A 56268-nucleotide genomic window follows, 5' to 3' on the forward strand; every position below is an offset into this window, starting at 1 on the left:
CCGGCAGTCGAAGGTGTCGGTGCTGCTGGTGTCGAGCGGCGAGGCAAGGCAGGCTCCGGCGGAGAAGGCGTGAACTACGGTGCATTCGCTCTCCGCCGTCATTGCGAGGAGCGAAGCGACGAAGCAATCCAGACTCTCTCTCCGGAAAGGCTCTGGATTGCTTCGCTGCGCTCGCAATGACGACTACTTCACCTCCGCCACAGCCTCCACCTTCACCGCTTTCTTGCTCGCCCGCCAGTTCTCGAAGCGCTGCACCACCACGAAGAAGGCCGGCACGAACAGCACGGCGAGGCAGGTCGAGGCCAGCATGCCCGAGAAGACCGTGATGCCGATCGACTTGCGCGCGCTTGCGCCTGCGCCGGTCGCGAGCACCAGGGGCACCACGCCGAGGATGAAGGCGAACGAGGTCATCAGGATCGGGCGGAAGCGGGCGCGCGCCGCCTCGATCGCGGCCTCCACCACCGGCTTGCCGTCGCGGCCGTGCAGCTCCAGCCCGACCTCGACGATCAGGATCGCGTTCTTGGCTGACAATGCGATGAGCAGGATCAGGCCGATCTGGCAATACAGGTTGTTGTCGATCTTGAGCCCGGAGAGGATCAGCATCGGCCCGAGCAGCGACAGCGGCACCGCGAGGATCACCGAGATCGGCGCGTACCAGCTCTCATACTGGCCGGCGAGCACGAGATAGACCAGCAGCATGGCGAGGCCGAACACCCAGTAGATCTGGTTCGAGACCGCCTTCTCCTGATAGGACATCGCGGTCCACTCATAGCCGGTGCCCGGCGGCAGCGTCTTGTCGGCGATCTCCTCCATCAGCTTCAGCGACTGACCCGATGAGTAGCCCTGCGCCGGCAGGCCGATCACGGTCGAGGATGGGTAGAGGTTGTAGAGGCTGATCAGCGACGGGCCGGTGGCCGGCGTGATCTTGGCGACGGTGCCGATCGGGATCATGTCGCCGTTCGAGTTGCGCACCTGCATGTTGGCGATGTCGCGCTCGGTGACGCGGAACGCGGGATCGGCCTGGGTGTAGACCTGGAACACGCGGCCGAACTTGTTGAACTGGTTGACATAGGACGAGCCGAGGTAGGTCGACAGCGCCGAGAACACTTGATCGGTCGTGACGTGCAGCGTCTGGGTCTTGACCCGATCGATCTCGATGTTGAATTGCGGCACCGAGGAGCGGAACGAGGACTGCACGCGCTGCAGCGCGCTCTGGCTCTGGCCATTGCTGACCATCGCGCCGGTGATCGCCTGCAGCTTGGCAAAATCGCTGTTGCCGTCGCGCAGCTCGACCTGCATCGAGAAGCCGGCGGCATTGCCGATGCCCTGGATCGGCGGCGGCGGCAGCACCAGCGTCCGCGCCTCCATGATGGTCGCGAGCTTGTCGTTGAGCCCATAGACCAGCGAGCGCAGATCCTCGCCGGGCCCTTTGCGCGCGTCCCAATCCTTCAGGATGATGTAGGCGACGCCGGCATTGGCAAGGCTGGCGCTGTTGTCGAGCGCGGAGATGCCGGCGATGGTGATGACCTGCGCCACGCCGGGCGTCTCCTTGATCAGTCCGCTCGCTCTGTCGAGCACGGCTTGCGTCCGCTCCAGCGCGGCGCCGTCGGGCAGCTGCACGGCGGCGATCAGATAGCCCTGGTCCTCGATCGGCAGGAAACCGGTCGGCACCCGCGACAGGCCGTAGCCGCTGGCGCCGATGACCAGCAGCGCAAACGCGACCGAGATGGTGGCGTGCTTCACGAGGAACGTGATCAGCCTTGTGTAGCCGCGCTCGACGCGGTCATAGACCGCGTTGAAGCCGCGGTAGAAGAAATTGCGCTGCTCCGGCGGCACCGTCGGTCGCAGCCACAGCGCGCATTGCGTCGGCTTCAGCGTCGCCGCGTTGATGGCGGAGAGCAGCGCAGTCGCCGCGATCACTAGCGCGAATTGCGAATAGATGCGCCCGGTGAGCCCGGCGAGGAACGAGGCCGGCAAAAACACCGAGATCAGCACCAGAGTGATGCCGACGATCGGCGCGAACAGCTGGTCCATCGCCTTGATCGCGGCGTCGTGGCCGTTCATGCCCTGCTCGATGTTGTGGGCGGCGCCTTCCACCACGACGATGGCGTCGTCGACCACGATGCCGATCGCGAGCACGATCGCGAACAGCGTCGACATGTTGATGGTGAAGCCGAGCGCCGCCATCGCGGCGAAGGCGCCGATGATGGTGACGGGCACGGTCGTCGCCGGCACCAGCATGGCGCGCCAGTCCTGCAGGAAGACCAGGATCACGACCAGCACGAGGAGGCCGGCCTCGATCAGCGTCATGTAGACCTCGTGCACCGAGGCCTCGACGAATTTGGTGGTGTCGAACGGCGTGTCGTATTTGATGCCTTCCGGGAATCGCTTGGCGAGGTCCGCCATCTTCTTCTCGACGGCCTGCTCGACCTGGAGCGCGTTGGCGCCGGGCGACTGGAATACGCCGATGCCGGTGGCGGGCTGCTTGTTGAGCGAAAAGATCTGGCTGTAGGTCTGCGCCCCCAGCTCGACCCAGCCGACGTCGCGCACGCGCGTGACGTCGCCGCTGGTCCCCGACTTGACGATGATGTTCTCGAACTGGCTGGTGTCGTCGAGCCGTCCGTTGACGTTGAGCGTGTACTGGAACGCCTGGCCCGGCGGCGTCGGCGGCGCGCCGACCTGGCCGGCGGAGACCTGCTGGCTCTGTTGCTGGATCGCGTTGATGACGTCCTGCGGCACGAGGCCAAGGACCTGCAGCTTGTTGGGATCGAGCCAGACCCGCATCGAATACTGGCCGGCGCCGAACACGGTGACGTTGCCGACGCCGGGCAGGCGCGAGAGCTCGTCGCGGATGTTGATGGTGGCGTAATTGCTCAGGTAAAGGCTGTCGTATCTCGAATCCGGCGAGGTCAGCGTCACGAACAGCAGGATCGAGGTCGATCGCTTCTGCACGGTGACGCCCTGGTTCTGTACCGACTGCGGCAGCTGCGACAATGCGCTGGAGACGCGATTCTGCACCAGCACCTGCGCGAAGTTCAGGTCGGTGCCGATCTTGAAGGTGACGGTCAGCGTGTAGCTGCCGTCGGAGCCGCTATAGGACTGCATGTAGAGCATGTCCTCGACGCCGTTGACCTGCTGCTCGATCGGCAAGGCAACGGTGTCGATCACGGTCTTGGCGCTGGCGCCGGGATAGCGCGTGGTGACCTGCACGGTCGGCGGCACCACGTCGGGATATTGCGCGATGGCGAGATTGAACAGCGCGACGCCGCCGATCAGGATCATCAACAGCGCGATGACGTTCGACAGGACCGGCCGCTCGATGAAGAACTTTGAGATCATGGCTGGCGCTCCTACTTGGCAGACGCCTGCGGCTGCTCGATCTTCGTTGTTTGCGGATCGATCTTCTGGCCCGGGATCACCCGCAGCAGCCCCGCGATGACGACGCGGTCGTCCGGCTTCAAGCCGCTTTCGACGACGCGCAGTCCGTTGTCGACCGGACCGATCTGCACCTTGCGCTGCTCGACGACGTTGTCGCCGTTGACCACCAGCAGATAGCGACCGCCCTGATCGCTGCCCAGCGCCGTGTCGGGGACGAGCAGGGCGCTCTTCTCCTGGTCGAAGGGCACGCGGACGCGCACGAAATAACCGGGCAGCAGCGCCCGCTTGTCGTTGGGTATGACGCCGCGTACCGCGAGCGTGCCTGTCGACGTATTGAGGGTCGGCGAGACGTAGTCGAGGTGGCCTTCATGCGGATAGCCGGCCTCGGTCTGCAGGCCCACCTGGACCGGCAACTGTTTGAGGTCGGCGACGGTCAGCCCGCGGCGGGCCGCTTCGGCGCGAATGCGAAGGACGTCCTGCTCGTTGACCGTGAAGTTCACCCAGATCGGATCCATGGCGACGATGGTCGCGAGCTGGGTCGGGGAGGAGACGCCGACGAGCTCGCCGACCGAAACCAGGTGCGCGCTGACGATACCGTCGAACGGCGCGGTCACGTTGGTGTAGCCGTAATTGACCTCCGCGAGCTTCGTATTGACCTGGGCCTGCTGGAGATTGGCCTGGGCGTTGTCGCGGGTCGATGTCGAGGTGTCCAGGGTGGACTGCGAAACCGCCTGGCGCTGCACCAGCTCGACCTGCCGCTTGAAATCGGCTTCGGCCTGCTTAACCGTGGCTTGCGCGCCGACCTCGGCCGCCTTCGCCTGCTCGACCTTGAGCTTGTAGGTTTCGGGCTCGATCGTGAAGAGCTGGGTGCCCTGCTTGACGAAGGTGCCGTCCTGATAGTCGATCGATTGCAGGAAGCCCTGCACCCGCGCCACGAGATCGACGCTCTTGATCGGCGCGGTGTTGCCGGTGGCTTCGATGTAGCGTGTCACCGGACGCTGCACCGGCGTTGCCACGTCCACCTTGGGCGGCGGCGGTGCCACGAACGTGTTCTTGTCCTCGCAGCCCGCCAGTGCGACCACGGCCGCCGCAGCGGCCAGTGTCCGCCCGGCCTGTCTCCACGCTTCGTTGCGCCGTGCAGCAGATGCGGGATTCGATGAGGTCATTCGGTAGCCCCCGAGTATCGTCTGTCGGTGCGGCAGGCTATCAACAAATGTCCGGCCGTGGAACACCATAGCCATGGCAGTCGCCGGCCTTGCGCTGCACAGGGCGGTGTGGCCTTTGACAGATTTGTCATGACAAACCGCTTTTCACCGAGCGCACGATCGACCAGAATTGTGTCAAAGACCGTGTGACGCCGCGCGAGCCAGCCGGGAAGAAGCCAAGAAGAAAAGGTGAGGAGAACATGACATGCCCACATCCCTCCAGTCGGGCCTTGCCGGCCTCGTTCTCGCAGCGATGGTCGCGATGCCGGCGCTAGCAGACGGTCTGAAGGAGGAGATCACACCGACCGGCAAGCTGCGGGTCGCGATCGCGATCAGCCCCGCAGGCGGCGCATTCTGGTCGACCAAGACCGAAGCCGGCTATGCCGGCGTTCCCGTCGATCTCGGCAAGGCGATGGCCGCCCAGCTCGGCGTCCCCGTCGAATATGTCGTCCACCAGAACTCCGGACAGATCACCGACGCGGCGTCAAAAGGTACGTGGGATGTCACCTGGCTCCCTAGGGATCCCGAGCGCGAGACCAAGATGTTGTTCGGTCCGATCTACGAGGTCGCGGACGCCACCTATATCGTCAAGCCCGGCTCCGCCGTCACCAATTTTGCGACGCTCGACCAACCAGGCATCAAGGTCGCGGCCGTCAACGCCACCACCACCATGCGCGGCGCGATCGCGCATCTGAAGCATGCAAAGGTCACCGGCTATCAGACCTATGACGAGATCTTCGGCCTGCTCGGGAGCGGCGAGATCGACGCCTTCGCCCTGTCGCGCGACCAGCTCAACAAGATGGCGCAGAAGATTCCGGGGACGAAGGTGCTGGACGAGACCTTCAAGAAGACGGTGACCGCCGTCGCCGTGCCGCTCGGCCATCAGCAGGCGTTGGCCTTCGTCACCAAATTCATGACCGAGGCCACGACCAACGGCACGCTGCGCAAGGCTTATGACGACAACGGCCTGAAGGATTCGCAGATCCGGACGGAGTAATGCGCGCGGCTCCATGACAAGAGAGATTCAGATTCGCGCCTTCTCACCGCCCGATGCAGTTCCTGTGCGGGAGCTGTTCATCCGGGTAAATCGTCTGTTGGCGCCGGCGCGCTTGGAGGAGGCGTTTGAAAGATACATTAGCCGCTCGCTCGCAGAGGAGATAGATCGGCTCTCCGATTATTATTCGAGCCGGAACGGCGGTTTTTGGGTCGCTGTCGATGGCGACGAAATCGTGGGCATGTTTGGACTAGAGGCCCTTGGCGAGCATGCGATGGAGTTACGGCGCATGTACGTTGCTCCCGCCGCGCGGCGCCGCGGCATTGCGCGAAAGATGCTGGCGTTTGCCGAGCAGGAGTGCCGCCACCGCCATCGTCTGCAATTGCAGCTGAGTACGTCCGAGCTTCAGGAGGATGCGCTGGCGCTGTATCGTAACGCGGGATATGAGAACGTGCGCGAAGAGATCGCCGATGCCTCCAGCAACAAGACGCTGGGCGGCGGCATTCGCCGCTATCATTTCACCAAGCGACTTTGAGGCGGATTTCGTCGCCTTTCCGAAGACGCTGACAGACAGCTACAGGCCGGAGACTTAGGTCACTCTTTCCGCGTGCCACGCGGCGAGCACGTCCTTCTCTTCATCGCCAGTGAGCCCGACGACCGGGCCGCCGCTGACGTGAAGCCAATGCAGCGTGTCGCGCGCGGTGTCTCCCGGTGGTCGCGAGGTCAGTCCGGCCTCGCGCGCCGGCGAGGTGTCGCGTGTCAGGAAGCCCGCGAAGTCCGGCAGTGGCAACCATATCGGCAATGACCGCGGACCAGCCCAACGCCGAACGTCGTGTGCCTCGAGAAACGCCCGATCGACCCAGGTGAATGTGCAGGATGCGTTCAGCGCCGATGCGCATTCGGCCATGAACTCGCCGCGCGAGCGCACTGGTCCAATCCCGTCATAGATGCCGGTGAGGCGAACTTCCGCCGCATGCACGATCCATTGCGCGAGGTCGCGGACATCGATGAACTGGACGGCGTCGCCAGGCGATCCCGGCGCCAGCACCTCGCCGCCGCGCGCGAGCCGCGCCGGCCAATAGGCGAAGCGCCCGGTCGGGTCCTCCGGCCCTGCGATCAGGCCGGCACGGCAGATGAAGGCATCGCCGCCGACCGCCTGTTCGCAGGCGACCTTGGCCGCGCCGTAAATGGCATCGGTGCTGTGCTCCAGATCCTCGGCCGCAGGCTCGCGCAATGGCGCCGTGTCGGCGCGTTGTCCCGGTATGCGATTGTCCGCATACACACTGATCGTGGAGACGAAGGTCCAATGCACATTTGGTCGCTTCAGCGCGGCGACCGCGCGGCGAACCTGGCCGGGATGACGCGAGACGTCGACGATTGCGTCGAATTTCTCGCCGGTCAGTGGCGCAAGACCATCAGCAACGTCGCGATCGATCCGCACAAAGCGCGCGCCCGGTGCGATCGGCCCCGCAAGACCGCGGGCCGCGCAGGTCACGTCGTGGCCGGCAGCACAGGCATGGGCCGCAATCGCTCGCCCGAGAAACTGGCTGCCGCCGAGGATTAAAATGCGCATGCGATCGCCCTTCTGCCGATCTGGCGCCGGGAGCCTACGACGTCCGGTAGCATTTGCAACCGATCGTCAGCGCGGCTTGATCTCCGCGTATTTCGCCATCGCCTTCTCGAACTTGCGGTTGAAAAGCCACATCGCGGCGAGGATCTCGCGGAAGCTCGCCGAGCTGCGCGCCCGGTCGGCCTGTCCGAAAGCAAAGATGCTGTTGTTGCGCAGATGCTTCATGATCGTCGGGCTCGACACCCTGTAGTTCAGGAGGTCGCCCGACTTCAGCGCCGATCTCGTCGGGGTGGGAACGATCTGGATCAGCTCGAACAGCTTCATCTGGTCGATCGGGTCGGGCAGCGTCTTCACGATTCCAGGGATCTCACGGAACACATCCGCATGTGCGTTCATCAGCCCATCGCGCACGTTGGTCCAGTGATTGAAGCGGTGATCGGTGCCGTGGGCCCGCGCTTCTTCCTTGTCGTCGCGCGCGCTCAAGCCGGGATCGATCGCCGCGATTTCGCCCTTGATGGTCTCCCACTTCCTGCGTCCGTTGCGGTCCTCGGACGGGCCCGTCTGGAAGCTGCCCATATACGTATTCGAGCGTCCGTTGCGGACGTTCTGCTTGCCGTTGGTCTCGGCAAAGAACAGCCCGAGGCTGATGCGCCCCGCAGCGTCGGCGTGGGCGGGCGCAAGCCCCTTGGCGCGCGCGATCACTGTCGCGAGATCGACGACGTCCTTGAACGGCGTCGGCGAATTTTGCGCGCCGGCGGGCGGCGCCTCCATGACGTCGAAGAGCTTTGAATATTCGTCGATCAAAGGCTCGATCTCGGCATCGAAATAGGCCGGAGGAATCTCGAACTTGTTGGGCCGGCCGATCCGTGACGGCATGGCGTCGGTGAGATCCTTGTAAGAACTGATCACGGCGACGCGGGCGAGGTAGAGCGCCTGTCCCGGCAGGTTGGGCAGCGGCTGCTTCGCCTCGATCTGGCGCCGCCGCTCGGCGAGGATCGATTTGAACTCGGCGAGCGCCTTGTCATAGGTGGCGACCGCCTCGGATTGGCGAGGCGTGAGCGCGCGCTGTTGTGCGACGGCGGGCGCCGCGACGAAGAAGGCAACAGCCGCAAGGGCGGCAAGACGTCTGGATCCCATGGCCGGTTCCTGTCGATTCGATGGCCAGGGAGATCGTAAGCATTGGAGGCAAGGGCTGGCGAGATGCAAATCCCGCTCAGCCGGAATTCTTATGCCGCCCGGTAGTCCGGCGCCGTCGCCAGGAATTTCGCATAGGCATCCGCATCCGGCGGCTGGAAGCGCCCCTTGAGCCCGCCGGTCTTCTGGTTCTTGGTGCCGATGTCGGCCATCAGCTCGTCGAAATGGCGGTAGTGATAGGGCGCGACGCAGAGACCGCCATAGACGCCCGCGGCCGGCCGCTCGACACGCTTGAAGTGCAGCATCATCTCGATGTTGTCGTGCATCTGCTGCGCCGTCGGCTGGTTGGCGAGCTGGCCGTCGGCATAGCGTACCAACCAGTTGGCGGCGAGGTCGGCGCAGAGCACGGTGCAGAACGACGAGTTGAAGCCGACGAAGCCGAGCTCGGGCAGATCAGGGTTGGCGATCAGGCGGTAGAGCCGGTATTGCCCGTCGGCATCGACCAGCTTCTGCTTGTAAGCCTCGGGCAGGAACGGCACACCGAGCTTGTAGCCGATCGCGAGCACCGCGACGTCGGCGCTCACGCGCGCGCCGCCGCTCATCACGATGCTGTCGCCGTCATAATGATCGAACGTGCCGAACACCGCCTTGATGCGGCCGTCGGCGACCATCGGATAGAAGCCCGGCGTTGCGATCGGCACCGAGCAATTGACGCCGTCCTCGATCCGCTCCTTCGGCACCATCTTGCAGCGCCCGAGCTTGAGCTGCGCCTTGAGCAGGCTCTCCAGCCCGCGCCAGTTCGCCCACACCAGCGGCGCGGCGATGCGGTGCGCAAGCCGCGTCATCGCGCCGATGCCCCAGCCCGGAAACATCTCCTCCTGCGCGCGGATGTAGAGGATGCGCTTGAAGTTCACGAGCCCGCCGATGAAATAGGGGATGCGCCAGACCGGCTCGCGCATCACGATGGTGACCTCGCGCGCGCCCGATTTCACCGCATTCACCGCGATGTCGGTCGCCGATTTCGAGCCGCCGAGCACGACGATTCGGCGGCCTTTCGCCAGCATGGGATCGCCGTATTTCGACGAATGCAGGATCTGGCCGCCCTGGGCGAGGAATCCATCCTCGCCAGGGCAATGCAGCTCGCGCGGCTCGTTGAACTGTCCGGTGCAGACCGCGACAAAATCGAAGTCCTCGCTCGTGCTCGTGCCGTGCTTGTCCTTCAGCGCGAGCGTCCAGCCGGGCTTGCCGTCGGCGCGGCGCGCCATGCCGGCGACCTCGGTGCCGAGGCGCAGCATGCGGTCGAGACCGAAGCTCCTGGAGTAGTCGGCGAGATAGGCATGGACCTGCGGCCCGGTCGGCCATTCCGGATACGCGTCCGGCATGGCGCGATCGGTGTAGCGGTAGAGCTCCTTCGGGCTCTGCGTCTGCACGTCCGGGTAGGAGCGCGCCGGCTCCCAGACGCCGCCGAGATCGGCGCTGCGCTCGACGATGGTGACGCGGTGGCCGCGGCTGGAGAACGCCTTGGCGGCGGCAAGGCCGGAGACACCGGCGCCGATTACGCAGACATGCTTGGGGCTGACCATGGGTTTGCTCGCAATCAATGTGTTTTCCGCGCGCAAGCGGCCTCGTTCGGCCGCAAGGCGCGGCCGGCGGAGCTGCAAGCAGATGAAAGTGGACGAGGGGGCCGGGCCTAGTCGTTGGCCTCGGGCGGCAGGAAGTCGACTTCATGCAGCGCCGAGATGCGCACGACTTCGGCAGGGTCGGTCAGATTGTGCAGCTGGTTGAACAGCGCTTCCAGCTTCTGCATCGGCGAGACCCAGAACAGCGCGCGGCACGGCTTGTCGGACTTGTTGAAATAGCCGTGCGGGATGCCGCGCGGCATGCGCACGAGGTCGCCGGCATGGGCCTTGACCCATTTGCCGTCGAGCTTGAGGTCGAGCGTGCCCTCCTGCACCAGGATGAACTCGTCCTGGGTCGGATGGATGTGCACCGGTACGAACTGGCCAGGATCGCTGTTGGTCTCGAACGCGAAGGTGGAGTCGGTGACGGCCTTGGGGAAGTAGACCTGGCCCAGAATGTTCCAGCTCTTGCCGCCGTAGCCTGTGCCAGCGGCGGTAATGCCCTTTTCGAGTGCAGTCTTTTCAGGTGCAGACTTCTCAGGTGCAGTCATGGCGCGCTCCCAATGGATTCCGGCGAGGATGGAGCTTCAGTCAACAATGGGTCGCCTGTCTATCCGCTAAACGAATCCGCGAAGCGCCTGTTGCCGTGCAGCATGACGATTTTTTGCCGAAGCCGCCTTTTCGCGTCCGGGGAACTATTATAGGCTTAAAGCAATTCCCCGACGCGAAGCGTGGTCGACCATGTCCGCAGCCGTGCTGGAAATGAGCGCAAGGGCGCCCGCGGCCGAACGGCTCGCGGACTTCGCCCGCGTCACCACCGACGATGTCGACGAAGCGGCCGAGCAGATCGGGCGCATCTTCTGCCCGCACGATCTCAAGCCGGCACAGGCGCGCGCGGCCGGCTTCTCCGCCCGGCACAATTGCGCTGATTTCGACGGCTTTTCCATCAATTACGTCGCCTATGGCGGATCGGTCGGCATCGATCCCGGCTGCCTCGAGCGCTTCTTCCTGGTGCAGGTCCCGCTCACGGGCGCGGCCTACATTCGCGCCGGCGCGACCGAGCTCGACGCCGCGCCGGAGCGGGCGGCGTCGCTGCTGTCGCCCACGATCCCGACCCGGATGATGTGGCGCGACTGCGCGCAGGCGATCCTGCTGTTTGACCGCCGCATGGTCGAGCAGCGCGCCGCGGCGCTGTCGGGCAGGGCGTCAGGCACGGTCGAGTTCGATCCCGTGATTGATTTGGAGGCGCCGTCCGGGCGGGCTTTGCGAGGCAGCCTTGCCGAGCTGATGAAGCTTGCCGAGCGTCTCGGTCCCTCCGGCAGGCTGTCGGCGGTCGCGATGGCCGATTGGCGGGAGCTGCTGCTGGATCATCTGCTCAACGGCCAGCGCCATGGCCTGTCGGATGCGATTCAGAACTTCTCCGGCCGGGCCGAGCGTCTGCCGCGCGCGCTCCGCGCTGCGCGCGACCATCTGGCCGACAATGCCGGCGAGCCGCTCGATCTCGCGCAGCTCGCCTGCGCCTCCGGCATCGGCATCCGCGCGCTCCAGCTCGGCTTCCGCCGTCACTTCGGCCTGTCGATCTCGCAGATGCTGCTCGACATGCGCCTCGCCGGTCTGCACGCCCGCCTGGCGCAGGCCGCGCCCGATGCCTCCATCACCGACATCGCCTTCGATCTCGGCTTCACCCATCTCAGCCGCATGGCCGGCGCCTATCGCGAAAAATTCGGCGAGACGCCGTCGGCGACGTTGCGGCGAAGGATGAGCTAGTGCGAGAGAGCTATTTCCGCGGCCGCGTCGAGCCGTTGTCTTCCCCCGCCTGCCTGCGCAGGAACGCCTCGACATCCGCCTGCACCGAATAGGGCGTCGGGATCGCGTCGCCGGCGGAATCGACGGCGGTGTCGAGGCAGCGGCGCAGCATGCGTGCGAGCTCGGCCTTGCGATAGGGTTTTCTCAGCAGCGGGGCGCCCATCGTCGCGCGTCCCTGCGCATGCATCGAATCGTAGGCGTAGCCCGACGTGAACAGAACCCGCAGGGAAGGGCGCGCCGCCACCATCTGCTCGGCGAGCTCGCGTCCGTTCATGCCGCCGGCCATCACGATGTCGGTGAAGAGCAGGTCGAACGGCTTGCCTTCGGCCGCAATCGCAAGCGCCTCGGTCGCATTGGCGGCCGGGATGACCTTGTAGCCGAGGCCTTCGAGCTGAACCGTGACGTATTGGCGGACGTCGCGGTCGTCTTCGACGCAGAGGACGGTCTCCTTGCCCCCGACGATCTTGCGGTCGTCATAGCCGGTCGGGCGCAGCGCGCTCGCCTCCGCCTTCGGCAAATAGAGCGTGAAGATCGTGCCGCGTCCTTCTTCGGAGGCGACCTTGATGCCGCCGCCGGACTGCTTGACGAAGCCGAACACCATGCTGAGCCCGAGTCCGGTGCCCTTGCCGACCTCCTTGGTGGAAAAGAACGGATCGAAGATCCGCTCCAGGATGGCCTGGGGAATGCCAGTGCCGGTGTCGGCAATCTCGATCTCGACATAGTCGCCGGCATAGCCGGCGCCGACCGCGACCGCCTCGCGGACGCCGAACACGACGTTGCGCGTCGTCAGGGTCAACCTGCCGCCATCCAGCATGGCGTCGCGGGCGTTGATCGCGAGGTTGAGCAGGGCCGAGCTCAGCTGGCCGCGGTCGGCGTAGGCGAGCCAGACGTTGCGGTCGAGCCGGGTGACGATCTCGATCTTCTTGTCGAAGGTCGCCAGCAGCAGCTTTGCGAGCTCTTCGAGCAGCTCGTTGACGTCGATCTCGGCTGGCTGCAGCGCCTGCTTGCGGGCAAAGGACAACAGGCTCGACGTCAGCGCGGCGCCGCGGTCGGCGGCCTCGCTGATCAGCTTGGTGATGGTCGCAAGCGGCGGGTTGTCCCTCACGGCGTCGGCCAGGATCTCGATCGTGCCTGTGATCACCGTGAGCATGTTGTTGAATTCATGCGCGATGCCGCCGGTGAGCTGCCCGACCGCCTCCATCTTCTGGGACTGGACCAGTTGCTCCTCGGCCGCACGCTTCTGGGTGATGTCCCGGACGAAGGTGTTGATGAGGGTGCGCCCGCCCAACCGCAGCACCGTGCTGGACGCCTCGGCCAGGATCCGGTCACCGTTCCGGTGGATCAGGGCGAGCTCGAAGCGCAAGCCGGACGGGGTGTCCGACAATTCCGGCACCAGCCGCGCCATGCGCTGCCTGAAGGCAGCGCGCAGCGGCTCGGCGACGATGAGATCGACGACGTCGGCCCCGAGCGCCTCCTGGCGCGTCCATCCGGTCAGGGCCTCGGCCTGAAAGCTCCACTCCAGCACGGCGCCGCTGTCGTCGATTTGAATGAAGGCATCGAGCGCGGTCTTGATGACGGCCTGCGTCATCTGCGCGCTGTCGCTGCGTGCTCGCGCGTCTTCCGCCGATCGTCCGGCGGCGCGCTTGTCCTCCGATCTCTCGATCGCGCGGGTGCAGAGGTGCACGAGCAGCGCGGCAACGGCGGCGCTTGCGATTAGGGCTGCGATCTGGGCCATGCCGAAGCCGGGTCCGGCCACGGCATAGGAGGCGAGGAGGGCCGCCGCGGTCACCACGACCTGTGCGGCCATCGCGAGTGTCAGAAGCCCCCTGAGTTTCATGGTCTCCCACCAAAGAAGACTACCGCATCGGCCGCCCGGTCCCGGGTGCCGCTTTGATGTGAGCTACAGACTCCGCGCGGCGGCGTCGAGGGGCAATTTGCGGTGGTGTCGGCCGCCAGCCTTTCTTCGGCCTCAACTTGCGGGCGAATCGGTCTGGCGCGAAGGGCGCGCATACAAGCAATGCGATTGACAGCTGTATTTAGTCATGTTCGTTCGAACTGAACTTCAGGAGTGCCCATGTCCCCGCCGCTCAACCGTATCAACAGCGACGAACGCCTGCCGCAGCAGGTCGATGTCGTCGTCATCGGCGGCGGCGTCATCGGCGTCTCCGCGGCCTATCATCTGGCGAAGAAGGGCCTTTCGGTCGCTCTGGTCGAGAAGGGCCACGTCGGCGGCGAACAGTCGAGCCGCAATTGGGGCTGGTGCCGCCAGCAGGGCCGCGCGCGTGAGGAGATCCCGCTCGCCCGCGAGGCGCTGCGGCTCTGGGAGGACATGCAGAACGACGCCGGCGTCGATGCCGGCTTCCGCCGCACCGGCGTGTTGTTCCTGACCAAGAGCAAGGACGAGCTTGCGAGCTGGGAGCGCTGGGCCGCGGTCGCGCGCGAGATGCAGGTCCACTCGACCGTCCTGACGCCGGCCGAGGTCGCCGAGCGCATGCCGGGCAATACCGACACCTGGGTCGGCGGGCTGCATACGCCGAGCGACGGCCGCGCCGAACCGTCGATGGCCGTGCCTGCGCTCGCCACCGCCGCGCGAAAACACGGCGTCACCATCCATCAAGGCTGCGCCGCGCGCGGGCTGGAGACGACGGGCGGGCGGGTCAGCGCCGTCGTCACCGAGAAGGGCACCATTCGCACGCAATCCGTGCTGCTGTCGGGCGGCGCATGGTCGTCGCTGTTCTGCCGCCGTCACGGCATCGAGCTGCCGATCGGTCTCGTCAATGCGACGGCCTGCCGGACCACGCCGGGACCGGAGATCACCTCGGGCGCGCTGGGCACCGATCTCTACTGCGTCCGCCGCCGCCTTGACGGCGGCTTTACGCTGGCGCTGCGCAACCGCGGCACGGTGGAGCTGTCGCCCGATTTGTTCCGCTATGCGCGCACCTTCTGGCCGACCTATCTGCATCGCAAGAATGGACTGAAGGTGTCGTTGGGCAAGTCCTTCTTCGACCAGATCGTGCGCGGCACCAGCTGGAGCTTTGACAAGCCGTCGCCATTCGAGACCGAGCGCGTGCGCGATCCCGAGCCTGACATGTCACTGGTCAATGCGGCGCTGGCCTCGCTGATCAAGGCCAACCCGGAATTGAAGGACATCGAGATCGCGGAAGCCTGGGGCGGCACCATCGACTGCACGCCCGACACGATCCCGGTGATCTCGCCGGTCGACGCGCTGCCGGGCTTCTTCCTCGCCACCGGATTCTCCGGCCACGGCTTCGGCATCGGCCCCGCCGCCGGCAAGCTCGCCGCCGACATCGTGACCGGCACCACGCCGCTGGTCGATCCCGCGGCCTACAGCCACAAGCGCATGATCGACGGCCGCCGGCTCGCGCCGGTCAGTCCGTTCTGAGGGCTCGCATGACGGTTCTCTACAAGGCCAACTTGGTTCGCGGTGCCGAATGGGCGCGCTTCTTCGCGGAGCGCGCGCCCGATGTCCCGTTCCGGCTCTGGCCTGACATCGGCGATCCCGCTGATATCCGATATCTCGTGGCGTGGGTGCCGCCCGACGACATCGCGACGACGTTCCCCAATCTCGAGCTGGTCTTCTCGGTCGGCGCGGGCGTCGATCAGTTCGATGCCACCAAAGTTCCGGCCCACATTCCACTGGTCCGCATGCTGGAGCCCGGCATCGCCGAGACCATGGTGGAGTACGTCACGTTGGCTGTGCTCGGTCTGCATCGCGACCTCCTGCATTTCATCAATCAGCAGAAGCAGCAGGTCTGGCGCGAGATCCGGATCACGCCGGCGAAACGCCGGCGTGTCGGCGTGATGGGGCTTGGCCAGCTCGGCCAGGCCGTGCTTGAACGCCTCAAGGTGTTCGGCTTTCCTCTCTCGGGGTGGAATCGTTCGGCGCGGGAGATCGAGGGCGTGACCTGCTATGCAGGTGCGGATGCGCTGCCAGATTTCCTCGCACGGAGCGACATCCTCGTCTGCCTGCTGCCGCTGACCGACGAGACGCGCGGCATCCTCAATGCGGATTTGTTCGCGCGCCTGCCGCACGGTGCGTCCCTCGTCAACGTCGGACGTGGCCCGCATCTCGTTGAAGCCGACTTCCTCGCGGCGCTCGACAGCGGTGCGCTATCAGGCGCGGTGCTCGATGTCACCGAGCCCGAGCCGCTGCCTGAGGGACATCCGTTCTGGCGCCATCCCCGCATCCTGCTGACGCCGCACAATGCCAGCATGACGACGCCGGACACGGCCGTCGATTTCGTGCTCGATGTCATCGACCGTCACCGTCGCGGCGAGGAGTTGCCGGGGCGTGTCGATCGCAGCCGCGGTTACTGAGGGCATCAGCTCGCCCGCTTGCGGGAGAGGTCGGCGCATAGCGCCGGGTGAGGGTTTTTCTCCTCTGGGGCAGTGCCTCACGCTGTGTGAAGTTCAATCAGCCCTGCGGTCGCCTTGCTCGCCCGCCGTGCGATATCGGCGGTGCTGGGCCGATCGGTGGTCTGGAGCAGGAGACCTGTCATCAGGTCGCCCCAGAGCAGTCCCAGGAACGTGTCGGTCATCGCCTCGGGCTCGCCGGCAAGCAGCCCTGCCGACGCGGCGTTTGCCAGGATGGTCCGCAGTGCTTCGCGAATGGGCCTTCGCGCCGCAGCCTCCAGAGTCTGCGCAACTTTCGGCGCGTTGACGGTTTCCGATATCGCCAGCCGGAACACGGCGACGACCACCGGGTCGGTCGTCTCCGTCAAGAGCTTCGTTCCAAACGCGGTGAGCACGTTGGCGAGCGTTTTCGTGTCGCGCAGCGCAGGCAGATCGACCGGCATTTGAAGCCGCTGGGCGCGCTCGGAGATGCATGCGACGAGCATCGCTTCCTTGTTGCCGAACAGCGTGTAGAGCTCTCGTTTCGAAACGCGGGCGCGCGTCGCGATTTCGAGCGTGCTGGTCTGCGCGTAGCCTGCCTCCATGAAGGCCGAAAGGGCTGCACCGAGGATTCGTTTCCGGATATCGGGCCCGTCCGCTTCCTTATCTGCCGGCTTGGTCTTCGAAGGCATCACACACTTTCCGCTTGACTTGGTACCAATTGGTACCATATCTCTCTTCACAAGGTACTGATCAGTACCAAGGTCGCCACCAGCGGTAAAGGACCATTGCGATGTCGAACACAGTTCTCGTGACCTCTGCCGCCGGCGGGCTGCAGGGACGGACAGGCCGGCATGTTGCGGAAATGCTGCTCAAGCGCGGTGTTGGCGTTCGCGCCTTTGTGCGCCAGCTCGACGAGCGGTCAGATCGCCTGAAGGGGCTCGGTGCCGACATCATCGTCGGCGACTTCCTTGACGCGAGATCGGTCGATTCCGCCGTCGAGGGCGTATCGTCGATCTACTTTGCCTATCCCGTGCAGGAGGGGCTGGCGGATGCGACCGCAGCGATGGCGCTTGCTGGCCGCAGGCACGGCGTCTCCCGCCTCGTCAATCTCGTGATGTATCAATCCTCGCTCGATGCCCCGACGCCGCGGATGCGGCAGAACTATCTGTCCGAACAGGTGTTCGAGTGGGCCGGCGTCGGCCCGGCCCACATCCGCGCCACGGTCTTCTATGAAAACGTCGCGCGCCTCGTCGCGGCGAACCTGCCCGCGAAGGGAGCGATCCGGCTCCCGCTCGGTGATCAGAACACGCGTCTCCCGCTGATCGCAGCCGAGGACGTCTCGCGCGTTGCCGTCGGCCTGCTGACAGCGTCCGCAGTGCCGGCCGGAGCGGCCTATCCGCTGATTGGAAGCGTGATCTCCGTCCGCGACATCGTCGAGACGTTCGCGCGCGTTCTCGAAAGGGACACGCATTACGAGGAGATCACCGACGAGCAGTGGCGCAGCGAAGCGCTCGCGCGGGGCTGGAACGCACACGCGGTGGAGCATCTCTCCTCGCTCTGGCGGTCGCTGCGCGCCGCGAGTGCCACGGCGGAGGCGGGACGCTTCAGTGCGACCGATGCGATCGAGACGATCGGTGGCGCCAAGCCGAAAACCTTCGAGCAGTTCGTTCGCGAGCGCGGAGCCGAACTCGTGCAGCCAATGTCGGCCGCGCGCGCAACCGCCTGACTGGAGGGCAGAGCTCATGAACAGACGTCAGCTGCTGACCGGGACAATGGGGTCACTCGCACTACAGACGATGCCCGACATTCTCTCATCGCATGCATTCGCCGCAACTTCGGAACAAGATGGAAAAATGAGCAAGACGACGCAACGGATCATCGCCTGCAACGGCATCCACATCAACATCGCCGAACAAGGCGAGGGACCGCTGGTGCTTCTGGTGCACGGCTTCCCGGAATCCTGGTACTCCTGGCGGCGCCAGATCGACGACCTTGCGGCCGCGGGTTTTCGCGTCGTCGCGCCCGACATGCGCGGCTACGGCAAGAGCGACGCACCGCGGGCGATCGATCAGTACACGATCCTGCATCTGGTCGGTGACTTGGTCGGCATTCTCGATGCCCTCGGCGCGCCGGACGCCGTCATCGTCGGTCACGACTGGGGCGCGAGCATCGCCTGGCAGGCGGCGCTGACGCGGCCCGACCGGTTCAGGGCCATCGCCGCACTGAGCGTCCCTTTCCGTCCGCGCAGCAACGCGCTGCCGACCAGCCTCATGCCGCGGACCGAGAGCGCACAATTCTATCAGCTCTATTTCCAGGAGCCGGGGCCGGCGGAGGCCGAATTGGGGCGCGATGCGCGAGCGACCATTCGCAACATGTTGTTCGGTGCATCAGGGGATGGCGTCGCCGCAGCGCGTGCGGCCGCCGCCAGTGGCGGACCTGCACCAAACCTCGGCATGGTTCCGAAGGGCGGCGGATTCCTGCAAGGTCCCGGCGCGCCGGCAACCCTGCCGTCCTGGATCACCGAAGCCGACATCGACTTCTACGGAGAAGAGTTCAAGCGCAGCGGCTTTCGCGGGGCGCTCAATTATTATCGCAACATCGATCGCAATTGGGAAATCACGGGCGCGCTGTCAGGCCTGCAAGTTTCCGTGCCGGCACTCTATATCGCCGGCGACCGCGATTTCATCGTTGGCTTTCCCGGCACCGAGCAATTGCTCGCGAACATGAAGGCTCTGGTCCCCGGCCTGCGTGGGATCAGGATGCTTCCCGGTTGCGGCCACTGGACGCAGCAGGAGCGGCCGAACGAAGTCAGTGCAGCACTGATCGAATTCATTCGTGCTCTTCCGAACCGGTCGTGACGGCGTGCCTCATGAATTGACCTGCACGAAATCCCGGAGCAGCGGATAGATCTCGTTGTGGGCGAGGACTGTCAGGTAACCGACCATGCTGGCGGGAGCAAAAAGGAACTGCGGTATGTGAACCGCCTCATATTCCATCAATCTCTTTACGAGCTATCACTCCCGCAAGAAATTGCCGCACCCGAAGCTGACTGGCAGGCACGGGTGAGACGCAATACCTGCGAAGCGTTTGCTCGCAACTTTGGATTGGCCCCTCGTCTTGTTCACGAGCAAGCCAGTCCTATCACTCAGCGCAGATCTTTCAGAAATTGGAATCAAGGGCATCGAGAAACGCGTCCTGGCAGCTGCTAGTCGGGGTCGGCCGGTAGGCTGCTACTTACTCAGAGGAGCCCCCAATGAAGATAAGCAGCGCAATTTCCAGCGCCTTTTCCCTCAGAAGGCAGGTCGGCAGTCTTCGGATCGCCCGTTCCAGCCTGATCAAGTCGGCCCACCTTCTTGAAAGAATTGGGCTGGCAGCCGTTGGGGCCTCTTGTGGCCTTTACGTGGGTGCGACCCTGTTGCGTCAGAAAGGCGGACTGTTTGAAAGCGGCTGGATCGTGCTGGTAACAATGCTCTATGGAGCTCTCAGCTATTATGTCGGGATTGATTTGTCCGGCAATGTCGCACGAAGGGCGACATCGAACATCTCGGAAGAATGGAATGGTTCTGAGTCGGCTGAGCTCATGAGTGCGGCCGGAACGTTCAGCGCGGCCATTGCCGCAACGCTGTCCGTCAGCATCCTTGTCCTTGATCAAAACCTGCCGAACGGCCTGATAGGCTTTGTTGCCGGCTGTTGGGTTGTTGGTTCTTCGCTTCAAGTTGCGGCGGGCGCAATGACTCGCAGCCACGATGCGCCCACGAACGAGCAATGAGACGAGTGCACCTCACGGAAGCGTGCACTTGGCATCGAATGTGCGCACAAGCCGGCTTCAGGTCTCGCGTGAGCAGTGACGACTCATCGCAACCTCTGCCATCCAACGCTGCGCGCCGCCGATGTTTGGTAGCGCAGCCGTTCGCATCGAGCAGTGTCCGGTCGAAACCGTATCGGTATCGAGTAACCTAAATTCTCGCGCAACAAACAAGACGTGCCATCATGGTGGCGTTGGGATATTGTCCCTGCGCGCCGTGGTCCAAAATTCTGCTAACCGCCAACCACACGATCGGTGGAGCCAATGCAGATTGCGGAGTGGCTCGAGAAGCTGGGGCTTGGGCAATACGCAGAGCGTTTTGCCCAAAATGGGATCGACATGGGCGTCCTTCCCGAGCTGATGGTCGAGGACTTCGACAAGCTCGGAGTCCTGCTCGGGCATCGCCGCAAAATGCTGCGTGCGATTGCCGACCTTGATCCAGCCGCGTTGATCGCATCGCCGACTCCTCCTCACGACGCCGAGCGTCGCCACCTCACCGTCATGTTTTGCGATCTGGTCGGCTCGACAGCGCTCTCGGCGCGTCTCGATCCCGAGGATCTGTGGGAAGTGATCCGGGCGTACCGCGCCGCCTGCGGGAGCGTCATTGCCGCTTATGACGGCAGGATAGCCAGGTTCGTTGGTGACGGAATACTCGTCTATTTCGGGTATCCGCGCGCCCACGAAGATGATGCGGAGCGGGCAGTGCGAGCGGGTCTCGATATTATCGCTGCGATTCGCCAGCTCAAGACAGGCGCCGGCGAACGGGTTGAGCTGCGGATCGCAATTGCGACCGGGCTTGTGGTGGTCGGCGATCTCATCAGCGGAGATGCATCGGAGGAGCACGCAACCATCGGCGATGCACCAAACCTCGCTGCTCGGCTTCAAAGCCTGGCCGAGCCGGGGGCGGTCGTCGTTGCCTCGTCGACGCGCCGGCTGCTTGGCGATCTCTTCACCTTTCGCAATCTCGGCCGCCGCGAGGTCAAGGGGATAGGCGAACCCATCGCGGTCTGGGCGGTGGAAGGAGCGACCTCATCGGAGAGTCGCTTCGAGGCGGTCCGCGCCGCGCGCTCGATCGGCTTTGTCGGTCGCAAGGACGAGATCGAGTTCATTCTCTCGCGCCAGCGGGAGGCATGGCAGGGCCAGGGCCAGATCGTATTGATTTCCGGCGAAGCGGGCATCGGCAAGTCGCGCATCGTGGCAATGCTGTCCGAGAGCCCCTCGTTGGGGACGCACCGTCGCGTGCGATATCAGTGTTCGCCCTACCACACCAACAGCGCACTTCATCCCTTTGTCGCGCAGCTCGAGCGCGCCGCCGGAATCCGCTCCCACGACACGCCAGAACAAAAGCTCGACAAGCTCGAGGCGACGCTGGCAATAGGAACCCGGCAAGTCGCCCGGGCCACGCCGCTCATTGCGGCTCTGCTCTCGATTCCGACCGGCGACCATTGCCCGCCACTCGGCTTGAGCCCGGCGCAGCAGAGGCGACAGACATTTGCCGTCCTTCTCGATCAGCTCGAGGGATTGGCGCGAGACCAGCCTCTGCTGATCATCTGCGAGGATATGCATTGGGCCGATGCGACGACACTTGAACTGTTCGATCTCGCGGTCGATCGGATCAGGGGCCTGCAGATACTCGTGCTCTTGACGTCCCGGCCGGAGTTCGAGCCCTCCTGGTCGGGCCTTGCCAACGTCGGTCTGTTGCGGCTCGACCGGCTCGATCGGCAGGACACGCGCGCGCTGGTCGAGCAGGTGGTCGTCGGTCGCCAGCTGCCACGCGAGATGATGAAGCAGATCATCGACAAGACCGATGGCATACCGCTATTCGTCGAAGAGTTGACCAAGATGGTGCTGGAGTCCGGGCTGCTCGTCGAAGATGCCGGGCGCTACCGCCTGAATAGTCCGCTCCCGCCGCTTGCTATCCCCGCGACGCTGCAGGATTCGCTGATGGCGCGGCTCGACCGGCTCGCTCCGGTCAAGGAGGTGGCGCAGATAGGCGCCGCCATTGGCCGTGACTTCTCGTACGCGCTGCTGAAAACCGTGGCGGGACGCGACGATCTGACGCTGAACGCTGCGTTGGGACAACTTGAAGAGGCCGAACTGCTGTTGCGTCGTGGCACGCCGCCCGAAGCAAACTACAGTTTCAAACACGCCCTTGTTCAGGAGGCGGCCTACGAGAGTCTGCTCAAGAGCAAACGGCAGCTGCTTCATACCCGCATTGGCGATGTCCTGCGCGAGAAGTTTCCAGCCGTCGCCGAGACCGAACCGGAAGTTCTGGCGCACCACTTCACTGAGGCGGGGCTGAGCGAGGCGGCCCTCGAATGGTGGCGGAAGGCGGGCCAGCAGGCGTTGAAACGCTCGGCCTATTCCGAGGCGATCGCGCATCTCGGCAAGGCCATTGCGACCGCCGATCAGTTGCCTGATGATTCCCGCCGGATCATGAGCAGGCTGCACCTCCAAATCGCATATGGCCGTGCCTTGCGGGGCAGCCTCGGCCACAGCGCTCCAGAGACGGTTGCGGCATGGACGCGTGCGCGCCAGTTCGCAGCCGACATCGATGATCCCGTTGAGCTTGCGCCGGTGCAGTCGGGGCTCTTCAATGCCTGCCTGACCCACGGCGAACTCGCTCCGATGCGGGAGCTGGCGGACGCCATCAGGAGCGCCGCTGACCGACGACCGGACTCGCCGGTGGCCGCCGTCGTCGCCCATTGGACGGGCGGCGTCACCTGCTGGTTCGAGGGCGATTACTTGAATGCGAGAACGCATCTCGAGCGGGCGCTGGGGATCTATGGTGCCGAACCGGATCCCGCGACCTTCAGGGCGTCTGCGCTGGATCTGCCGTTCGTGATCATGAGATTTCTTGCCCTGGTGCTCTGGCCGCTCGGTAGCACCGCTCGTGCGCGCAAGCTCGCCGCGGAAGCGGTGGGTGCTCCGGGCGAAAAACGGGCGTTGTCCCAGGCCAATGCGCTGGTTCATCGGGCTGTGTTCGACGGGGTATGCGGGGGCATGTTGCAGCAAACAGAGACGATCCTGGCGCTCGGTCTCGCGCGCGACCACACGATGCCGCTGTACGTGGCCGCGGGCACCTACCTGAATGGCCTCGCCAAGTGGCGTGCCGGCGACCGAATGGCCGGACTGGCGGACATGCGTCACGGCTGGGCCTTCCTGCACGAGAACGACTGCTACCTCTGCGAACCGTTCTGGGGGATGCATGTCGCCCTGGCGAATGCAGAGGTGGGCGAAGTCGGGACCGGGCTGGAAATCCTGGACGAATCGATCGCCGGGACGGGACAATCCGGCCAGCATTGGCTCGATGCCGAGCTGCATCGTGTCCGCGGTAAACTTGTATCGCGCCATGATCCTTCCGACGAATCCAGTGCCGAAGACGCCTTCAAGCGAGCGCTGGACATCGCGCGACACCAGCAGACCAGGACTTTCGAGCTGCGCGGCGCCCTTGAACTTGCACGCCTGTACAAGACAAATGGCCGAGCTGGTGCGGTCTCTGAAGTGCTTGCTCCCTTGCTCGCCGAATTCGATGCGGAGCGAAATCTCCCCGAAGTCCTGGAAGCGAGAGAGCTGCTTGGGAATGGGCGTTAGCCGCGCCGTCATTCGATCGGCGCAAACGCCGCGCCGACTTCAAGCCGGAATGGGGCGATATCTTGATCCTCGATTCGGCAGCCGTAGTTATCCGGTTTTGACACGGCTTAACCTGTTGTGGTGAATCCTAGGTATGCTTCTCGTGGTTGCGAAGGCGAGTCTGCCGCGGCGGCGAATCCTGATTTCGGCTGGCGGCAATGTTGTTGGATTGCTCCTTGCCTCAAGGCGCAGACTTCATCCCAACGCCCGGCGATTGGCTTGCCTTCGCTGCGGCAGGCGCAGCGACCAAAGCCCATTGGAGATCCAGTCGTGGTTCGTTTGCACGTCGAACGTTTCATTCGCAGCCGGGTTGTTCGTCGAGCCCTGGCGCTAGGGATCATCGCGCTGAGCGGATGGGCCCTGTTGCCGTATGTGACCTACCGAATCGCTCCCTCCGCCTTTGTCAATGCCGAGCTCATGCGGGTGACTGCACCGTTCGCGGGTCAGCTCTCACCTGATCTTCCACGCAAGGGCGAATATTTCCAGCAGAGCCGGGTGGTGCCGATGGTCGGGGCGCGTTCGCCGGATCGCCGACACCTCATGGACCTCGATCAGCAGCTTGCCGTGTCCACCAAACGCGCCGAGCTCGCACGTCGGCAACTCGAGGAAATCGCCGGGCTCGATCGCAAGCTCCGCGAGCGCAGCGAGGACTATCGCTTGGGGATGGTCGCGCGCCTGAGCCACGAAATCGGCGAAACGGAAGTTGAAAAAGGCGGCTGTCTCGCCGAGGCGCGGCAGCGGAACGATGTCGCGGGCCGGATGGAGAGGCTCGTGAAGCTCGGCATCAGTTCGCAGATCCGGTCCGGCGAGGCCCAAGCCTCGCAGGAGGCAACCGCAACGCGGTGCCGGATGGCCGATGAACGCCTGCAGCGCCTCAAGACCGAGTTGGGGGCGGCCGAGAAAGGTCTTTATCTTCGTGGCGATGCCAATGACGTGCCCTACTCCCAGCAGCAACGCGAGCGGCTTGTTCTCCGCCGCCAGGAGCTCGAGACGGACGAGTTGCAAAACAGCTCACGTTCTGCGCAACTGGCCGCGGAAATCGCCGAGGAGCGCGCTCGGCTTGATCGTCTCGATCACTACGATCTATCGTTGCCGGCCGCCCATGTCGTCTGGTCGGTCGCGGCCAGCCCGGGCTCGATGGTCACGGAAGGGCAATCGGTCCTCGATTTTGCAGACTGCCAACGCCGATTCATTGTCGTTGAACTGCCCGAGCGCGATTTCGAGAAGATCAAGGCCGGAGATGCGGCTACCGTCCGCCTGATTGGGAGCGGCGAATGGAAGACCGGCCTGGTCCGGCAAGTCCGCGGATCGGCTGCTTACGCCGACGATCGACTGCTTGCGGCTCGGGTGCCGCGGCCTGATCCGGGCAACATTACCGTTGAGATATCGCTTCCCCCCAACGAAACGTGGGCCGAGCGCAATGGCTCCTGCGATATCGGACGACTGGCCGAAGTGCGCTTCGAGCGCAGAGCGGACGGCTTGCTACGATTGGTCAGCTCGAAGTTGAAATGGCTGACCGCGCGCCTGGAGCTCGACCAGTCGTCCCTGTGAGCGAGGTGTTCCATGCAGGCCATGACTCTGTCTCTCTCTCAGCTGTTCGCGCCGGTGGTGGGGATCTTTGCGGCGATGTACCTCTTGGCGCCGACCTTTCCAGTCGCGCGCCCTTGGGCACGTGTCGCGGTCTTTGTCGCGGTTTGGCTTGTCGTGGCTCGCTATCTCGAATGGCGTATTTTCACCACGGTGCTGCCTGCAACCGGGACTTGGTATCAGGTCTACTGGATCTGGTTCTGTCTCTTCGTTGAGCTGCTGACCTTTACGGATCAGTTTATTCTTTATCTGATTTTCCTTCGCAGGACCGATCGCCGCAGCGAGGCAGATCAGCACGAGCGTCGGCTTCGCAGCCTGCCGCATGATGAGCTGCCATCGGTCGACGTCCTTATTCCAACCTTTGACGAGCCGTTCGAGGTGTTGGAAAAGACGATCACCGGCGCGTTGTGTCTGGACTATCCAAACTTCCAGGTCTGGGTTCTGGATGATGGTCGCCGGCCTTGGCTCAAGAAACTCTGCGAGGAAAAGGGTGCCGGGTATCTCACGCGCGCCGACAACTTGAATGCCAAGGCCGGCAATATCAATCATGCGCTGACGCAGACGAGCGGCGAGTACTTTGCGATCTTTGACGCGGACTTCGTGCCGCAGTGCAAATTCCTGATGCGCACGATCGGCTTCTTCGCGGATCCAAAGATCGGAATCGTTCAGATCCCGCACACCTTTTACAACGAGGATCCGATGCAGGCGAATCTCGGCCTGCACAGGGGATTGCCGGACGAACAACGGTTCTTCTTCGATTCCATCATGCCCGCGCGCGACGGCTGGGATGGTGCCTTTTGTTGTGGTTCCAACTCCGTCACGCGTCGTGCAGCACTTCGCGTGGTTGGGGATGCCTTGCCAACCCAGTCCATTACCGAAGACATTCTGCTGACGCTGGTCCTGCTGCGCAAAGGGTACATCACCCGTTATCTCAACGAGCCCATGGCGATTGGATTGGCGCCGGAAAGCCTTGACGCATTTTTCGTGCAACGGCAACGCTGGGCGCGTGGTGCGATCCAGACTCTGTATCTCTCCGCCGGCCCGCTCGGCCCCGGACTGGGCTTGATGCATCGGCTCCTGTTCTTTCCGACTCACTGGCTCTCGTTGGGCTTGCGGGCGCTCATGGTCGTGGTGGTTCCGATCGTGTTCATGTGGACCGGTTTAGCGCCTGTCGTCGACGTCACCCCCGAGGCGGTCTTCTTTTACTTGTTCCCCGCGATCCTGGCGCTCAACGGCGGCATCTCTTGGTTTGCGCCGCACGTGCACTTTCCGCTCGCCGCTCAGGTGTCGGCGACGATCCAGAGCTTCAAGATTCTGCCGACGGTGCTCGGGACTCTCGTCAAGCCGATGGGACATGCGTTCAAGGTGACGCCCAAGGGAGCGGCCGCGCGGTGCGCAAGCTACGCCGCGGAGATATTCTGGCCGTCGGCGGCGCTGATGGCGTTGACGGTTGTCGGCCTGGTTCTGAACACCATCCCGGAATGGCGGATGATTGATCATCCGGCCGCTTTACCGATGGTCGCGTTCTGGTCGGTGGTGAACGTCGTCGTGCTCTTCTTCGTCTGCATGACCTCGCTGCAGGCTCGGATGGGACGCGCCGAGGAGCGTTTCGACGTCGATGAATCGGTCTTGATCGAGACTGGGGCCGGCGAACGGCTTTCTGGGCGCGTGAGCAACATCTCCCTCTCTGGCGCTGGCGTTCTGCTCGGCTCCGGCATTGACGGTCCCGGCGCTGGAGAACCGCTGCGCGTGCACATCATGCAGGTGGGCTGGATCGACGCGATGGTTGTACAACAACGAGGCCGGCTGGTCGGGATGCAGTTCCATTTGCCGCAATCGCTTGAACGGGACCTGCTGATTCGCAAGCTCTTTACCGTCGCCCGTCTGAAGGAGAACGGTGTCGTCGCATGCTCCGTGAACAGGGCGATGCTCAAGAACATCTGGTCAATGGTCGTGCCGTTGCCTCAAATTGTTACAACTGGCGCGAAGCCCGCATCGCCTTCGCCGCCGATGCGTTTGCCGGCAGAGAGCCTGGTCATTCGGCCTCAACCGCGGATCGACGATCTGGCACATCTTGCCGGAGTCCGAAGCCTGCATCCCGCCAATTTCACTGAGCCTCACTTTGGCCGAGTGGCCGGCACGTTGAGCGAGGCCGTCAAGTCGGGCTGATTGCTGTGGTGTCCTTCTCGCCCGACCGGTCGATGGGTTCTCGATCGATGGTCGAGCCGCTCATCGATGCCGCCAGTCTTTCGAAGCCCCGCCAGAAACTCAACCGGAACGAGCAACTATCCCCTAGCCCAAGGCGTTTACGGGGTTGGGGTGGAGGGAACATTTCTTGATCGATCACCGGAGTGATGTTCGCCAGGGGCGTCTGACGTTCTGGGTCTCGGCATTCGTGGCGGTCGCCTGTATGGCGATTGTCGCGCTCAGCGGCTGGCGGGAATGGTCTTCGCGACTGGCAGTGCTGAAGGGTTCCGAAACAGACATGGCCAGTCTGGCCCGGTCGCTGACGCAACACGCGGACGACACGTTCGAACTCGCGGACACCGTTCTGAATGTGCTGGTTGGTCAACTCGAACTGGAGGGAGCCGGGCCAACGGCAATCGCCAAGATTCAGACCTTTTTGACCCGACGCAAAGCCGCGAACCGGATCCGCGCCGTATTTATCTACGACGAGACCGGCCGCTGGCTCGCAACCAGCGAGTCAGTGGATTTCGCCAGTCTCAACAACAGCGACCGGGATTATTTCCAGCATCATCGTGCCGTGGCGGACCGGGGGACCTTCATTGGGAATCCGGTGAAGAGTAGATCGGGCGGTCAATGGATCATCACCGCGTCAAGGCGCTTCAATCATCCTGACGGCAGTTTTGCCGGAGTTGCCCTTACGACGATCGATGTCGACTATTTTCTAAAATTTTATCGCGGGTTCGACGTTGGCCAGAACGGTTCAATCGCTCTGGCGACCGCGGGAGGCATTGTCCTCGCGCGTACCCCGGACAACGGATACACCGGCCGCGATCTGTCGAGTGCTCCGCTTTTCAAGACTATTCGCGAGCGGCCGGCTGCGGGCGTCTACTATTTCACGTCGCCTCTCGACGGCGTTCGGCGTCTGAGCTTCTATCAACTCAGCAGCCGCTACTCCGTTCTCCTCGTTGCTACGGAATCGGAAGATGACGTCTTGGCCCCCTGGCGCAGAGCCGCGCTGACGCGCATTGCCGCAGTCCTGGCGCTGACAGGTGGGCTCGGTGTTGCCGGGCTCTTTCTGGTGCGCCAGTTGCACCTGCGGCAGAAGATGGCCGCTGCCCTGGTTGCCAAGGAGGCGGATTTTCGCCTCCTTGCAGAGCAGTCGGGAGACATGGTCATGCGCGTCGCAGTCGATGGACGGATCCTCTATGCGTCGCCGTCCACCGCTCGAATCCTTGGCTGGGCTCCGAACGAATTGGTGGATACATCAGCCCTCGCCGGCATCAATCCCGCGGATCTGGCCCGGGTTGAGCAAACGCTCTCCGCATTGATGAACGGTGAAGCCGAGGAGGCGAGAATCACGTATCGCACCCGTCATCGTGAGAAGGAAGAGATCTGGGTCGAAACTGCACTGCGCGTCACGAGGAGTGCGCAGAGTGGACACATCAACGGCGTGGTGGCGATCTCGCGCGACATGACCGAACGCAAGGATCTGGAGGATAGGCTGGCGGCTCTCGCCCGTTCGGACGGCCTGACGGCCTTGGCAAACCGCCGACATTTCGACGAGCGGCTGGAGGCGGAATGGGACCGGGCCAGGCGGGAAGGAACGCCTCTGTCACTGCTGCTGATGGACGTCGATCATTTCAAGAGCTTCAACGACCGGTACGGGCATCAAGCGGGCGATTCATGTCTCCGCTCAATCGCGGGGGTCCTGGCGCAGCAGGCCAGACGGCCGGCAGACGTGGCGGCCCGGTACGGTGGTGAGGAATTCGCGTTGCTGCTGCCGAATACCGACGCAGGAGGTTGCGAGCAGGTCGGCGAGCGAATCCGGCAGGCGATTGAGGACCTCGGCATCCTGCACGCGCTCAACCCGTCATCCAGGCAGGTCACCCTCAGTATTGGTGGCGCCACACATAATTCGTTCGGCGACAAGGCGGATTGCTCGTCGCTGATAGCGGCTGCGGATAAGGCGCTTTACGCCGCCAAGGAGGGCGGACGCAACCGCCTGGTGATGTCAGGGCAAGTCGTCGCGTGGCCCGGCTCGATACGGGCTTGAAGAGCAATTCCAGCGCGCCGCGGCGCGGTCTCACGAATTCACGTGCACGAAATCCCGCAGCAGCGGATAGATCTCGTTGTTCCAGCGCCGGCCTGAGAACACGCCGTAATGGCCGACGCCGGCCTGCATGTGGTGGACGCGCCGATAGGCGCGCACGCCGGTGCAGAGATCCTGCGCGGCGAGCGTCTGGCCGATCGAGCAGATGTCGTCCTTCTCGCCTTCGACCGTCATCAGCCCCATGCGGCTGACGGCCTTGGTGTTCACGGGGCGGCCGCGATGCATCAGTTTGCCTTGCGGCAACAGGTGCTCCTGGAATACGTCGCGCACGGTCTCGATGTAGAACTCGGCCGGCAGGTCCATCACGGCGAAATATTCGTCGTAGAAGGTCTTGATGGTCGCGGCCTTGTCCTTCTCGCCCTTGGCGATGTGGTTGGCGAGATCCATGTGCTGCTTGATGTGGCGCTCGAGATTCATCGAGACGAAGGCGGTGAGCTGCACGAAGCCGGGATAGACTTTCCGCAGCGCGCCGCGGCACTGCATTGGCACGTAGTTGATCAGGTTCTGCTCGAACCATTCGATCGGCTTGCTCTTGGCGAACTCGTTGACCCTGGTCGGCTGGATGCGGGTGTCGATCGGCCCCGCCATCAGCGTCAGCGTCGCCGGGCGCGAGGGATGGTTGTCCTCGCACATGATCGCGGCGGCCGCGAGCGCCGACACCGAAGGCTGGCAGATCGCCACCATGTGCGGGCGCGGGCCGAGCTGCCCTAAGAAGTCGATCAGATGCTCGGTGTAGTCGTCGAGCCCGAAGCGGCCCTCGCTGCGCGGAATGTCGCGCGGATTGTGCCAGTCGGTGATGTAGACGTCGTGGTCCTGCAGCAGCGTCTGCACGGTGCCGCGCAGCAGCGTTGCGAAATGGCCGGACATCGGCGCCACCAGCAGCATGCGCGGCTGCTCCGTCACGCCGTCCTTCCTGAAGTGCAGCAGCGAGCCGAACGGTGTCGCGTAGGCGATCTCCTCGGTGACGGCGACTTCGCGATTGCCCACCATGACGCTGTCGATGCCGTAGGCCGGGCGATGATAGGTGAGGGTGGAGCGCGAGATCAGCTCCAGCGCGGCCGACAGCCGGCCGACGACCTGGTCCGACATGCCCTGCGGCACCAGATTGAGGAATCTGAGCGCGGACGAAGCCCCCGCGCGCCACGGCGCAGTCAGGTCCATCTGGTTCTGAAAGGCCTGATAATACATCGACATCATACTGAAGTGCCCACCTGTCCCACCGTCTTGATGCAATATCGAAGCCAGATGGGGGCCGGACCGCCGGGAAAATTGGCACGTCGCTTGCTGCTCTTTGGGCGGGAAGGACGGGGCACGCACGCGCGGCAGTGCGCTCCCAGGCGTGAGGGAAGGGGCCATATGGCAAAGGCGACACTGACCATCAGCAGCAAGAACTACTCGTCCTGGTCGCTGCGCGGCTGGCTGCTGACGAAATTCTCCGGGCTCGATTTCGAGGAAATCGTCACCGCGCCGGACGATCCGTCGGCGCGCGCCGAAATCCTCTTGCTGTCGTCGTCGATCCTGGTGCCCTGCCTGCGGCACGACGGTGCGGTGGTGTGGGATACGCTGGCGATCGCCGAATACCTCAACGAGGCAATGCCGTCAGCCGGCCTGCTGCCTGATGATCGCGTGCAGCGCGCGCATTGCCGCTCAATCTGCGGCGAAATCCATTCCGGCTTCACCACCTTGCGCGCCTCGCTGCCGGTGAATCTGAAAGGACATTTTCCCGGCTTCAAGATCTGGTCGCGCGCGCAGGCCGACATCGACCGGGTCTGGTCGATCTGGCGCGACTGCCTGGAGAAATCCGGCGGTCCGTTCCTGTTCGGCGAGCGGCGCACCGTGGCGGATGCGATGTACGCGCCGGTGGTGACGCGCTTCGTCACCTATGACGTCAAGCTCGAGCCGCAGCTGAAGGCCTACGCCGACACCATCATGGCGATGGATGAGATGAAGGAATGGATCGCGGCGGCGAGGGAGGAGCCGGCCGAGATCGAGGAGCTCGAGGTCGAATATTAGGCAGGCAGCGCGAAGCCCTGCTCGTTTCGAGGGCGGGGGCCGGCCGGGGCGGCCCGCGAGCTATGTCCTTGTCGCGATTAACCTTTGGCGCCCGTGCGCGCCCCGTGCCATCCACCGGGCTGCGCAGATATTGTACGCACCGGCCAAGCCGCATCGACATCTAGCCGTGAACAGCTGCGTACGCAGCCGTTCGGCTGATTCGGACGTGATTCGTTCGGGCCGCGTTCCGAAGGTTAAGACGGAGCGCGGCCCCGTTGCAATTTGGAACAGAGATGGGCGTCAGGCGGCCCCGCGCTGCCTCACGCGCGGCAGGCGCCAGCCAATGACGGTCGCTTCGACCGCGATGCCGGCTTCGTTGTTCTGCCAGCGGCCCTCGACATAACGGCAGGCGAATGGCAGCTGGTAGGTCCCGCTGTGATCCTCGCACAGCACTTCGAGCGCAAGGCCCGGCGGTGGTTCTCCGGCGCCGTCGAATTCCGCCAGTCGTCTATCGCGCGTTGCCATTCCAAAAATCTCCCCTAAACAAAGCCGCGGAACAGCGCCCACTTCTTCCGCGTGCGGATCATCGTTCCCCGTCCAAGGGAACGCTGCAAGCTCAACGCGAGAATGCGGTGCGAGTGTGGTAGCCTTGAGTGGCTGTGCGCAAACAGCGCACATTGCCGTGATCGATCTGACGAGGAACCTTTCATGCTGCTTCGAAACGCCGGCGTTTGTTTCGCGATATTGCTGCTCGCAACGCTGGCGAATGCGCCGATGCACGCGCAGGACGTGCCCGGCATCGAGATCTGCACGGTCGAAAAGACCATGGAGCGGCGCACCAGCTGCCTGCAGAGCAATGTCGACTTCCTGCAGAAGACGATCACCAAGCTCACGCTCGACCACCAGCAGAAGCTGGATGCAGCAAACCGTCAGATCGACGCGTTGAAGACGAACCTCGCCGGCCTGCAGAAGACGCTCGGCGATCTCCAGGCCGCCCAGGTGAAGACGGCCGAGGATCTGAAGAAGAAGCAGGACGCGCCGGCGGCGAAGGACGCGAAATAAGCGCGCCGATCACCTCACGCGATATCGCTCCATCACGTCCCGATCGGGCTCATAGCCGTGGCCCACGCCCGAGGGCACCGCGACATGGCCGGTGGCATCGCTGTCCGCGCGGCCGCCCCAGAGGCAGGCCTCGCGCTTGAGATAGAACATCTCGACCAGCCCATCGTCGCGTGTCGCCAGGAGATGCAGCGTCGCGAGCAGGCCCGGACCGAAATACGGCGAGTGCGGCACGATCTTGACGCCGAGCTGATCGGCGAGCGCCACGACCTTCAGAAATTCCGTGATGCCGCCGACCTTGGTCACCGACGGCTGGGCGTGGCTCACCGCGCCCGCCTGCATCATCTGGCGGAATTGATATTCCGTGCAGGCATTCTCGCCGGCGGCGATGCCGAGCCCGCCTTTGCTGCGGACTTCGGCGAGCGCGGCGAAGTCTTCCGGCGGCCACACCGGCTCCTCCAGAAACATCGGCCGCGCGTCCCGGCAGGTCGTTGCGAACGCGATCGCCTGCTCGGCGGTCAAAGGGCAGTTCATGTCGACCATCAGGGGAATGGCTGGCCCGATCGCCTCCCGCGCGGCGAACACCGCCGGCGCCGTGGTCTCGTGCAGCTTGATTGCGCCATAGCCGAACGCGAGCGCCGTCCTGCATTCGGCCGCGATGTTGTCGGGCGAGCCGATCCGCAGCAGGCTCGCATAGGCGGGAATGGCCGTGCGCCTGGTCTCGCCGAGCAGGCGATGCAGGGGCACGCCCTCGACCTTGGCAGCAAGATCCCAGAGCGCGATGTCGAGCCCTGAGATCGCGAACATGGTGATGCCGTAGCGGCCGAACAGATGCAGATTGCGCTGGATCTGCTCCATCACGGCGGGGATGCCGGCCGCATCGGGCACCTTCAGCCCGCGGGCCTGCGGTGCGATCATCTCCTCGACGGCGCTGCGCGTGGTGCGCGGGCAGACATAGGCGAAGGCGTCACCCCAACCGGTCAGCCCGGCATCGGTGGTGACCTCGATCAGCACCATGTCGAGCGCAGTGATCGCGGATGCGCCCTGGCGGAAGCTCGCAACGCCGGCGTCATAGGGGATGCGGATATGGTGTGCCCGCACATCGGTGATTTCCATGACGTGGGGTTCCTCTTTCTCGTGAGCGGTTTCGAAACAGTCTAGCCGCGAACGCCGGGGCGTTGCCAGTGGCCATTCCCGGACTATCCTCACGCGGGGGACAGCAATGCCGATCAAGCGACGCCGGCGCTGACGGCGCATCATCGTCACGCTTCGAACGAGGGTTGAGCCGCCATGAACCCTGCGCAACGCGCGCTCTGGTATATCGAGAGCCATCTGGCCGAGCCGATGACGCTCGACGAGATCGCTGCGATCTCGGCCGTATCGCGGTTCCACATCGTGCGCGCGTTTGCCGCAGCCACCGGCCTTCCGGTGATGCGCTACGTCCGCGCGCGGCGGCTGACCGAGGCGGCGCGTCTTCTCGCGAACGGCGCGCCGAACATCCTCAGCGTGGCGCTGGAGGCCGATTACGGCTCGCACGAAGCATTCACCCGCGCGTTCCGCGACCAATTCGGCACCACGCCCGAAGCGGTCAGGGCGGCAATGTGCGCCAATGACCTCAAGCTTCAGGAGCCGATCCTCATGGACTCCACCATGCTCGACCAACTCGCCCCGCCGCGCTTCGAGACCGCGCGGCCGTTGCTCGTCGCCGGTCCCGGCGAGCGCATCTCTTGCGAGAACGGCGCCGTCATCCCCGGCCTGTGGCACCGCTTTCATCAGGAGGTCGCCGATATTCCATCGAGGGTCGGACAGGTCGCCTACGGCGTCTGCTGCAACGGCGACGATTCCGGCAATTTCGACTACATCGCCGGCGTCGAGGTCGCCGAGTTCTCGGACCTGCCGCGACGCTTCGCCCGCATCCGCATTCCCGAGCAGCGCTATGCGGTGTTCGCGCATACCGAGCACGTCGCCTCGATCCGCCGCACCGTCAACACGATCTGGAATCGATGGCTGCCCGCCTCGGGTTTGACGGCCGCGGACGCGCCGAGCTTCGAGCGCTACGACGAGGCGTTCGATCCCGCAACCGGCAATGGCGGCTTCGAGATCTGGCTGCCGGTGAAGCGTTAAGGCTTCCGCAACGCTGGCATACCATCCCGCTTGCTTGGCAAGCCCGGGTGACTTTGTCATAACCGCAGGCAAATCTTGCGTGTGGGGCCCGTGCCGGACATCCCGTGCAAGCCATAACAAGCAGCCGGGAGGGTCCCTCAATGTCTGACGTCCGTGTTCTCGCCACCGACCTCGAATTTCCCGAAGGGCCGGTCGTGATGCCGGACGGCTCGGTGGTGCTGGTGGAGATCCGCGGCCAGCGCCTGACCCGCGTTTATCCCGACGGCCGCAAGGAGATCGTCGCGAAGATTCCGGGCGGCCCGAACGGCGCCGCGCTCGGTCCCGACGGCAAGATCTATATCTGCAACAATGGCGGCTTCTCCTGGATCCCGACCCGCAACATGATCATGCCGGGTCCGCAGCCGGACGATTATCTCGGCGGCTCGATCCAGCGCGTCGATCTGCAATCCGGCAAGGTCGAGACCGTCGTCACCAGATGCGGCGAGCACGATCTGCGCGGCCCGAACGATCTTGTGTTCGACAAGCAGGGCGGCCTCTGGTTCTCCGATCTCGGCAAGCGCCGCGCGCGCGAGATGGACGTCGGCGGCATGTACTATCTCAAGCCCGGGATGACCGAGCTCGTCGAGATCGTGCACGGCATCCTGCCGGCGAACGGCATCGGGCTGTCGCCGGATGAGAATACCGTCTACATCGCGGAGACGCCGACCGGGCGGCTGTGGGCCTACGAGCTCTCCGCGCCCGGCACGCTGAAGCCGCGCGACGTGATCTATCGCGGCGAGCGCGGCAAGCCGATCTGCGGCCTCGGCGGCTACCAGATGTTCGACTCGCTCGCAGTGGAAGCCGGCGGCAATGTCTGCGTCGCCACCCTCGTCTCCGGCTGCATCTCGGTGATCGCGCCCGACGGCACGCTGGTGGAGCAGGTCCCGACCGGCGACCGCGTCACCACCAACATCGCCTTCGGCGGCCCTGAGCTGAAGACCGCCTATATCACGCTGTCAGGCAAGGGCGAGCTGGTCGCCATGGACTGGCCGCGTGGCGGATTGCCGTTGAATTTTTTGAACAAGTGAGCCAAGCCGTCATTGTGCGAGAGGCGAGGTAACTCTCAGACCCTCACCCTGAGGAGCGCGCCCTTCGCGCGTCTCGAAGGGCGAGGCCACCAGCCGGGCCTTCATCCTTCGAGACGCGCGTTCCGCGCTCCTCAGGATGAGGATCTGGCACCCGGAATGCCTCGCCGCACAGTGACGCAAGGAGAGACCCCAAATGCCCTGGCCCGATCCCATCACCCTGCGTGGACAGCGCGCCCGTCTCGAGCCGCTGTCGCATCAGCATCTCGACGGGCTGGTGACGGCCGTGAAGGACGGCGACCTGTCAAAGCTCTGGTACACGGCGATCCCGCTGCCGGAGAATATGGGCAAGGAGATCGACCGGCGCCTGGGGCTGCAGGCCTCAGGCTCGATGCTGCCGTTCACCGTGTTCGACGCCGCCGGCAACATCGTCGGCATGACGACCTACATGAACATCGATGCCGCCAACCGCCGCGTCGAGATCGGCTCGACCTGGTACGGCAAGAGCGCGCAGCGCGGCCCGCTCAACACGCAGTGCAAATTGCTGCTGATGCGCCACGCCTTCGAGACGCTGAACTGCATTGCGGTCGAATTCCGCACCCACTTCTTCAACCACCAGAGCCGCCGCGCCATCGAGCGCCTCGGCGCCAAGCAGGATGGCGTCCTGCGCAGCCACCAGGTCGCGCCGAACGGCACGCTGCGCGACACCGTGGTCTACAGCATCACCGCCGCCGAATGGCCGACGGTGCAGACGCATCTGGAATTTCAACTCAACGACAAGCCGCGCTAGGAGCGGCCGAGGCACCATGGATAGATTTGATTATGTGATCGTCGGCGCGGGCTCTGCCGGATGCGTGCTCACCAGCCGGCTGAGCGAAGACCCCAACGTCAGCGTCTGCGTGCTGGAAGCCGGCCCGTCCGACTGGCATCCCTACATCCATCTGCCGGCGGGCTTCATCAAGACCTTCCACATGAAGAGCATCAACTGGGCCTACCAGCAGGAGCCGGGGCCCTGGACCGGCGGCCGCAGCATCTATGCGCCGCGCGGCAAGACGCTCGGCGGCTCGTCCTCGATCAACGGCCACATCTACAATCGCGGCCAGCGCATGGATTTCGACACCTGGGCGCAGATGGGCAATCGCGGCTGGGGCTATGCCGACGTGCTGCCCTACTTCCGCCGGCTGGAGAAGCGCGTGGGCGAGGGCGAGGACACCTATCGCGGCCGCGACGGCAGCCTCACCGTCACCACGATGGAGTGGCGCGATCCGCTGTGCGAAGCCTTCATGGAAGGCGCGGTCTCGCTCGGTATTCCCCGCAACCCCGATTACAACGGCGCCAAGCAAGAGGGCGTCTCCTATTGCCAGCGCACCATCGACAAGGGCCTGCGCGTCTCCGGCTCGACCGCGTTCCTCAAGCCCGCGATGAAGCGGCCGAACGTGCATGTGCACACCCATGCGCACGCGACCGAGATCATCTTCGAGGGCAAGCGCGCCGTCGGCGTGCGCTACACCAAGGGCGGCCGCGGCGGCACGCCGGTGGAGGTACGCGCCAACAAGGAAGTGATCCTGTCCGGCGGCACCTATAATTCCCCGCAGTTGCTGCAGCTCTCCGGCGTCGGCTCGCCTGATCTCTTGCATGCTCACGGCATCGAAGTGCGTCACGCGCTGCCGGTCGGTGAGGGCCTGCAGGACCACTATGCCCCGCGCACGGTGGCGCGCGTAAAAGACATCAAGACCATCAACGAGCTTCGCCGCGGCTTCTCGCTGTGGATCGAGGCGCTGAAATGGGCGACCGCGCGCCGCGGCCTGCTCTCGCTGTCGCCGACCATGGTCTATTGCTTCTGGCACTCCGGCGAGAGCGCCGACAGTTCCGACCTGCAGCTCACCTTTACGCCGGCAAGCTACAAGGAAGGCGTGCAGGGCCAGCTCGAGGACGAGCCCGGCATGACGGTGGCGTCCTGGCAGCAGCGTCCGGAGAGCCGCGGCTATGTCCGCATTCGCTCCAACGATCCGTTCGCGCCGCCGATCATCCAGACCAATTATCTCGACGCCGAGCTCGACCGCCGCGTCATCGTCGGCGGCATGAAACTCGCGCGGCGCCTTTTGAAGTCCGCGCCGCTCTCGCCCTATTACGCCTATGAGGATTTCCCCGGTCCCAACATCAATACCGACGACGAATTCCTCGCCGCCGCCACCGAGCGCGGCACCACCACCTTCCACCCCGGCTGCACCTGCCGCATGGGCCCGGCGGATTCGACCTGGGCGGTGGTCGACGACCAACTCCGCGTCCACGGCCTCGAAGGCCTCCGCGTCATCGACGCCTCGGTCATGCCGCGCATGATCTCGGCCAACCTCAACGCCTCCACCATGATGATCGCCGACCGCGCCTCGGATCTGATCCGCGGCAAGCAGCCGATGGAAGCCGCAAGGATTCCGGACGCCGCGGTGGCGTGAGATTTCGTAGGGTGGGTTAGCTGAATGGCCGCGCGAAGCGCAGCCGGTCAGCGTAACCCACCACTTCTGCCGATGCGGAACGAAAGAGGTGGGTTACGCTGACGCTAACCCACCCTACGAGCCAGGCTGTGTCGCCGCTCGTCAACCCCTCCTCGCAAAAATATTCCACTTTACCGAAATTCGGAATTGCGGCATACATCGACGCAGCCCGGCCCGACGAAGAGGGGCGGTTCGCGAGTCGTTCGAAACGCGGGCCGGGTTGCGGTGGACGCGGCAGCGTCGGCACGAGAGGTAGCGGGCAGGGCGGGTAGTCCCTGTGAGCCCGAGGCCGCGTGTAGACGAACGGCGCTGAGCGCGTACGGCAAAACCGTGTGGTCCTGGCCGTCGTTGCTACGGTCAAGCCTTTGCGGAGATGTGCGCGAGCCCAACCGGGTGGACGGCATTGTCAATTCGCAGGGGCGAGGGAGGCCAGAAGGAAAGTTCGGCTCCCGGGAGAGCACGGCATAAGCCGTCCGACCATCGCGCAGGGAAGGCCGTGTGTTCGGCACCACCTGTATGCTGCTGTGCGGTTTTCTGCGTGTGCCTTTTGCGCAGCAGACCGCGGGTGCGAGCCAGCACCCGGCCTTCCCTGCGCCCTCTTTCTTTTGGGCGATGGAATGGAGCAAAGCTCGGGCGAGATGAGCCGCGAGGATGCGAAGGCGTGTCTGCGATTCAAAACGCGACTGAAATGGCGAAGCTGTTGCCACATGCGCGGACATCGTAGGGTGCGCAAAGCGTAGCCTGCCCACGATCTGCATCCATCACGCAGGAATGGTGGGCACGGCGCTTTGCGCCTTTGCCCACCCTACGGCATCTTGCGACGCGCTGCAGCGCGTCCGGGACACGAGAAGCTCACACTTCCCGTCGGCTCAAAAACGCCAGCCGCTCGAACAGATGCACATCCTGCTCGTTCTTCAGCAGCGCGCCGTGCAGCGGCGGGATCAGTTTGCGCGGGTCGCGTTCGCGCAGCTGCTCGACGCTCATGTCCTCGTTGAGCAGCAGCTTGAGCCAGTCGAGCAGCTCCGAGGTCGACGGCTTCTTCTTCAGGCCGGGCACCTCGCGCACCTCGAAGAAGATGCGCAGTGCCTCTTCCACCAGGCGCTTCTTGATGTTGGGGAAGTGGACGTCGACGATCCGATGCATGGTGTCGGCATCGGGGAACTTGATGTAGTGGAAGAAGCAGCGGCGCAGGAAGGCGTCCGGCAGCTCCTTCTCGTTGTTGGAGGTGATCATCATGATCGGGCGCTGCTTGGCCTTGATCGTCTCGCCGGTCTCGTAGACATGGAATTCCATGCGGTCGAGCTCGAGCAGCAAATCGTTCGGGAATTCGATGTCGGCCTTGTCGATCTCGTCGATCAAGAGCACCGGCCGCTGCTCGGCGGTGAAGGCTTCCCACAGCTTGCCGCGCTTGATGTAGTTCTTGATGTCGGACACGCGCGCGTCGCCGAGCTGGCTGTCGCGCAGGCGCGACACCGCGTCGTATTCGTAGAGGCCCTGCTGCGCCTTGGTGGTGGACTTGATGTGCCACGTCAGAAGCGGCGCGTTCAGCGCCTTCGCGACTTCCTCCGCGAGCACGGTCTTGCCGGTGCCGGGCTCGCCCTTGATGAGCAGCGGGCGCTCCAGCACGATCGAGGCATTGACGGCGACCTTGAGATCGTCGGTCGCAACATAGTCCTTGGTGCCGGTAAATTTCATTGCGTGTCCTTGGTAATCGTCGGCGCGAGGCGCGGGCCCCGGTCGCGACAAGGGAACGGCCGCTCGTGGCGGCCGTTCCTGGTTCGGTCAGGCTTTCAGACCCGTTTTATCAGCGAAAGGATGACGAGCACAATCACCGCGCCGATGGTGGCGTCCACGATGGCGCCGACCGTGCCCGTTGCAAGCTGAATGTGCAGCTGGGGCAACACCCAGCTTGCGACCAGCGCGCCGATGATGCCGACGACGATGTTGCCGATCAGTCCAAATCCCGCCCCGTGGACAATCTTGCCCGCAAGCCAGCCTGCGATCGCGCCAATGATGAGCGCTGCGACAATTCCCATTGCAAACGTCCCCAAAACAACCCCGTGAGAGCCCCAATTCTAGAGCAAAAAGCTTCCCGGTCCAGCACCCCGCGACGGTCTCCGCCCCTTGACGTCAGCCACCCGACGGGCAATCTGTCACCCATGTTCCTGCAATTCTTCACTTCTCTGCGCGACGCGCAGGTCCCCGTGACGCTGCGCGAATACCTCACGCTGATGGAGGCGCTCGACGCCGATCTGTCGGATTATTCAGTCGAGAATTTCTATTACCTGTCGCGCACCTCGCTGGTGAAGGATGAGCGCAACCTCGACAAGTTCGACCGCGTCTTCGGCACGGTGTTCAAGGGGCTGGAAAACCTGCTCGACGCCATGGAGAAGGCGGAGATCCCCGAGGAGTGGCTGAAGAAGCTCGCCGAGAAATACCTGACCGACGAAGAGAAGAAGCAGATCGAGGCCATGGGCTGGGACGAGCTCATGGAGACCCTGAAGAAGCGTCTCGAGGAGCAGAAGGGCCGCCACCAGGGCGGCTCGAAGTGGATCGGCACCGCCGGCACCTCGCCGTTCGGCGCCCACGGCTATAACCCCGAGGGCGTCCGCATCGGCCAGGAGAAGAACCGCAACAACCGCGCCGTGAAGGTGTGGGACAAGCGCGAGTTCAAGGATTTGGACGGCAATGTCGAGCTCGGCATCCGCAACATCAAGGTGGCGCTGCGCCGTCTGCGCAAATTCGCGCGCACCGGCGCGCCCGATGAGCTTGATCTCGACACCACCATCCGCGAGACCGCCAATCACGGCTATCTCGACGTGCACATGCGCCCCGAGCGGCGCAATGCGGTGAAGCTCCTGGTGTTCTTCGACATCGGCGGCTCCATGGACGCGCATATCGAGCAGGTCGAGGAGCTGTTCTCGGCGGCGAAGAGCGAGTTCAAGCACATGGAGTATTTCTACTTTCACAACTGCCTCTATGAAGGCGTGTGGAAGCAGAACAAGCGCCGTTTCACCGACCGCACGCCGACCTGGGACGTGCTGCACAAATACCCGCACGACTACAAGATCGTGTTCGTCGGCGACGCCTCGATGTCGCCTTACGAGATCATGGTGCCCGGCGGCTCGGTCGAGCACGTCAACGAGGAACCGGGCTCGGTCTGGCTCGACCGCATCATCCGCACCTATCCCCATGCGGTGTGGCTGAACCCGGTTGCTCAGAAGCACTGGGATTATTCGGAATCGACGACGATCATCAAACGCATTTTTGCCAATCGCATGTATCCGATCACGATCGAGGGGCTTGAGGGTGCGATGAAGGAATTGACGCACTAGCGGCACGCGCCGTCCGCGCGGTGGCCGACAAGAGGGAGAACCACATGCCCCAAAACATCACCCGCGGCATCAAGGCGCTGATCGACGAGGCCAATGCCGAGATCGAGACGCTCAACGCCAAGGACGCCATCGAGATCTCCAAGAACGGCGATGTCGTCATCGTCGACATCCGCGACCCCCGCGAGATCGAGCGCGACGGCCGCATCCCCGGCGCGTTCGCCTGCACCCGCGGCATGCTGGAGTTCTGGATCGATCCGCAGAGCCCCTACGCGAAGCCGGTCTTCCAGGAGGACAAGAAGTTCGTCTTCCACTGCGCCGGGGGCCTGCGCTCCGCACTCGCGGCCAAGACCGCGCAGGACATGGGCCTGAAGCCCGTCGCCCACATCGCCGGCGGCTACGCCGCCTGGCGCGATGCCGGCGGGCCGACCGAGCAGTGGGAGCCGAAGAAGAAGGGGTAAGGGGTGCTCCGCTATCTCTCCGGTCTATGCTGTCATTCCCCGCGAAGGCGGGGAATCCAGTACGCCGCGGCCTCTCGGCTCAATCACAACCGCCTCTGGAATACTGGATCGCCCGGTCAAGCCGGGCGATGACAGCGGAGTTTGACGCGCGCTGCTTCAGCTCGCTCGCGCTGCAAGCGCACGGAATGACAAGGAAACAGCAATGACCGCCACCGACCCCCTCGTCTCCACCGAATGGCTCGCCGCCCATATCAACGATGCCAACGTCAAAGTGATCGACGCCAGCTTCAAACTGCCGGGCGTGCTGCCGCTGCCGAAGGACGATTATCTCGCCGCGCACCTGCCGGGCGCAGCGTTCTTCGACGTCGATGCGGTGTCGGATCATTCCAACCCGCTGCCGCACATGTATCCGAGCGCCGAGCAGTTCGGCCGTGACATCGGCAATCTCGGCATCGGAAACAGCGACACCGTCGTGCTCTACGATGCCGGCGGCTGGGTCGCAGCGCCCCGCGCCTGGTGGATGTTCCTGGCCTTCGGCCATAACAACGTGCGCATCCTCAATGGCGGCCTGAAGAAGTGGCGCGCCGAGGGGCGAGCGGTCGAGAGCGGCGAGGTGAAGCCGAAGCCGGCGACGTTCAAGGCGAGCTACGATTCAAATCGCGTGCGCAGCATGCAGCAGCTGATCGCCAATGTCGAAAGCCGTGCCGAGCAGGTGATCGACGCGCGCGCCGCCGACCGCTTCGAGGGCCGCGCGCCCGAGCCGCGCGCAGGCATCCGCTCCGGCCACATCCCCGGCGCGCGCAATGTGCCCTACAATCAGCTGTTCGATGCCGCGACCGGCACGATGAAGCCGCTCGATGAACTGCGCGCCGCCTTCACCAGCGCCGGCGTCAAGCTCGATGCGCCGATCGTGACGAGCTGCGGCTCGGGCGTCTCGGCCGGCGTGCTGACGCTCGCACTCTATCGCCTGGGGATCACCGACACCGCGCTCTATGACGGCTCGTGGTCGGAATGGGGCCAGGAAAAAGGCCCGCCGATCGCGACCGGTCCGGCGTGAGTCATTCGGATATCGCCGCGCTGAAGGTGCGCTCCCTCCCCGCAAGCGGGGCGAGGTAAAGCAAGCGCATCATCGCGTGCGCGTGGTCGTCGTCGCGAAGGTCTGAGGCTGGCCGAACGGATCGAGCTGCTGCTGCAACTGCTGAGGCGGCGGACGTCGCACCACGCGGTGTCGCTTCTTCGCCTTCGCCGCCTTGCGCTTGGTCGCCTTGTCGTCAGCCTTGGTATCTGCCTTGCTCTCGGTCTTGGGCTTCGCCGGCGTATGCTTCACGGCCGTCGTCGCCGGCTCGTTCAAAGCGGCCAGCTTGGCCGAGGCGGCATCGAGTGCGGAGGAGACCAGGGCCGCGCTGGGATCGACCGGCGCCGGCTCGCTGGCGGTCGCGGCAGGCTCGGCCGCGGGGATCGACGCCGTGGTGTCGGCCGGGGTGAGCGTGTCGGCGGGCGCCGGCGCTGCGGCCTCCGTCGTCGTCTCGGCCTTGGCCGGTTCGGCGACCGGGACGTCAGCCGGAGGTGCCGCGACCTGGGACTGAGCCTCGGTCTCGGTCGTCAGCACGGCGACCTGGTCGGGCTCGCTTTCGGGCAGTCCAATGGTCGGCACCTTGTCGCGCAGCGACGGCTCGGGCTCGGCGGTCAGCTCCGGCTCCGCGCGGAGGACCGCAAGCACCGGCTGGGCCGGCTCGGGAGCCTGCGCGAACACCTGCTCCTGCGGGCCGTTCCGCCAGGAGGGGTTGCTGACATACTGCTCGTGGCTCGCCCGCAGCAGTGCGGCGGCGCCCAGGCCGAACACCAGGATGGAGACTGACAGCAGGATCGCGGCAAACAGGAAGCGAAAGCCGGGAAGCATCGAGCGATTGCGAATTTCCGCCCCGGCGGCGAAGAGGCCAGGGCCCAAGAGCCATCTGAACGCGGTGACGGTACTGTTTGCCGCGTTCGCCACGCGGGGATCGGGAGCTCAAATGGGCGGCGAATCAGGCTGATTCGAACATACCGCAACGATTCCGAGCCGTTCCGCAAAAAACGGGGCCGAAGACTCCGGCAATTGACGCCACGAGCTGATTTCCGCCCCGTGATGCAACGGAGCAACGGTAGTCTTGCGGATCACAAATCGGCAGGTCCGGCGCAAATAAGCCTGATATGTCTTGAATGTGCCGCTATCTTCGGCCATCTGGCCGTTAACGGTCCGATCGGGCTTGGGGACTATACAAGAGCGATGATGATCAAACACTTTCTGACGATATGCGCTGCCGCAACAGTCGCTGCGGCGGGAACCTCGCTCGCGCAGGCTCAGAGCTATCCGGTTCAGCAGGCACCGAGCTACGGCGCCCCGGCCGAATATCGGCCCGGCGACCGCACGCCGAATTTCGACGCGCTGGAAGATGACGACGACGCGATGCCGCAGGCATCGTTGCCGCCGCCCGGCCCGGCCGACGATCCGCGCTATGGCCGCCCGGTCGGCGCTCCCCCGGTCTACTCGACAGCGCCGCCGCAGGGTCCGGTGATGTCGCCGGATGATCCGCGTTATGGCCGCCCGACTGGGGCGCCGGTCTATTCGGCCGCCCCGTCGCAGGGCCCCGTGATGTCGCCCGACGATCCCCGCTACGGCCGCCCCGCCGGTCCGCCGCCGGTGATCTACGCCAATCGTCCGGGCCAGCAGGGGCAGGCTGCCGCCGGTGACGGCATGCGTCCGCCGGAGGCCGTTGGTGGTCCCGCCGCGACCGGAACGGTCCAGGCCGGACAGCCGCCCGTCGGCACCGATGGCCGGCCAATGACGATGGCCGCGCTGCCGCCCGAGGAGCAGCCCGATGCTGCGCCGGTGCAGTTGCCGCAAAACCTGCGCCGCCAGGAGGTCTCGTTCCAGACCAAGGAGCCGGCCGGCACGCTCGTGGTCGATACGCCCAACACCTATCTCTACTACGTGCTCGGAGGCGGCCGTGCGATCCGCTACGGCGTCCGCGTCGGCCGCGACGGCTTCACCTGGACCGGCGTGCAGAAGATCACCCGCAAGGCCGAGTGGCCGGATTGGCATCCGCCGACCGAGATGATCGAGCGCCAGCCCTATCTGCCGCGCTTCATGGCTGGCGGCCCCGGCAATCCGCTCGGCGCCCGCGCGATGTATCTCGGCTCGACCGTTTACCGCATCCACGGCACCAACCAGCCCTCGACGATCGGCAAGTTCGTCTCGTCCGGCTGCATCGGCATGCTGAACGAGGACGTCTCCGACCTGTTCGATCGCGTCAAGGTCGGCACCCGCGTGGTGGTGATGCCGGGTGGCCCGCCGCCGGGAACGGCGACGGCGTCCGCCGCGCCCGCGCCCGTTGCTGCCGGTCCGGCTCCGATGGCCGCCCAGGCCGGTCCGGTCCCCGGCACCCAGCCGACCGTGGTGCCGCCGCTGCCCGCGCCGGTCACCGTGCGCTAAGCGCCTCGAGAATATTCAGATTGCAAAAGGGCGTGCCATCGGCACGCCCCAGTTTTTTTAAGATCCGCGTCATTCAGGCGAGCTTGGTCATTCAGGCCAGCTTCCGTGGCAGCTCGCGGCCCCCGGTGAAGGCGTCGATCGCCTCGACCATCTGGCCGTAATGGATGCGCAGGCCGTCCTCGGTGGCGTAGCCGAGATGCGGCGTCAGCACGAGGTTGTCGAGGTTGCGGAAGGGGTGGTCGACCGGCAGCGGCTCGACCGAGAACACGTCGATGCCGGCGCCCGCGATCTTGCGCTGCTGCAACGCCTGGAGCAGCGCCTGCTCGTCCACGATCGGCCCGCGCGCGGTGTTGACGAGGAACGCCGTCGGCTTCATTCGCGCCAGATCGGCGGCGCCGACCAGCCCGCGCGAGCGCTCGCTCAGCACCACATGGATGGTGACGATGTCAGCCTTGGCGAACAACTCCTCCTTGGTGGCGTAGCCGACGCCGGCCGCCGCGCATTTCTCCGGCGTGAGGTTCGGGCTCCAGGCGATCACGTTCATGCCGAACGCCTTGGCGATCCCGGCCATCCTGCTGCCGAGCTTGCCGAGCCCGACGATGCCGAGCGTCATGCCCTCGATCTCGATGCCGGCGAAGGTCTGCCAGGGCTCGCCCGCATGCATGCGCGCGTTCTCGCGGCCGATGCCGCGGGTCAGCTCCAGGATCAGGCCCATGGTCAGCGGTGCCGTGGGATCGCGCGAATATTGCGTGCCTGCGACGGTGACGCCGCGCGCCTTGGCGGCGTCCATGTCGATCGCGGCATTGCGCATGCCTGACGTCAGCAGCAGCTTCAGCTTCGGCAAGCTCTCGAACAGGCTCTTCGGGAATGCCGTCCGCTCGCGCATTGCGCAGATGATCTCGAAATCGGCCAGCGCGCTGGCTGCGGCCTGTTCGGAGGCGAGGGGATGGCTGAACACGGTGACGTCGACGCGGTCGGACAGTTTCTGCCAGTCGGCGACGTCGAGCGCGAGGTTGAAATAGTCGTCGAGAATTGCACAGCGCAGCCGGCTCATCAGCGTTCATCCAGGGCCAGGGTTGATGGCGAGAGGTGAGGGCGCTGGGCGAGCGCCGTCGTCGGGACCAGACCATGGTTGCGCGCAATCAGGACGGCGCGCAAGCCGCTTGCGTCTTCAAAAGTCCGATAGGAAGGAGGCGCTCAGAGGTCGCGGGGCTTGAGGCGGAACGGCGCATCCATGCCGTGCTTGGCGCGCCAGGCGGGACCGGGGCCACGCATGTAGTGCAGTTCGGGCCGGTAGGGATTGAAGGCGGTGGCGAAGAAGCGCTTCCAGAATCCCATGACCTCCGAGACCAGCCCGGAGACGTGGCCGGCTTCTGCCGGAACAGGAAGTGAATTGGTCTCGATCAGAGCCATGATGCGGCCTCGCTGTGCTCCCGTTCGTTCTGAGCGGGTGGCGCTGTTTCCGCGCGAAACCGAGCTTTCGGCCTGATTTATTAAAAGATGGTTTCAATTGTCCGGATCGGTGGCCGGATGGTGTCCGTCCCGTATTCATCCGTGGTGAACGGACGGAAAACGTTGCCCTTTGGGGACGGGATCGCTACATCGCAGGCTAAGCAAATTTCCTCAAATCGAAGGTTTTCGGGACCGATGGCGCGCCAGTTCATCTATTTCATGCAGGGCCTGACCAAGAGCTACCCGACCCGGAAGGTGCTCGATAACATCCATCTGTCGTTCTACCCGGACGCCAAGATCGGCGTGCTCGGCGTCAACGGCTCGGGCAAGTCGACGCTGCTCAAGATCATGGCTGGCCTCGACAAGGAGTATAACGGCGAGGCCTGGGTCGCGCAGGGTGCCCGCGTCGGCTATCTCGAGCAGGAGCCGCATCTCGATCCGGCACTCAGCGCGCGCGAGAACGTCATGCTGGGCGTCGCCAAGCAGAAGGCGATCCTCGATCGCTACAATGAGCTGGCGATGAACTACTCCGAGGAAACCGCCGACGAGATGACCAAGCTGCAGGACGAGATCGAGGCCCAGGGCCTCTGGGATCTCGACAGCAAGGTCGACCAGGCCATGGACGCGCTGCGCTGCCCGCCCGACGATGCCGATGTCACCAAGCTCTCGGGCGGTGAGCGCCGCCGCGTCGCGCTGTGCAAGCTGCTGCTCGACCAGCCCGAACTGCTGCTGCTGGACGAACCGACCAACCATCTCGATGCCGAATCGGTGTCGTGGCTGGAAGGCCATCTGCGCAACTATCCCGGCGCCATCCTGATCGTCACCCACGATCGCTACTTCCTCGACAACGTCACGAGCTGGATCCTCGAGCTCGATCGCGGCAAGGGCATTCCCTACGAGGGAAACTACTCATCCTGGCTGGTGCAGAAGCAGAAGCGGCTGGAGCAGGAGGGACGCGAGGACGCAGCGCACCAGAAGACGCTCGCGCGCGAGCAGGAATGGGTCGCCTCGTCACCGAAGGCACGTCAGGCCAAATCCAAGGCGCGCTATCAGCGCTACGAAGACTTGCTCAAGCAGGCGAGTGAGAAGCAGACGCAGACCGCGCAGATCATCATTCCGGTTGCCGAGCGGCTCGGCGCCAACGTGGTCGACTTCGAGGGCCTCAGCAAAGGCTTCGGCGATCGCCTGCTGATCGACGATCTCACCTTCAAGCTGCCGCCCGGCGGCATCGTGGGCGTGATCGGCGCCAACGGCGCCGGCAAGACCACGCTGTTCAAGATGATCACCAAGCAGGACACGCCGGACAAGGGCACCATCACGGTCGGCGAGACCGTGCATCTCGGTTATGTCGACCAGTCCCGCGACGCGCTCGACGGCAACAAGAACGTGTGGGAGGAGATCTCCGGCGGCAACGAGCTGATCCTGCTCGGCAAGAAGGAAGTGAACTCGCGCGGCTACTGCTCGGCCTTCAACTTCAAGGGCGCCGACCAGCAGAAGAAGGTCGGTGCGCTCTCCGGCGGTGAGCGCAACCGCGTGCATCTCGCCAAGATGCTGAAGTCCGGCGCCAACGTCCTGCTGCTCGACGAGCCGACCAACGACCTCGACGTCGACACGCTGCGCGCGCTCGAAGAGGCGCTGGAGGATTTTGCCGGCTGCGCCGTCATCATCAGCCATGATCGCTGGTTCCTCGACCGCATCGCGACCCACATGCTGGCCTTCGAGGGCGACAGCCATGTCGAATGGTTCGAAGGCAACTTCCAGGACTACGAGAAGGACAAGATGCGCCGGCTCGGCCAGGACAGCATCATTCCGCACCGCGTGAAGTACAAGAAGCTGACGCGGTGATTTCGGCATGATGCGGCGGGCGCTCATTGCTGCGGTGATCGTTGTCACCTGCGGCTGGTCGTCCGCCCGCGCCGCCGACGCCGCCTTCACCCAGTTCATCGCCTCGCTGTGGCCGGAGGCGCAGGCCGCCGGCGTCTCGCGCAAGACGTTCGACGAGCAGACGCGCGGGCTCGATCCTGATTACAAGCTGCCGGATCTGATCCTGCCGGGACGGCCCGCGACTGGCGCGCCGTCGCAGGCCGAGTTCGTGCAGGTGCCGGCCGATTACGTCAAGGAAGCCTCGATCGCGCGGCTTGCGGGCGAGGGGCAGCGGCTGCTGCAGAAATATCGCGCTTCGCTGAGCGAGATCGAGAAGAAGTCCGGCGTGCCGGCAACCGTGATGCTCGCTATCTGGGGCCGCGAGACCGATTACGGCCGCTACACGCTGCCTTACGATCTCGTCCGCGTGCTGGCGACGCAGGCCTATGTCGGGCGACGCAAGGATCAATACCGCACCGAGTTCATCCTTGCGCTGAAGATCCTCGGCGAAGGCGTGGTGACGCGCAAGGACATGCGCTCGTCCTGGGCCGGCGCCACCGGGCTGACGCAGTTCCTGCCGTCCGAATATTACAAGCACGGCGTCGATTTCGACGGCGACGGCCGCGTCGACATCTGGCATTCGGTGCCGGATGCGCTGGCGTCCGCCGCGCAGCAGCTCGTCAACAAGGGTTGGCAGAGCGGCGTGCGCTGGGCCTACGAGGTGCAAGCGCCGGCCAAGGTCGATTGCACCACCGGCGTGCCCGAGGTGACGAAGCCGCTCGGCCAGTGGTTACGCGAAGGTTTTGTGCCGGTGCGCGGGCAAAAGCTGAGTGCCATCGAACAGGCGCAGCCGGCTTCGCTGCTCCAGCCGGAAGGCATCTATGGCCCCTCGTTCCTGACCACGAAGAACTACTTCGTCATCAAGGAATACAATTTCTCCGATCTCTATGTGCTGTTCGTCGGTCATCTCGGCGACCGCATGACGAGCCCGCTTCCGTTCGCAACGCCATGGGCGGCCTCGAAGCAAATGCGCACCAAAGATGTCGAGACCATGCAGCGTGGGCTTACGCGCGCCGGGCTCTACAAGGACAAGATCGACGGCAAGGCCGGCATGCAGACGCGCGCCGCGCTCGGTGCCTATCAGAAGTCGGCAGGCCTCAAGGTCGATTGCTGGCCGAGCGAAGAGGTGCTGCGCTCGATCCAGGCGGCGCGATAGCGCGCGACCAAAGAAAAAGCCCGGCCGATGGTCTCGGCCGGGCTTCGATCTCGGCGCTCATGAGCGCCGGTGCGATCAGATCAGTAGCAGACGCGAACCGGGCGAACGACCCAGCCGTAACCGTCCCAATAACGCTGACGCTGCCAATAGCAGGGCGGGGGCGGCGGGCCGGGCTCGGCGACGTAAACGGGGCCGCCATAGGCCGGACGGCTCGACGCGATGGCGCCGCCGACGATCGCGCCGCCAATCAGGCCGGCCGCAATGCCGGCGCCGATGCTGCCGTCATGCGCCTTGGCGGACGGAGCGGCAGTCACCAGCGAACCGGCGATCGTCGCAACCGTGAGGGCGGCAACAAGAGTCTTCTTCATGCTCAGGGCTCTCCTGGGAGATGGGTTCCTCTTGTTAGAGGCGCCCGGGTTTCAAAGGTTCACGCACACGCTGATGGAATTGGCCGTGCAGCTAGGAAGCGCGCAATTGGTCAACCCACGGTAAACGCACACGGAGCTGTGACGAGAAAAAGCGGTCTTTTTCGGGCCCGGAGATGAACGGCGCATCCGTAGCGAACCGGTCAGCCGAAGCAGTCGCGATGGACCGGTTCGAGTCGCCTCAGCCGCAGACTCTGACGCGGCGGACGCGCCAGGCATAGCCGTCCCAGAAGCGCTGCTTCTGCCAGACGCAGCCGCCGCCGTAATAGTCGTCAGAGACATAGCCCGGGCCCGGCGCATAGTAACGGGGCGGGTAATAGCCGGGTTCGTAATAGCCAGGGCCAGGTCCGTAATAATACGGAGAGGCCAGCGCGCCGCCGACAATGGCGCCGCCGATGATGCCGGCCGCCACGCCCGCCGCGACGCCGCGCTGTGCATGGGCCGGGGTTCCGGCCGCAACGGCCAGGGAGGCGACGGCGGCGACCGTCAGGAGCAACTTCTTCATCGGCTTGACCTTTCGTACGAACGCGGGAACCCTTTGGGAGCAGAGTTCCATACTTCGTTTGAATGATCAATGAACGGCACCTTGGTGGCGGGCGACCAATTGATATGGACCGCAGGCTCGGCCAGGAGGCGATGATGGGCAACGCGATGATCAATGCATTGATTGCTGCCGGGGTCGTGTCCGCGATCGGTTACGGCTGGATCACCCATCTCCAGAACCGCGGCCAGCGGCGCTCCCGCGCCGGGGCGGGTGGCGATGGCAGCAGCAGCGGCGACACCTATTCGGGCAGCAATAACGGCTTCTCGCTGGGAAGCTGGTTTTCCAGCGACAGTTCGGGGAGCTCGGCCGACGGCGGCAGCTGTTCCAGCAGCGACAGCGGCAGCAGTGGCGGCGATTGCGGAGGCGGCGGCGACGGCGGGGGAGGCGGTGGCGGCGATTAGATCCGCTCCAATCTTGATCCAGCGCAACGCTGAAATTTAGGACCGTTCTAGGCTGCTTTTGGGCCAGTTTGGAATAGCTTCAAATACCGCTTTTTCCTTTTGCATCCGGCCGGCCCGTTAAATATCGATGATGACGCATCACGAAGGGCCTACCGCTTCCATGATCGTTTGTTCCTGTAACGTGCTGAGCGATGACGACATCCGCGCCGCCGTCGCCGAGTCCGACGACGCCGTGCGCCATGCCAAGCAGGTCTATGGATGCCTCGGCTGCAGCGCCGAATGCGGTCGCTGCGCCCGGACGATCAAGACCATCATCGACGAAGCCCTCGGCCCCTGCGCCCAGTCCTGCTGTGCCGGCTGCCCGCACAACCACACTGTGGCTGCCAATGACGAGGCGGCCGAGCCCGCGCAGTTTGCCCTCGCGGCCTGCTGAAAGCCTTCGCCAGCTCGGCTGAGCTTTTCCCCCGGCTGCGCCGCCGTAGCCAGTTGCCCTCATTCGTAAACTGACTTAGAAGCATTCTAAATTCGGTTTCGGGCCGATTTGGACTGCAAGAGCTGGAGTGAACCATGCAGGGCGACGCAAAAGTCATCGACTATCTCAACAAGGCACTGCGTCACGAACTGACTGCGATCAACCAGTACTGGCTGCACTATCGCTTCCTCGACAATTGGGGCCTCCTCGACATGGCCAAGGTCTGGCGCAAGGAGTCCATCGAGGAGATGGAGCACGCCGACAAGCTCACCGCGCGCATCCTGTTCTTCGACGGCTTTCCGAACATGCAGGTGCTCGATCCCTTGCGCATCGGCCAGAACGTCAAGGAGATCATCGAGTGCGACCTCGCTGCCGAGATGAGTGCGCGTGCGCTCTACCAGGAAGCGGCGACCTACTGCCACGGCGTCAAGGACTACGTCACGCGTGACCTGTTCGAGAAGCTGATGAGCGACGAGGAGCACCACATCGACTTCCTCGAAACCCAGCTCGACCTGATCGGCCGCATCGGCCTCGAGCTCTACACCCAGAAGCACGTCGGTGGGCTCGAGGGCGAGGGGCATTAAGCTCCCGCCCTAGCCACGCACCCGGTGTCGTCCCTGCCTAGTGCGCAATTGCGCACGGGAGCAGGGACCCATACCGCGGAATCTATCGATCGTGGCCAGTAGCAATACCGAACCACGAGTCTTCGCCAAACGATGTCCTGCGGTTATCGCGACGAGCGCAAGCGCTCCTCGCGGAGGTCCCGGATCTGCGCTACGCTTGTCCGGGACGACACCGTGATTGTCGCCCCACCTACAACTGCGTCTTGTAGATCTCTTCCACGGTCTCCTGGCTCGCCGGTTCGCCGAGGCCAGTCTGGTCGTGAATGACCGTGACGATGCTGGGCATCACCGAGCGCTGCACTTTTTCGGGCGACCACAGCTTCGAGCGCATCAGCGCCTTGCCGCAATGGAAATAGACTTCGCTGACGGCGACGTTCAGCACCGCGCGCGGCGGTTTGCCAAACTCCACCATCGCGGCGAGCAGATCCGGATCGGCCGACAGCGTGCCGCGTCCGCCGACGCGTAGCGTCTCGTCGATGCCGGGCACGAAGAACAACAGATGCACGAAGCCCGAGCCTTCGACGACGTTGCGAAAACTGTCGATCCGGTTGTTGCCGGAGCGGTCAGGCATCAGCAATTGGTTGGGACCGGCGATGTGGACAAAGCCGGTGCCGCCGCCGCGTGGCGAGGCATCGACGCTGCCGTCCGCGCCCGACGTCGCGAGTACGCAGAACGGCGACATCTCGATGAACTTCTTCGCATGCGCATCGATCGCGGGACGCGCTTTCGCGATCACGCGCGGGCTCGGATTGGCATAGATGGTGGCGAGGTCTTCGGCGCAAAGATCGGTCAACGGCGGCCTCCGCTTCAGCTTGGCGGCAAGCTACCCGATCGGGCCGCCTCCGGCCAATGGAATCGATAAAGACGTTTTACACGGCATCCGCCGGCACGAAGCAGCTGATGATGATAGCGCCGCGGTGGCGAACGTACCACACCACGGCCTGGCCGACCGGATTGCCCCGGTCGCGGATAATGGCGCGCTCGGGCACCTCCATCCATTGTCCTTCGATCGGCACCCAATAAGCACCGCTGCGCACATCGTAGTCGGTGCGATGGCCGTCCGAAACGTCGCAGCAGGGCACGCCGTTCGGCGCGATCACGCTCTTGAACCAGGCGCGGATATCGGGCGGGATGTGGTCATATTGCCCGTTGTCGAATGCGAGTGCGGCGCTGGTCAGCGCCGCACTCGCGACCAGCCAAACGCACAGTGCGAGCCTGTGCATGCGATCCCTCCTCGTCGCGTCCCGCTATTCGCGCGCGAGTCTTGCTCGCGTCGATTCCATCGGTGACGCGATTAAGCCCGAGCTGTCAGCGCATTGCATGCCCAAATAATATGCGGCTCCGAAGTGCCGCACATGATGCGCTGCAAAATCAGCGGCGCGCCGATTCGATCGTTTGTTGCGGCGTGCTCTCCAGCAATTGCCGCACCTGCTCGCTGTAGAATTTCGCATTGCCGGTGGTGCCGTGGCCGCGCGTCTCGGCGCTTGCCGGGATCAGATGGAGGCGGCCGTTCTTGACCCGCTTCATGGCCGCGTCCGTGATGCCGGTCTCGGGCGGGTTGCGCTCGTCGTCGGCGGAATTGATCAGCAGCAGCGATGCTTCGATGGCTTCCAGCTTCTCGCCGGCATTATAGTCGTGCGAGGACTCCCACTGGTAGACGAAGTCGTTGGCATCTGCCGTGATCGGCGTCGCCAGCCGGTCGTCGACGATCTTGTCGGCCTTGGCCGCGGTTGGCGCCTGCGATTGGTAGGCCAGCGTGCCGCCGATGCTGGCGATGCCGTAGGCGGTGATGGCATATTTCATCATGCGCGGCTGGCTGGTGTAGTTGCCGCCATTGTAGTCCGGGTCGTTGCGGATGGTGTCGAGCATGATCCGCCGCAGCATCCAGTTGCGCGACGCCATCTCGGTCGGCTGCGAGGCCATCGGGATCAGTGCGTCCATGGCGTTCGGATATTTCTCGCCCCACAGCCAGGTGTGCATGCCGCCCATCGAATTGCCGATGACGAGCCGCAAATGCTTGACGCCGAGGCCTTCCGTCACCAGGCGATGCTGCGCCTCGACCATGTCATCGTAATCGTATTTCGGGAAGCTCGTCTTCATCCCGTCGGAGGGCTTCGACGATTTGCCATGACCGAGGCCGTCGGGAAGGATGATGTAATATTTGGAGGCGTCGAGGGGCTGCCCCGCGCCGAACAGCTCGCCGGCGAAGGCGGGTGACAGCATGCTTGCGCCGGATCCGCCGGTGCCGTGCAGCACCAGCACCGGTTGGCCCGAGGGCTCGCCGATTGTGGTGTAGTGCAGCTTCAGCTCCGCCATGGTCTCGCCGGTGTGGAAATTGAAATTCCTGGCGATCCAGTCGCCCTGCTTCGGTGCCGGATAATCGGCGGCCAGGACCGGCATTGAAAAGGACAGCAGGGCAGCCGACAGCGCGGCGCAGGAAGCCTTCATGTTTCTCTCCCCATTGCGGCTCATGGTCGGCGGCCGCGTTGCGGTGGAACTTAGCAGAAATGCACGGAAGGATGTAGGATTTCGGCTCCGCCGATCGTCTTCAAGGAAACATCCGGAAGAGGCCCCTGCATGTGCCGCAACATCAAGACGCTGTTCAACTTCGAGCCGCCGGCGACGGAGGATGAGATCCACGCCAGTGCGCTCCAGTTCGTGCGAAAACTGTCCGGCTTCAACAAGCCGTCGCAGGCCAACGAGGCGGCGTTCGACCGCGCAGTAGCCGAGGTCTCCGAGGCTGCGCGAAATCTCCTGACCTCGCTGCACACCCACGCGCCGGCGCGGGACCGTGAGGTCGAGGCGGAAAGGGCCAGGGAGCGCTCGCGGCTGCGCTTCGGTTAGAGCATGATCCGGAAAAGTGCGATGACGATTCATCTAATCGCATCGCGCTTTAGAGGGCGCGGCCAAAGCGTTCCGTGATCTGGCTCACGGTACGGGGCGCCTCACTTTGCAATGATGTCCGCCGGGGTTTTGTCAGCCCGGAGCACGATCATGAGCCGCCCCCTTCTTCCCTTGAAAGCAGGTGCCATCGTCTTCACGCTGCTATGGACCGCGTGGATGATGTGGTGGAGCGGCTCATTCTCGAGCGCCAACGTGATCATCCTGGCCCTTTGCGGCGCGGCGGTCGGCTATCTCTGGTATCGCGCCATGCGTTGGCAGTTCGAGCGCATGGGCATGCTGCCGCACAAGGATGACGCTTCCGGCGCGTCTTGATTTGGCTCGTGTCCCGGACGCGGTGCGGCGCGAAGTGCCGCTCCGCAGAGCCGGGACCCAGTCATCGTCCCCGCAGCTCCCGGTGATATGGGCCCCGGCTCAGCAGCGCAACACTGCGTGCTGCGCTGGGTCCGGGGCACCGGCATCGCTAGTCCCGGTACTTCTTCTTTTTCTTCTTCTTCCTGTGCTCGTCGCCTTCGCCGTCGTCGCTCTCGTGGTCGACGATGGCCTCATCGGGCTCCTGCACGGCGGCCTCCAGCGCTTCGCGCTCGGCGGCGTCGCGCTCGCGTTGGCGGCGGCGCTCGTCCCAGGCGTCGAACAGTTGCTCAAGCCACGGCAGCACCTGTTCGATCGAGGGCAATTGACCGGCAGGCCCAGCCTCGCCGCGCGGGCCTTGCGGCCCCGCCGGCCCCTGCGGTCCGGCAGGTCCCTGCGCGCCGGCGGCCCCACGCGGGCCAGCCTCGCCCTGCTTGCCTTGCGGACCGGGCCTGCCCTGAGGTCCCGCCTTTCCGATCGGCCCCGGCTTGCCTTGCGGACCCGGCTTGCCGCGCGCGCCGTCGGGACCGCGCCGGCCGGGATGACCCTGCGGTCCCGGCCGTCCCGGCTCGCCCTGCCGTCCGCGCGGCCCTTGAGATCCCTGCCGTTTCTGTTCGTCTGCCACGCCGCTGCTCCCTTG

52 protein-coding genes (1 of these 52 only partly in view) are annotated in these 56268 nt (G+C 64.5%); 30 read left to right on the forward strand and 22 right to left on the reverse strand.

From position 1 onward, the window contains the following. Positions 1 to 73, forward strand: the 3' portion of a protein-coding gene (locus RAD10_RS12215; protein WP_461617666.1) for a cation:proton antiporter domain-containing protein. Its footprint begins 2195 nt before the window's first position; the window shows 73 of its 2268 coding nt (coding positions 2196-2268); the start codon falls outside the window, past its left edge; the stop codon is at positions 71 to 73. 110 nt (positions 74 to 183) lie between these two features. Here the strand turns inward: RAD10_RS12215 and RAD10_RS12220 are convergent, their stop codons facing one another. Further along, on the reverse strand, positions 184 to 3339 hold the full coding sequence (locus tag RAD10_RS12220; protein ID WP_461617667.1) for an efflux RND transporter permease subunit: 3156 nt from the start codon (positions 3337 to 3339) through the stop codon (positions 184 to 186). A gap of 11 nt (positions 3340 to 3350) precedes the next feature. Next, on the reverse strand, positions 3351 to 4544 hold the full coding sequence (locus RAD10_RS12225; protein WP_461617668.1) for an efflux RND transporter periplasmic adaptor subunit: 1194 nt from the start codon (positions 4542 to 4544) through the stop codon (positions 3351 to 3353). Positions 4545 to 4788: 244 nt separating this feature from the next. On the opposite strand from RAD10_RS12225, the gene RAD10_RS12230 reads away from it, so the two are divergent. Together RAD10_RS12230 and RAD10_RS12235 are read left to right on the forward strand one after the other, a co-directional pair. After that, positions 4789 to 5580, forward strand: a complete 792-nt coding sequence (locus RAD10_RS12230) for a transporter substrate-binding domain-containing protein (protein WP_461617669.1) — start codon at positions 4789 to 4791, stop codon at positions 5578 to 5580. 13 nt (positions 5581 to 5593) lie between these two features. Next, positions 5594 to 6112: a GNAT family N-acetyltransferase gene (locus tag RAD10_RS12235; RefSeq protein WP_461617670.1), complete on the forward strand. Its 519-nt coding sequence runs from the start codon at positions 5594 to 5596 to the stop codon at positions 6110 to 6112. Positions 6113 to 6166: 54 nt separating this feature from the next. Here the strand turns inward: RAD10_RS12235 and RAD10_RS12240 are convergent, their stop codons facing one another. The 4 genes from RAD10_RS12240 to RAD10_RS12255 all read right to left on the reverse strand — a co-directional run bounded on the left by RAD10_RS12240 (position 6167) and on the right by RAD10_RS12255 (position 10451). Then, positions 6167 to 7150, reverse strand: a complete 984-nt coding sequence (locus RAD10_RS12240; protein ID WP_461617671.1) for an NAD-dependent epimerase/dehydratase family protein — start codon at positions 7148 to 7150, stop codon at positions 6167 to 6169. 66 nt (positions 7151 to 7216) lie between these two features. Beyond that, on the reverse strand, positions 7217 to 8284 hold the full coding sequence (locus RAD10_RS12245; RefSeq protein WP_461617672.1) for a hypothetical protein: 1068 nt from the start codon (positions 8282 to 8284) through the stop codon (positions 7217 to 7219). A gap of 89 nt (positions 8285 to 8373) precedes the next feature. Beyond that, entirely contained in the window at positions 8374 to 9864 is a 1491-nt protein-coding gene (locus RAD10_RS12250; RefSeq protein ID WP_461617673.1) for a flavin-containing monooxygenase, read from the reverse strand. Positions 9865 to 9971: 107 nt separating this feature from the next. Further along, entirely contained in the window at positions 9972 to 10451 is a 480-nt protein-coding gene (locus RAD10_RS12255) for a cupin domain-containing protein (protein WP_018318566.1), read from the reverse strand. Positions 10452 to 10641: 190 nt separating this feature from the next. Here RAD10_RS12255 and RAD10_RS12260 point away from each other — a divergent pair, with 190 nt between their 5' ends. Next, positions 10642 to 11667 (forward strand): AraC family transcriptional regulator, encoded by a 1026-nt coding sequence (locus RAD10_RS12260; RefSeq protein WP_461617674.1) that lies wholly within the window; start codon positions 10642 to 10644, stop codon positions 11665 to 11667. 10 nt (positions 11668 to 11677) lie between these two features. Here RAD10_RS12260 and RAD10_RS12265 read toward each other — a convergent pair whose 3' ends face one another. Further along, a complete protein-coding gene (locus RAD10_RS12265) occupies positions 11678 to 13543 on the reverse strand; it encodes an ATP-binding protein (RefSeq protein ID WP_461617675.1) in 1866 nt (621 codons plus the stop codon). A gap of 237 nt (positions 13544 to 13780) precedes the next feature. Between RAD10_RS12265 and RAD10_RS12270 the strand changes: the two genes are divergently transcribed. Both RAD10_RS12270 and RAD10_RS12275 read left to right on the forward strand, forming a co-directional pair. After that, on the forward strand, positions 13781 to 15109 hold the full coding sequence (locus RAD10_RS12270) for an NAD(P)/FAD-dependent oxidoreductase (RefSeq protein WP_461617676.1): 1329 nt from the start codon (positions 13781 to 13783) through the stop codon (positions 15107 to 15109). Between the two features lie 8 nt (positions 15110 to 15117). Further along, the gene (locus RAD10_RS12275) at positions 15118 to 16044 is read left to right on the forward strand and encodes a 2-hydroxyacid dehydrogenase (protein ID WP_461617677.1); all 927 of its coding nucleotides are present in this window, start codon (positions 15118 to 15120) and stop codon (positions 16042 to 16044) included. 77 nt (positions 16045 to 16121) lie between these two features. Here the strand turns inward: RAD10_RS12275 and RAD10_RS12280 are convergent, their stop codons facing one another. Next, the gene (locus RAD10_RS12280; protein ID WP_461617678.1) at positions 16122 to 16751 is read right to left on the reverse strand and encodes a TetR/AcrR family transcriptional regulator; all 630 of its coding nucleotides are present in this window, start codon (positions 16749 to 16751) and stop codon (positions 16122 to 16124) included. A 101-nt stretch (positions 16752 to 16852) separates the two neighbouring features. On the opposite strand from RAD10_RS12280, the gene RAD10_RS12285 reads away from it, so the two are divergent. The 7 genes from RAD10_RS12285 to RAD10_RS12315 all read left to right on the forward strand — a co-directional run bounded on the left by RAD10_RS12285 (position 16853) and on the right by RAD10_RS12315 (position 29327). After that, entirely contained in the window at positions 16853 to 17788 is a 936-nt protein-coding gene (locus RAD10_RS12285) for an NmrA family NAD(P)-binding protein (protein ID WP_461617679.1), read from the forward strand. Between the two features lie 127 nt (positions 17789 to 17915). Continuing rightward, complete coding sequence (locus RAD10_RS12290; protein WP_461617680.1) at positions 17916 to 18920, forward strand: alpha/beta fold hydrolase; 1005 nt, start codon at positions 17916 to 17918, stop codon at positions 18918 to 18920. Positions 18921 to 19315: 395 nt separating this feature from the next. Next, on the forward strand, positions 19316 to 19831 hold the full coding sequence (locus RAD10_RS12295) for a hypothetical protein (RefSeq protein ID WP_461617681.1): 516 nt from the start codon (positions 19316 to 19318) through the stop codon (positions 19829 to 19831). Positions 19832 to 20131: 300 nt separating this feature from the next. Further along, complete coding sequence (locus RAD10_RS12300) at positions 20132 to 23461, forward strand: adenylate/guanylate cyclase domain-containing protein (RefSeq protein WP_461617682.1); 3330 nt, start codon at positions 20132 to 20134, stop codon at positions 23459 to 23461. 309 nt (positions 23462 to 23770) lie between these two features. Next, positions 23771 to 25051, forward strand: coding sequence for an HlyD family efflux transporter periplasmic adaptor subunit (locus RAD10_RS12305; protein ID WP_461617683.1), 1281 nt, complete (start codon positions 23771 to 23773; stop codon positions 25049 to 25051). A 12-nt stretch (positions 25052 to 25063) separates the two neighbouring features. Further along, a complete protein-coding gene (locus tag RAD10_RS12310) occupies positions 25064 to 27256 on the forward strand; it encodes a glycosyltransferase (RefSeq protein WP_461617684.1) in 2193 nt (730 codons plus the stop codon). Positions 27257 to 27497: 241 nt separating this feature from the next. After that, complete coding sequence (locus tag RAD10_RS12315; RefSeq protein ID WP_461617893.1) at positions 27498 to 29327, forward strand: sensor domain-containing diguanylate cyclase; 1830 nt, start codon at positions 27498 to 27500, stop codon at positions 29325 to 29327. Positions 29328 to 29357: 30 nt separating this feature from the next. Here RAD10_RS12315 and RAD10_RS12320 read toward each other — a convergent pair whose 3' ends face one another. Beyond that, positions 29358 to 30581: a polyhydroxyalkanoate depolymerase gene (locus RAD10_RS12320; protein ID WP_461617685.1), complete on the reverse strand. Its 1224-nt coding sequence runs from the start codon at positions 30579 to 30581 to the stop codon at positions 29358 to 29360. 159 nt (positions 30582 to 30740) lie between these two features. On the opposite strand from RAD10_RS12320, the gene RAD10_RS12325 reads away from it, so the two are divergent. Then, the gene (locus tag RAD10_RS12325) at positions 30741 to 31397 is read left to right on the forward strand and encodes a glutathione S-transferase family protein (protein WP_461617686.1); all 657 of its coding nucleotides are present in this window, start codon (positions 30741 to 30743) and stop codon (positions 31395 to 31397) included. A gap of 279 nt (positions 31398 to 31676) precedes the next feature. On the opposite strand, the gene RAD10_RS12330 is transcribed toward RAD10_RS12325, so the two are convergent. Beyond that, positions 31677 to 31901: a hypothetical protein gene (locus tag RAD10_RS12330; RefSeq protein WP_091966320.1), complete on the reverse strand. Its 225-nt coding sequence runs from the start codon at positions 31899 to 31901 to the stop codon at positions 31677 to 31679. Between the two features lie 183 nt (positions 31902 to 32084). On the opposite strand from RAD10_RS12330, the gene RAD10_RS12335 reads away from it, so the two are divergent. After that, complete coding sequence (locus RAD10_RS12335; RefSeq protein ID WP_461617687.1) at positions 32085 to 32438, forward strand: hypothetical protein; 354 nt, start codon at positions 32085 to 32087, stop codon at positions 32436 to 32438. Positions 32439 to 32447: 9 nt separating this feature from the next. Here the strand turns inward: RAD10_RS12335 and RAD10_RS12340 are convergent, their stop codons facing one another. Further along, on the reverse strand, positions 32448 to 33551 hold the full coding sequence (locus tag RAD10_RS12340; protein ID WP_461617688.1) for a mandelate racemase/muconate lactonizing enzyme family protein: 1104 nt from the start codon (positions 33549 to 33551) through the stop codon (positions 32448 to 32450). A gap of 174 nt (positions 33552 to 33725) precedes the next feature. On the opposite strand from RAD10_RS12340, the gene RAD10_RS12345 reads away from it, so the two are divergent. The 4 genes from RAD10_RS12345 (at position 33726) to RAD10_RS12360 (ending at position 38076) form a co-directional block, all read left to right on the forward strand. Next, a complete protein-coding gene (locus tag RAD10_RS12345; RefSeq protein WP_461617689.1) occupies positions 33726 to 34559 on the forward strand; it encodes an AraC family transcriptional regulator in 834 nt (277 codons plus the stop codon). A 140-nt stretch (positions 34560 to 34699) separates the two neighbouring features. Continuing rightward, positions 34700 to 35626 (forward strand): SMP-30/gluconolactonase/LRE family protein, encoded by a 927-nt coding sequence (locus RAD10_RS12350; protein ID WP_461617690.1) that lies wholly within the window; start codon positions 34700 to 34702, stop codon positions 35624 to 35626. 193 nt (positions 35627 to 35819) lie between these two features. Further along, entirely contained in the window at positions 35820 to 36413 is a 594-nt protein-coding gene (locus RAD10_RS12355) for a GNAT family N-acetyltransferase (protein ID WP_461617691.1), read from the forward strand. 16 nt (positions 36414 to 36429) lie between these two features. Beyond that, a complete protein-coding gene (locus tag RAD10_RS12360) occupies positions 36430 to 38076 on the forward strand; it encodes a GMC family oxidoreductase (protein ID WP_461617692.1) in 1647 nt (548 codons plus the stop codon). A gap of 891 nt (positions 38077 to 38967) precedes the next feature. Here the strand turns inward: RAD10_RS12360 and RAD10_RS12365 are convergent. After that, the gene (locus RAD10_RS12365) at positions 38968 to 39810 is read right to left on the reverse strand and encodes an AAA family ATPase (protein ID WP_461617693.1); all 843 of its coding nucleotides are present in this window, start codon (positions 39808 to 39810) and stop codon (positions 38968 to 38970) included. Positions 39811 to 39905: 95 nt separating this feature from the next. After that, a complete protein-coding gene (locus RAD10_RS12370) occupies positions 39906 to 40151 on the reverse strand; it encodes a GlsB/YeaQ/YmgE family stress response membrane protein (protein ID WP_018318587.1) in 246 nt (81 codons plus the stop codon). 123 nt (positions 40152 to 40274) lie between these two features. Between RAD10_RS12370 and RAD10_RS12375 the strand changes: the two genes are divergently transcribed. The 3 genes from RAD10_RS12375 to sseA all read left to right on the forward strand — a co-directional run bounded on the left by RAD10_RS12375 (position 40275) and on the right by sseA (position 42965). Next, the gene (locus RAD10_RS12375) at positions 40275 to 41450 is read left to right on the forward strand and encodes a vWA domain-containing protein (RefSeq protein ID WP_461617694.1); all 1176 of its coding nucleotides are present in this window, start codon (positions 40275 to 40277) and stop codon (positions 41448 to 41450) included. A gap of 44 nt (positions 41451 to 41494) precedes the next feature. Continuing rightward, positions 41495 to 41908: a rhodanese-like domain-containing protein gene (locus tag RAD10_RS12380; RefSeq protein WP_018318589.1), complete on the forward strand. Its 414-nt coding sequence runs from the start codon at positions 41495 to 41497 to the stop codon at positions 41906 to 41908. Between the two features lie 202 nt (positions 41909 to 42110). Continuing rightward, on the forward strand, positions 42111 to 42965 hold the full coding sequence (sseA, locus tag RAD10_RS12385) for a 3-mercaptopyruvate sulfurtransferase (protein WP_461617695.1): 855 nt from the start codon (positions 42111 to 42113) through the stop codon (positions 42963 to 42965). Between the two features lie 69 nt (positions 42966 to 43034). Here the strand turns inward: sseA and RAD10_RS12390 are convergent, their stop codons facing one another. Then, positions 43035 to 43808, reverse strand: a complete 774-nt coding sequence (locus tag RAD10_RS12390) for a hypothetical protein (protein ID WP_461617696.1) — start codon at positions 43806 to 43808, stop codon at positions 43035 to 43037. 369 nt (positions 43809 to 44177) lie between these two features. Between RAD10_RS12390 and RAD10_RS12395 the strand changes: the two genes are divergently transcribed. Further along, positions 44178 to 45380, forward strand: coding sequence for a L,D-transpeptidase (locus RAD10_RS12395; RefSeq protein WP_461617894.1), 1203 nt, complete (start codon positions 44178 to 44180; stop codon positions 45378 to 45380). A gap of 91 nt (positions 45381 to 45471) precedes the next feature. Here RAD10_RS12395 and RAD10_RS12400 read toward each other — a convergent pair whose 3' ends face one another. After that, positions 45472 to 46434: a D-2-hydroxyacid dehydrogenase family protein gene (locus RAD10_RS12400; RefSeq protein ID WP_461617697.1), complete on the reverse strand. Its 963-nt coding sequence runs from the start codon at positions 46432 to 46434 to the stop codon at positions 45472 to 45474. 143 nt (positions 46435 to 46577) lie between these two features. Next, positions 46578 to 46793, reverse strand: a complete 216-nt coding sequence (locus RAD10_RS12405; protein ID WP_104464444.1) for a hypothetical protein — start codon at positions 46791 to 46793, stop codon at positions 46578 to 46580. A 234-nt stretch (positions 46794 to 47027) separates the two neighbouring features. Between RAD10_RS12405 and ettA the strand changes: the two genes are divergently transcribed. Both ettA and RAD10_RS12415 read left to right on the forward strand, forming a co-directional pair. Next, entirely contained in the window at positions 47028 to 48677 is a 1650-nt protein-coding gene (gene ettA / locus RAD10_RS12410; protein ID WP_091966139.1) for an energy-dependent translational throttle protein EttA, read from the forward strand. Between the two features lie 7 nt (positions 48678 to 48684). Continuing rightward, the gene (locus tag RAD10_RS12415) at positions 48685 to 49911 is read left to right on the forward strand and encodes a lytic murein transglycosylase (RefSeq protein ID WP_461617698.1); all 1227 of its coding nucleotides are present in this window, start codon (positions 48685 to 48687) and stop codon (positions 49909 to 49911) included. A gap of 80 nt (positions 49912 to 49991) precedes the next feature. Here the strand turns inward: RAD10_RS12415 and RAD10_RS12420 are convergent, their stop codons facing one another. Both RAD10_RS12420 and RAD10_RS12425 read right to left on the reverse strand, forming a co-directional pair. Then, complete coding sequence (locus tag RAD10_RS12420) at positions 49992 to 50279, reverse strand: hypothetical protein (RefSeq protein WP_018318597.1); 288 nt, start codon at positions 50277 to 50279, stop codon at positions 49992 to 49994. 238 nt (positions 50280 to 50517) lie between these two features. Continuing rightward, complete coding sequence (locus RAD10_RS12425; protein ID WP_028145601.1) at positions 50518 to 50841, reverse strand: hypothetical protein; 324 nt, start codon at positions 50839 to 50841, stop codon at positions 50518 to 50520. Between the two features lie 131 nt (positions 50842 to 50972). Between RAD10_RS12425 and RAD10_RS12430 the strand changes: the two genes are divergently transcribed. From RAD10_RS12430 to bfr, 3 genes are all read left to right on the forward strand, one after another. After that, on the forward strand, positions 50973 to 51281 hold the full coding sequence (locus RAD10_RS12430) for a hypothetical protein (RefSeq protein WP_461617895.1): 309 nt from the start codon (positions 50973 to 50975) through the stop codon (positions 51279 to 51281). 160 nt (positions 51282 to 51441) lie between these two features. Then, positions 51442 to 51714, forward strand: a complete 273-nt coding sequence (locus RAD10_RS12435) for a (2Fe-2S)-binding protein (RefSeq protein ID WP_018318601.1) — start codon at positions 51442 to 51444, stop codon at positions 51712 to 51714. Between the two features lie 134 nt (positions 51715 to 51848). Next, positions 51849 to 52337 (forward strand): bacterioferritin, encoded by a 489-nt coding sequence (gene bfr, locus RAD10_RS12440; RefSeq protein WP_011089420.1) that lies wholly within the window; start codon positions 51849 to 51851, stop codon positions 52335 to 52337. A gap of 229 nt (positions 52338 to 52566) precedes the next feature. Here bfr and RAD10_RS12445 read toward each other — a convergent pair whose 3' ends face one another. The 3 genes from RAD10_RS12445 to RAD10_RS12455 all read right to left on the reverse strand — a co-directional run bounded on the left by RAD10_RS12445 (position 52567) and on the right by RAD10_RS12455 (position 54824). Continuing rightward, positions 52567 to 53169, reverse strand: a complete 603-nt coding sequence (locus RAD10_RS12445) for an MSMEG_1061 family FMN-dependent PPOX-type flavoprotein (RefSeq protein ID WP_461617699.1) — start codon at positions 53167 to 53169, stop codon at positions 52567 to 52569. 76 nt (positions 53170 to 53245) lie between these two features. Next, positions 53246 to 53599 (reverse strand): hypothetical protein, encoded by a 354-nt coding sequence (locus RAD10_RS12450; RefSeq protein ID WP_461617700.1) that lies wholly within the window; start codon positions 53597 to 53599, stop codon positions 53246 to 53248. Positions 53600 to 53747: 148 nt separating this feature from the next. Beyond that, positions 53748 to 54824 carry an alpha/beta fold hydrolase gene (locus tag RAD10_RS12455; protein WP_461617701.1) on the reverse strand — a complete coding sequence of 359 codons (1077 nt, stop codon included), beginning with the start codon at positions 54822 to 54824 and terminating at the stop codon, positions 53748 to 53750. A 129-nt stretch (positions 54825 to 54953) separates the two neighbouring features. Here RAD10_RS12455 and RAD10_RS12460 point away from each other — a divergent pair, with 129 nt between their 5' ends. Together RAD10_RS12460 and RAD10_RS12465 are read left to right on the forward strand one after the other, a co-directional pair. Continuing rightward, the gene (locus tag RAD10_RS12460) at positions 54954 to 55220 is read left to right on the forward strand and encodes a DUF2277 domain-containing protein (protein WP_104465653.1); all 267 of its coding nucleotides are present in this window, start codon (positions 54954 to 54956) and stop codon (positions 55218 to 55220) included. A 150-nt stretch (positions 55221 to 55370) separates the two neighbouring features. Further along, entirely contained in the window at positions 55371 to 55592 is a 222-nt protein-coding gene (locus tag RAD10_RS12465; protein ID WP_104465654.1) for a hypothetical protein, read from the forward strand. Between the two features lie 148 nt (positions 55593 to 55740). Here RAD10_RS12465 and RAD10_RS12470 read toward each other — a convergent pair whose 3' ends face one another. Then, the gene (locus tag RAD10_RS12470; RefSeq protein WP_461617702.1) at positions 55741 to 56253 is read right to left on the reverse strand and encodes a collagen-like protein; all 513 of its coding nucleotides are present in this window, start codon (positions 56251 to 56253) and stop codon (positions 55741 to 55743) included. Positions 56254 to 56268: the final 15 nt, after the last annotated feature.

The organism is Bradyrhizobium sp. 23AC, from assembly GCF_054863025.1.

Coding starts and splice junctions, on each gene's coding strand:
- RAD10_RS12220 (WP_461617667.1), bottom strand. CDS start 3,339: ATGATCTCAAAGTTCTTCATCGAGCGGCCGGTCCTGTCGAACGTCATC.
- RAD10_RS12225 (WP_461617668.1), bottom strand. CDS start 4,544: ATGACCTCATCGAATCCCGCATCTGCTGCACGGCGCAACGAAGCGTGG.
- RAD10_RS12230 (WP_461617669.1), top strand. CDS start 4,789: ATGCCCACATCCCTCCAGTCGGGCCTTGCCGGCCTCGTTCTCGCAGCG.
- RAD10_RS12235 (WP_461617670.1), top strand. CDS start 5,594: ATGACAAGAGAGATTCAGATTCGCGCCTTCTCACCGCCCGATGCAGTT.
- RAD10_RS12240 (WP_461617671.1), bottom strand. CDS start 7,150: ATGCGCATTTTAATCCTCGGCGGCAGCCAGTTTCTCGGGCGAGCGATT.
- RAD10_RS12245 (WP_461617672.1), bottom strand. CDS start 8,284: ATGGGATCCAGACGTCTTGCCGCCCTTGCGGCTGTTGCCTTCTTCGTC.
- RAD10_RS12250 (WP_461617673.1), bottom strand. CDS start 9,864: ATGGTCAGCCCCAAGCATGTCTGCGTAATCGGCGCCGGTGTCTCCGGC.
- RAD10_RS12255 (WP_018318566.1), bottom strand. CDS start 10,451: ATGACTGCACCTGAGAAGTCTGCACCTGAAAAGACTGCACTCGAAAAG.
- RAD10_RS12260 (WP_461617674.1), top strand. CDS start 10,642: ATGTCCGCAGCCGTGCTGGAAATGAGCGCAAGGGCGCCCGCGGCCGAA.
- RAD10_RS12265 (WP_461617675.1), bottom strand. CDS start 13,543: ATGAAACTCAGGGGGCTTCTGACACTCGCGATGGCCGCACAGGTCGTG.
- RAD10_RS12270 (WP_461617676.1), top strand. CDS start 13,781: ATGTCCCCGCCGCTCAACCGTATCAACAGCGACGAACGCCTGCCGCAG.
- RAD10_RS12275 (WP_461617677.1), top strand. CDS start 15,118: ATGACGGTTCTCTACAAGGCCAACTTGGTTCGCGGTGCCGAATGGGCG.
- RAD10_RS12280 (WP_461617678.1), bottom strand. CDS start 16,751: ATGCCTTCGAAGACCAAGCCGGCAGATAAGGAAGCGGACGGGCCCGAT.
- RAD10_RS12285 (WP_461617679.1), top strand. CDS start 16,853: ATGTCGAACACAGTTCTCGTGACCTCTGCCGCCGGCGGGCTGCAGGGA.
- RAD10_RS12290 (WP_461617680.1), top strand. CDS start 17,916: ATGAGCAAGACGACGCAACGGATCATCGCCTGCAACGGCATCCACATC.
- RAD10_RS12295 (WP_461617681.1), top strand. CDS start 19,316: ATGAAGATAAGCAGCGCAATTTCCAGCGCCTTTTCCCTCAGAAGGCAG.
- RAD10_RS12300 (WP_461617682.1), top strand. CDS start 20,132: ATGCAGATTGCGGAGTGGCTCGAGAAGCTGGGGCTTGGGCAATACGCA.
- RAD10_RS12310 (WP_461617684.1), top strand. CDS start 25,064: ATGCAGGCCATGACTCTGTCTCTCTCTCAGCTGTTCGCGCCGGTGGTG.
- RAD10_RS12315 (WP_461617893.1), top strand. CDS start 27,498: ATGGCGATTGTCGCGCTCAGCGGCTGGCGGGAATGGTCTTCGCGACTG.
- RAD10_RS12320 (WP_461617685.1), bottom strand. CDS start 30,581: ATGATGTCGATGTATTATCAGGCCTTTCAGAACCAGATGGACCTGACT.
- RAD10_RS12325 (WP_461617686.1), top strand. CDS start 30,741: ATGGCAAAGGCGACACTGACCATCAGCAGCAAGAACTACTCGTCCTGG.
- RAD10_RS12330 (WP_091966320.1), bottom strand. CDS start 31,901: ATGGCAACGCGCGATAGACGACTGGCGGAATTCGACGGCGCCGGAGAA.
- RAD10_RS12335 (WP_461617687.1), top strand. CDS start 32,085: ATGCTGCTTCGAAACGCCGGCGTTTGTTTCGCGATATTGCTGCTCGCA.
- RAD10_RS12340 (WP_461617688.1), bottom strand. CDS start 33,551: ATGGAAATCACCGATGTGCGGGCACACCATATCCGCATCCCCTATGAC.
- RAD10_RS12345 (WP_461617689.1), top strand. CDS start 33,726: ATGAACCCTGCGCAACGCGCGCTCTGGTATATCGAGAGCCATCTGGCC.
- RAD10_RS12350 (WP_461617690.1), top strand. CDS start 34,700: ATGTCTGACGTCCGTGTTCTCGCCACCGACCTCGAATTTCCCGAAGGG.
- RAD10_RS12355 (WP_461617691.1), top strand. CDS start 35,820: ATGCCCTGGCCCGATCCCATCACCCTGCGTGGACAGCGCGCCCGTCTC.
- RAD10_RS12360 (WP_461617692.1), top strand. CDS start 36,430: ATGGATAGATTTGATTATGTGATCGTCGGCGCGGGCTCTGCCGGATGC.
- RAD10_RS12365 (WP_461617693.1), bottom strand. CDS start 39,810: ATGAAATTTACCGGCACCAAGGACTATGTTGCGACCGACGATCTCAAG.
- RAD10_RS12370 (WP_018318587.1), bottom strand. CDS start 40,151: ATGGGAATTGTCGCAGCGCTCATCATTGGCGCGATCGCAGGCTGGCTT.
- RAD10_RS12375 (WP_461617694.1), top strand. CDS start 40,275: ATGTTCCTGCAATTCTTCACTTCTCTGCGCGACGCGCAGGTCCCCGTG.
- RAD10_RS12380 (WP_018318589.1), top strand. CDS start 41,495: ATGCCCCAAAACATCACCCGCGGCATCAAGGCGCTGATCGACGAGGCC.
- sseA (WP_461617695.1), top strand. CDS start 42,111: ATGACCGCCACCGACCCCCTCGTCTCCACCGAATGGCTCGCCGCCCAT.
- RAD10_RS12390 (WP_461617696.1), bottom strand. CDS start 43,808: ATGCTTCCCGGCTTTCGCTTCCTGTTTGCCGCGATCCTGCTGTCAGTC.
- RAD10_RS12395 (WP_461617894.1), top strand. CDS start 44,178: ATGATCAAACACTTTCTGACGATATGCGCTGCCGCAACAGTCGCTGCG.
- RAD10_RS12400 (WP_461617697.1), bottom strand. CDS start 46,434: ATGAGCCGGCTGCGCTGTGCAATTCTCGACGACTATTTCAACCTCGCG.
- RAD10_RS12405 (WP_104464444.1), bottom strand. CDS start 46,793: ATGGCTCTGATCGAGACCAATTCACTTCCTGTTCCGGCAGAAGCCGGC.
- ettA (WP_091966139.1), top strand. CDS start 47,028: ATGGCGCGCCAGTTCATCTATTTCATGCAGGGCCTGACCAAGAGCTAC.
- RAD10_RS12415 (WP_461617698.1), top strand. CDS start 48,685: ATGATGCGGCGGGCGCTCATTGCTGCGGTGATCGTTGTCACCTGCGGC.
- RAD10_RS12420 (WP_018318597.1), bottom strand. CDS start 50,279: ATGAAGAAGACTCTTGTTGCCGCCCTCACGGTTGCGACGATCGCCGGT.
- RAD10_RS12425 (WP_028145601.1), bottom strand. CDS start 50,841: ATGAAGAAGTTGCTCCTGACGGTCGCCGCCGTCGCCTCCCTGGCCGTT.
- RAD10_RS12430 (WP_461617895.1), top strand. CDS start 50,973: ATGATGGGCAACGCGATGATCAATGCATTGATTGCTGCCGGGGTCGTG.
- RAD10_RS12435 (WP_018318601.1), top strand. CDS start 51,442: ATGATCGTTTGTTCCTGTAACGTGCTGAGCGATGACGACATCCGCGCC.
- bfr (WP_011089420.1), top strand. CDS start 51,849: ATGCAGGGCGACGCAAAAGTCATCGACTATCTCAACAAGGCACTGCGT.
- RAD10_RS12450 (WP_461617700.1), bottom strand. CDS start 53,599: ATGCACAGGCTCGCACTGTGCGTTTGGCTGGTCGCGAGTGCGGCGCTG.
- RAD10_RS12455 (WP_461617701.1), bottom strand. CDS start 54,824: ATGAAGGCTTCCTGCGCCGCGCTGTCGGCTGCCCTGCTGTCCTTTTCA.
- RAD10_RS12460 (WP_104465653.1), top strand. CDS start 54,954: ATGTGCCGCAACATCAAGACGCTGTTCAACTTCGAGCCGCCGGCGACG.
- RAD10_RS12465 (WP_104465654.1), top strand. CDS start 55,371: ATGAGCCGCCCCCTTCTTCCCTTGAAAGCAGGTGCCATCGTCTTCACG.